The organism is Citrobacter sp. Cpo091, assembly GCF_030332645.1.
GTDB classification, from domain to species: Bacteria; Pseudomonadota; Gammaproteobacteria; order Enterobacterales; family Enterobacteriaceae; genus Citrobacter; species Citrobacter portucalensis.
In genome coordinates this window covers 576,716-634,386 of the sequence record NZ_JAOWHL010000040.1, presented here as the reverse complement: position 1 = coordinate 634,386, position 57,671 = coordinate 576,716, and the positions used below count along the sequence as shown (strand labels likewise).

Sequence of the window (57,671 nt, the reverse complement as noted above, 5' to 3'; positions counted from 1 at the left end):
AGGTTGGAGACCTGCACCAGAAGTTGGCTCAACCCGGCGATATCCAAAGGGCGCAGTGCGCTGCGCGCGCGGATCTTTTTATTTTTGATCCCCTGGATCACCAGATAACGCGCCAGATTCATGTTCAATGGCGGCAATGCCACCACGGCTTGCTCTTCCGGTCGCCACTCAACACCACCTTCACCCAGCATAATCAACGGGCCAAATACCGGGTCGTGTTCAACGACAACGCGAAGCTCCTGAGCGCCGGCGCGATTCGCCATACTTTGCACTAATAAGCCGTGAATGCGTGCCTGCGGCCAGGCCATTTTTACCCGATCGAAAATTGCATTGGCGGCCTGCTGCACTTCAGTGGCTGTACGCAGGTAGAGCATCACCCCCTGAACTTCTGATTTATGCGGAATATCAGGAGAACGCAGCTTGAGCGCCACCGGGTAGCCGATTTGCTCCGCGATGTGTACGGCTTCCGCGCTGTCGCTGGCGATCCACGTTGGCAGCGTGTGTAAGCCATAAGCCTGTAAAATCGGCTGCACTTCATGGGTATCAAGCGATGTCGCTCCTTCAGCAATCGCCCGCTGTAACAGATTATGCGCTTCGGCGGTGTTGGAGGTCAGGCTGTCAGGCAGCGCAGGCGTTTCCCGCAGCTGCTTTTGGTTTCGCCGATACTCCACCATATGCATAAATGCGGTGATGGTACCTTCCGGCGTGCGGTAGGTGGGCAGTCCGGCTTCGCTAAACAGTCTGCGGGCTTCCTGAGAGGAAAACTCTCCGCACCAGTTGGTCAGCAACGAGACGAATTTTCCTCGGGGGTGATGCTTTACCGCTTCAATCAATGCCAGTGCGCTTTCGGTTCCGGGAGCGGCTGCGCTGGGTGAATGAATCACCATCAGCGCGTCGAAATCCTGGCTGGCGAGCAAAATATCCAGCGTCTTAACGTAGTGTTCGCTGCTGGCGTCATCACGCAGATCCAGCGGGTTGGCGATATCAACATGTTCAGGCAATGCATCGCGTAATTTCTGGCAGGTGTCTTCACTCAACGTCGCCAACTTGCCATTTTTTGACCACAGTTCATCTAATGCCAGTGCGGCAGGCGCGGCCCCATTGCTGATGATCATCAGCCTGTCGCCACGTAGTGGACGCATGTGGCTCAGGGTTTCGACCGCCGAAAACAGCTCGTGAGTGTCTTGCACGCGTAATAAACCGGCACGCTGAATAGCGGCATCCCACGCAGGGTCCATCCCGGCGCTGGTATGCAGTAAACGCTGCGCCGCTGGACTACGACCGCTCTTAATCACCAAAATAGGTTTATTGCGCGAGGCGCTGCGGGCGGCGGAAACAAAGCGTCGGGCATCACTTAAATGCTCGAGATACAGCAATATCGCGCTGGTTTTGCTGTCGCGCGCCAGGTAATCCAGCAGCTCATCAACGTCGATATCCAGGCTATCACCCAGCGCGATAAAGTAAGAAAAGCCCATTTCTCTCTGCTGTGCCCAGTCGAGTATGGTATTGGATACGGCAGCGGATTGAGAGATAAAAGCCAGCTTGCCGCGCTTAATCGGGACGGGGGAAAAGCTGGCGTTAAGCCCTTGCCAGGGCGCGAGAAGTCCCAGGCTGTTGGGGCCCAGCAAACGTATGTTGTAGCGTGATGCGCAGGCCAGCAGCTCTGCGTGCTGCGCCGCGGGAGCTGAGAGAATAATGCAGGTTTTACAGCCTTTCTCGCCAAGCGCTTCGAGTAACGCCAGGTTACGGCTGGCATTGGTGCACAACACGGCGAGATCCGGGCTAAAGGGCAGGCTGTTGATATTGGGCCATGCCAGTACGCCCAGCACCGCTTTCCATGCGGGCGTCACCGGTAAAACAGGCCCATTGAAACCGCCGGCAAGCAGGTTACGCATCATCAGGTAACCCGCGCGATTAGGCTTCATTGACGCCCCAATCACCGCAATGGATTTCGGTCGCAGTAGTGCTTCCAGACCACGCTGACTCATATCGGCTTCCTTAATGACACCAGTGACCGAATGATTTTAAACGTTTTCTGATGAATCTGCTGTGACACTTCCCTGATGTTGAGTTTTTCCTGCCAGGTAGCGGGTTTTAAAGCGAGTGAAATGATCGCTTAACCCTTCTGCGGCTTGCGTATCTCCCGCCAGATCCAACAAGGCGATGGCCACTTCGGCAGTGCAATATTGCCCTTCAGCGTGAACGCCACGCAGGTGGTAAGCAGAAAGGCGTGATAAATCAACGGAGATCACCGGTAGGTTATCGAGGTACGGGCTTTTGCGGAACATTTTACGCGCCTCAGGCCAGGTGCCGTCGAGCATGATAAACAATGGGGGCTTACCGGCTGGTGGCGTGAAAATCACTTCACGCTCTTCACCCGCATAGGAGGCTGGGAATACAACCATCGGCTGGTAATCCGGATTTTTCACCAGTTCCAGCAACGCCTGCGGCGGCTCGGTGCGTGACCACTGAAAAGCCGTGGTATCGGGCAGAATATCAGCAATCAAACGCCCCGTGTTGCTGGGCTTCATCGGCTCGGTATCAAACATCACCAGACAAAAGCGACTTTTTGCCTCAGAGGGTGCCAGCGTTGCGCACAAACAGAGTTTCTGCGGCAGCAGGCAGCGCTGACAGCGGCGAACGCGATTACCTCGGGCAAGGAAAGGACGCGTGGCGCGCGCGAGGCGCTCTGCGCGTAACTGAAGAACAGCGTTATCGGTCATGGGGAAACACGTTGAAAAACGCTATTGTCGCAGAGGTGAAAACGGGGCACAAGATGCGCCCCGTAGAGATTATAATGATTCGTTAAGCCAGCTATCAAATGGGGCTTTTGGTACAGCGCCGTTAAGCATGTCGACAATTTCCCCTTTTTTGAAAATCATAATGGTCGGAATACTGCGGATACCGAAACGGGCGCTGAGTTCACGCTCGGCTTCCGTATTCACTTTAACAAAACGCACTTTACCGCTACGCTCTTCCGCGACATCTTCAAAAATCGGGGCGAAGTTACGACATGGACCACACCAGGGGGCCCAAAAGTCAACGACCACCGGGAGATCGTCTTTTAACAGTTTATCCAGTGTCTTACCGGTCGCATTGATCACCTCCCCATCAAACAGGTCGTGACCACAGCGTCCGCATTTAGCCGCTTCCTGGACACGATCGTCGGGGATGCGGTTGATAGCCTGGCAGCTGGTACAAACGGTATTCATAACTAACCTCTGGATGAGTGGAGTGGACTTCACGGCAGGAACGCCAGTATGTTTCTATTATGTTACATATTATCGGGGAGTCTGTTCTAAACAACAATGCGTTTTATTCAATGAGTACAATAGTCCTTAGCTTTTAAATGAAATAATGGCTAACGACGTGCACATCGGGTAATCTGCGCGCTTCGCGCAGAGCAGGTGGAGAAAAACATGAGCGACGAACTGAAGAACAAAAACGGCAAGGTCAAAGTGATGTACGTCCGCAGTGACGATGACTCGGATAAACGCACCCAAAATCCACGTACCGGAAAAGGCGGCGGTCGCCCCGGTACTTCCCGAGCCGAAGGCGGTCGTCGCCCTGCCCGTGATGACCGAAAGGGTCCGAACAGCGAACGCGGTCGTGAACGTGGTCGTGACCGCGATGTAGAACGTGACCGCAGACGTGAAGATTCACCGTGGCGTACCGTGTCCCGCGCACCGAATGATGACGCAGCGGATAAAGCCGATCACGGCGGTATTAGCGGTAAGAGCTTTATCGATCCTGAAGTATTACGCCGTCAGCGTGCGGAAGAAACCCGCGTTTACGGTGAGAATGCCTGTCAGGCTCTGTTCCAGAGTCGTCCGGACGCCATCGTCCGCGCCTGGTTTGTTCAGAGCGTAACCCCGCGCTTTAAAGAAGCATTACGCTGGATGGCGGCAAACCGCAAAGCCTATCACGTGGTTGACGAAGCCGAGCTGGCGAAAGCCTCTGGCACAGAACACCACGGTGGCGTCTGTTTCCTGATCAAAAAACGTAACGGTACTACCGTTAAGCAGTGGGTCGGTCAGGCAGGGGCGCAGGATTGTGTGCTGGCACTGGAAGATATCGCTAACCCGCATAACCTGGGCGGCATGATGCGTAGCTGCGCGCACTTCGGTGTGAAAGGCGTAGTGGTTCAGGATGCGGCGCTGCTGGAATCAGGTGCGGCCATCCGTACCGCTGAAGGTGGTGCAGAGCACGTTCAGCCGATTACCGGCGACAGCATTGTTGATGTGCTGGACGACTTCCGCCAGGCGGGTTACACGGTTGTGATGACCTCAAGCGCGAAAGGCAAACCGCTGTTTACTACCACGCTGCCGGAAAAAATGGTGCTGGTATTAGGGCGTGAGCGTGAAGCTCTGCCAGAAGCAGCATGCTCAGCCGACGATCTGTGCGTTGCAATTGACGGCACTGGCAAGGTAGAAACGCTCAACGTTTCTGTGGCAACAGGCGTGCTGCTCGCGGAGTGGTGGCGTCAGAACAAAGCCTGATAATAAAAATGCCAGCGAATCGCTGGCATTTTTTTACTCGCTTTCTGCGGGTAATACCGGCATCCAGTCAATTGGCTTTTCACCTCGTTGTTCCAGCCATTCATTCGCCAGTACAAAGTGATTGCAGCCAAAGAAACCGCGATGCGCAGAGAGCGGTGATGGGTGGGGCGCTTTCAACACATGGTGACGCTGCGTATCAATAATCGCGCCTTTCTTCTGTGCGTGAGAACCCCAGAGCAGGAAAACCACGCCTTCCCGATGTTGGTTAATCAGACTGATGACTTTATCGGTAAATGTTTCCCACCCAAGGCTGGCGTGAGAATGTGCCTGTCCGGCGCGAACGGTGAGTACGGTGTTGAGTAACAGTACCCCCTGGCGTGCCCAGCTTTCCAGATATCCGTGCGTTGGGCGCGTGAAGCCTGGAATCGTTGCCTCCAGCTCTTTGTACATATTCAGCAACGAGGGTGGAGTGGCAATGCCGGGGCGAACAGAGAACGCGAGACCGTGTGCCTGGCCTGGACCGTGGTAAGGATCCTGACCCAGGATGACGACTTTCACGTCACCAAGCTCGGTAAAGCGAAAAGCGTTAAACACATCTTTTTGCGGCGGATAAATTGTCATTCCCGATTGACGCTCGCCGGCAACAGTATGCAGCGTGTTAACAAAATAAGGCTGCTGTTTCTCTTCAGCCAGCACATCGTGCCAGGTTAATTCGGTGGCCATCTCGCTCTCCTGCGAATTTTCAATCCCCCTAGCTTAACTGCTTCTTTCGACGTCGCAAAATTCTGTACGTTACTCAATGGTCTACCCCTTAAAGATAGTTGAAAATTTATGTAAAAAGTTTAGCTGCGCACATGGCGTAAGTTGATGTAAAACAATAAAATCCACCTATCACCACTTTCCATGTGTGGTTTTTGTTGATTTAAATCAAAGATTCAAGGGTGTGTGAGGGGTATATATACACTCAAGCAACAATGGTTTTACCAATTGGCCGGATGACGGCCAACCGAGATCAAATAATTTTGCCGGGGAGGCATCAAATGATTACAGGTATCCAGATTACTAAAGCTGCAAACGACGACCTGCTGAATTCTTTCTGGCTGCTGGACAGCGAAAAAGGCGAAGCACGCTGCATCGTTGCGAAAGCAGGTTTCAATGCTGATGAAGTCGTTGCAGTCAGCAAACTGGGCGAAATCGAATACCGTGAAGTACCGGTAGACGTACAGCCGGAAGTACGCGTGGAAGGTGGTCAGCACCTGAACGTGAACGTTCTGCGTCGCGAAACGCTAGAAGATGCAGTTAAGCATCCGGAAAAATATCCGCAGCTGACCATCCGTGTTTCTGGTTATGCAGTGCGTTTCAACTCTCTGACCCCAGAACAGCAGCGCGACGTTATTGCTCGTACCTTTACTGAGAGCCTGTAAGGCTCACGGGGAATAACCCCGTTTAGCAGAGAATCAAAAAGCGGAAGATGCCAGTGCGTCTTCCGCTTTTTTGCATCTGTTAGTAAAAGATCCTCACCGCGCAATACACCAACAGCAGCGCCAGAATGATATTCAACTGTCGACCGTAACGGTGAAAAACGCGCTGAAAAAGATGGCCCGCCAGCGCCCAGCAGGCATTCCCGAAGGTGCCGATCAGCGCTAACAGAATACTCACCCCAATCAGCCAGTGGGCGTCCTGAGTGTACGGTAATACGAACGTGGATAACGCGGTAATGCCGTACAAAATGATTTTCACGTTAACAAACTGCAAGCCAAAACTTGCCCAGAAGCTAATCGGCTCTGACTGCAATCTATCGTTCGAGGTCGGGCTGGTGGCGATCTTCAGCGCCAGCCACAGGATATAAGCGGCCCCAGCCCAACTAAGCCAATGGATGATGGCTGGATCCATGACCGCCAGTGAAAATGAAATCCCGGCGCACATCATCATGACGATTAAAAAGCCCAGACTCATTCCGGCCAGTACGCGTGTACTCTGACGAAAACCGTGTGACGTCGCGGCGCTGAGCGCAAGGATGTTGTTTGGTCCGGGGGTTAGCGCGGTAATCAATGTATAGGTCCAGAATGCACTTAAAAGCGTGGGGGTCACTTGTTATCTCCTCTGTTTTGGTAGACAGTACCCGAGGCAAAATATTAAAAAAAATGAATGTTTTTGCATTCTGAGTTCGATATTTTCGATGGGTTGGTGCGGATGGATTTACGTCGGTTTATTACGCTAAAAACGGTGGTGGAAGAGGGTTCATTTCTGCGGGCATCACAAAAACTGTGCTGTACGCAATCAACGGTTACCTTTCATATTCAACAGCTTGAGCAAGAGCTTTCGGTGCAGTTGTTTGAAAAAATTGGTCGCCGGATGTGTCTCACCAGTGAGGGAAAACGTCTGATGCCGCATATCCATGACCTGACGCGCGTGATGGCATCGATTCGACAGTCGGCACATCAGGATGCGCAGCCGAGCGGCGATCTACGTGTCGCAACAGGCGAAACGCTGCTGGCGTATAAAATGCCGCAGGTTTTACAGCGATTTAAACAATGTGCGCCCCATGTGCGGCTGTCTTTACAGTCGCTCAACTGTTATGTCATTCGCGATGCATTGCTCAGTGATGATGTTGATCTGGGGGTCTTTTATCGGGTGGATAATGACGATGCCCTGGAGTTGATGCCGCTTGGCGATCAGTCACTGGCATTAGTTGCTTCGCCACTGCTTCAGCACGTTGATTTTACTCAGCATAACCAGCACATTCCCTGCAGTTTTATCATTAATGAGCCGCAATGTATTTTCAGACAACGCTTCGAGGGGCTACTGCGTAAACGACAGATTACGCTGGAAAATACCATTGAGTTATGGAGCATTGAAAGCATTAAGCAGTGCGTATCGGCAAATCTTGGGATCAGCTTTTTGCCGCATTTTGCCGTCGAGAAAGAGTTACGTTCAGGGGAGTTGATTGAATTACCGTTCAGTGAACAACCTGAGTTAATTACGGCATTGTGTGGTTATCATGCCGGAAAAGTCGTTAGCCCGGCGATGCGGGTGTTTCTTGAGTGCATTGAAGAGAGTTTTGCATCACGTGAAAAAATGCCGGGCTAAATGGCCCGGCATTCGGTTTACTCTTTGTCGGACTGCTGGGTAGCAGCGCCGCTCGGCTTACGACGTTTGCCGATATTTTTGGCGTCGCGGTGACGTTTTTTCACCCGCGGCTTCTCTTTCTCTTTCGCCTTTTTCTCAGCGCGCTTCGCCAGCACTTTCTTGGATGGCTTACCGTTAGATTTCTCACTTGGCGCGCGTGTGGTTGGACGCAGTTCGTCAATGACGCGAGCTTTCAACGGTTCGTCAATATAGCGGCTCGCTTTGCCGAGCAGCAGGTGGTCGTGCGCTTCAACCAAAGAGATCGCAGTGCCTTTACGGCCAGCACGACCGGTACGGCCAATACGGTGCAAATAGGCATCGCCACTGCGCGGCATGTCGAAGTTAAACACGTGGCTGACGTCAGGAATATCGATCCCGCGAGCGGCAACGTCGGTTGCTACCAGCACGTTCACACGACCATCGGTCAGGCGTTTGATCGCTTCGTTACGTTTGTTCTGCACCATCTCGCCTTCGAGATAGCAGTTATTAATGCCCGCCTGGCGCAGCCAGCCTGCCAGTTCGTGCACACGCTCACGTTTGCGTACGAAGACAATCGAGCGAGTCGCTTCCGGCTGTTTTAACAGGTGGATCAGCATGGCAGTTTTGTGCTCGATGTCATCGGCACGGTAGTAAAACTGATGGATCTTCTTGCGTTCGCGGGTGGACGGATCCGCTGAGACTTCGACCGGGTCTTCCAACAGACGCTCGGCAAAATCTTTAATCGCATCGCCTTCCAGCGTGGCGGAAAACAGCATGGTTTGCTTACGCCAGCGTGTTTCACCGGCGATATGCTCGATGTCCTGGGCAAAGCCCATGTCCAGCATACGGTCTGCTTCATCGAGAATTAGCGTTTCAACCGCATGGCAGTCGAAGTTTTCTTCTTTAATGTATTGCAGCAGACGACCCGTGGTGGCGACCACGATGTCCTGGTTTTCGCTAAAGACTTCCATGTGGTTCATGTAAGCCACGCCGCCGGTAATCGTAGCGATATCCAGATGTGTATTCTTCGCCAGCTCACGAGCGTGTTCGGCAACCTGCATCGCCAGTTCGCGCGTTGGCGTCAGGATTAAAATGCGCGGCGGACCAGATTTCTTGCGCGGGAAGTCGAGCAGGTGCTGCAACGCTGGCAGCAAATATGCCGCCGTTTTACCGGTGCCTGTCGGCGCAGAACCGAGTACATCACGGCCATCGAGCGCAGGCGGAATGGCGGCAGCCTGAATGGCGGTCGGGCGAGTGAAACCTTTTTCCTGGAGGGCATCCAGAAGGCTTTCATCGAGTTCAAGTTCGGAAAAAGTCGTTACAGTCATGTTCTACCTCTGAGTGGGGCGCTGATTATAGACGTTACGGCTGCAATCTTCATCTGTTTGTATGGATATACCTTCTCAGGTATTGTTTTTATCCTATGTTATCGTTTTTTTTCCAGGAAGGTTGTTCTTCATGCCCCAGTCTACATCCGTACTGAGACGTAATGGATTTACTTTTAAGCAGTTTTTTGTGGCACACGATCGTTGTGCAATGAAAGTCGGAACAGACGGCATTTTATTGGGGGCCTGGGCCCCCGTTGCGGGCGTAAAGCGGATCCTGGATATTGGTACCGGTAGTGGCCTGTTGGCGCTGATGTTGGCCCAGCGCACTGATGAAAACGTCATCATTGACGCCGTGGAGCTTGATGTCGATGCCGCGCAGCAGGCGCAGGAGAACATCGCGCAATCTCCGTGGATGCATCGCGTGAGTGTTCATACAGAAGATGCACAGCAGTGGATACCGCGTCAGACCGTGCGTTTTGATTTGATAATCAGCAACCCTCCCTATTATGAACAGGGCGTGGAATGTGCTACACCGCAGCGCGAGCAGGCGCGCTATACCACCACGCTCGATCACCAGGCGTTGCTTACGCTGGCGGCGGACAGCATTACGGAGGAAGGTTTTTTTTGTGTCGTGCTGCCGGAACAGATTGGGAACGCGTTTACCCAGCAGGCATTAAGTATGGGCTGGCATCTGCGATTACGTACGGATGTAGCAGAAACGGAAGCCCGACTACCGCATCGGGTATTGCTGGCATTCTCCCCGCAGGCCGGGGAGTGCTTTAGCGACAGGCTGGTGATTCGTGGGCCAGACCAACGTTACTCTGAAGGTTATACGGCGCTGACCCAGGCGTTTTACCTGTTTATGTGATGACTTAGCGGCGAGAGAATGGACGGGCCGGCTTCTGGAAGCTGCTCTGGGTAATCCAGCGTGTAGTGCAGGCCCCGACTCTCTTTGCGCATCATTGCGCAGCGGACAATCAGCTCGGCAACCTGCACCAGGTTACGCAGTTCCAGCAAATTGTTCGACACGCGGAAATGGGCGTAATACTCGTCGATTTCCTGTTGCAGCATGGTGATACGGCGCAGAGCGCGCTCCAGGCGCTTGGTCGTACGCACAATACCGACGTAATCCCACATAAACAGCCGCAGCTCATGCCAGTTATGCTGGATAACAACCAACTCATCCGGGTTTTCTACCCGGCTTTCATCCCAGCCCGGGAGCGTGCTAACGCCGCGAGCATAAGGCATGCGCCTGTCGATATCTTCAGCCGCGGACCAACCATAAACCAGACACTCCAGCAATGAGTTCGATGCCATCCGGTTGGCGCCATGCAGGCCGGTGTAACTCACTTCGCCGATCGCATACAGCCCGTCGACATCGGTACGGCCAAAGTCATCCACCATCACACCGCCGCAGGTATAGTGCGCGGCAGGCACGATGGGAACCGGCTCTTTGGTTAAATCAATGCCCAATCCCAGCAACTTTTCATAAATCATCGGGAAATGCTGACGAACAAATTCTTCCGGCTTATGGCTGATATCGAGGAACATGCAATCTGCACCAAGGCGCTTCATTTCATGATCAATGGCGCGGGCGACAATATCGCGGGGAGCCAATTCGCCACGTTCGTCAAAATCGGGCATAAAGCGTGAACCGTCCGGGCGCTTCAGGTGCGCTCCTTCGCCGCGCAGCGCTTCGGTCAGCAGAAAATTGCGCGCCTGCGGATGATACAGCGCTGTCGGGTGAAACTGGTTAAACTCCAGGTTGGCGACGCGACATCCCGCGCGCCAGGCCATTGCAATCCCGTCACCCGAGGAAATATCCGGATTGGTGGTGTATTGATACACCTTTGACGCGCCGCCGGTGGCCAACACTACCGACTTCGCATGGCAGGTTTCGACGGCTTCTTTATTACGATTCCAGATCCATGCGCCGACAACCCGACGCGTTCCCGGCAGACCGATTTTATCGGAGACAATCAGGTCGACGGCGTTGCTACGCTCAAGAACCCGGATATTGGGGTGATTTTGTGCCTGGCTGACGAGGGTGGTTTCGACTTCTTTGCCGGTAGCATCCGCAGCGTGCAGGATGCGTCGATGGCTGTGACCGCCTTCACGGGTCAGGTGATAGCTCTCTTCGCCGTTAGGCTGAACCTGTGTATCGAATAAGACGCCCTGATCGATAAGCCATTGAACGCAGGTGCGAGCATTGCTGGCGACAAATTCAACCGCATGGCGATCGCACAGCCCGGCCCCGGCAATCAGCGTATCTTCAACGTGGGAGTCGATACTGTCGGTTTCATCGAAAACCGCGGCAATACCCCCCTGGGCATAAAATGTCGAGCCTTCGCTGACCGGCCCTTTGCTCAGGACAATAACCTGATGTTTTTCAGCCAGGCGCAGCGCCAGTGAGAGTCCGGCAGCCCCGCTGCCAATGATCAGCACGTCACAGGATAATTCAGGAGTCGTATTCATGATGTTTGTTTAATTTACTAAACAGTGTTTGGTCACCATAGCACCACATTGCGCGATACTGCACGTTTTATTTTTAAATGTGTTGCAATGACTAAACATGAAGGAAAAGCATGATGAGGGCGAAATAGGCAAAAATATTTTGTGAAGCAGGCCGTTAGCATCAGATTATGTGATGAAATAAAGTGCCCGTTGGGTTACTCTGCAAGCGGTGAAATGGGCATTTCTGTACAGATAGTGCGTTGATCGGGTTATGTAGACTTATAATGAGAGATAAGACCTGTCTACAACATGACAAACAAAAAACAATGCGTAACGGAACTTTACGAAACTTGAGCACTCTAAGCATTTGCTTGCTCATAGTGAAGCTGATGGAGTGGCGTTTCGAAAGCGCGTGGAAATTTGGTTTGGGGAGACTTTACCTCGGATGAGCGAGCAGTTAACGGACCAGGTCCTGGTAGAACGGGTCCAGAAGGGAGATCAGAAAGCCTTTAACCTACTGGTAGTGCGCTATCAGCATAAGGTGGCGAGTCTGGTTTCTCGCTATGTACCGTCGGGTGATGTACCCGATGTAGTACAAGAAGCATTTATCAAAGCCTATCGTGCGCTGGACTCGTTCCGGGGAGATAGTGCTTTTTATACCTGGCTGTATCGTATTGCAGTCAATACAGCGAAGAATTACCTGGTCGCTCAGGGGCGTCGTCCACCTTCCAGTGATATTGATGCGATTGAAGCAGAAAATTACGAAAGTGGCGGTGCGCTGAAAGAAATTTCGAACCCTGAGAACTTAATGTTGTCAGAAGAACTGAGACAGATAGTTTTCCGAACTATTGAGTCCCTCCCGGAAGATTTACGCATGGCAATAACCTTGCGGGAGCTGGATGGCCTGAGCTATGAAGAGATAGCCGCTATCATGGATTGTCCGGTAGGTACGGTGCGTTCACGTATCTTCCGAGCGAGGGAAGCTATTGATAATAAAGTTCAACCGCTTATCAGGCGTTGACGATAGCGGGATACTGGAAAAGGTATTAGGCATGCAGAAAGAAAAACTTTCCGCTTTAATGGATGGCGAAACGCTGGATACTGAGTTACTCAAAGAGCTAACTCACGACCCGGAAATGCAAAAAACCTGGGAGAGTTATCACCTGATTCGCGATTCCATGCGAGGTGATACCGCCGACGTTCTCCATTTCGATATTTCCGCCCGCGTAATGGCCGCCATCCAGGATGAGCCAGTACGCCAGACGGCGCCATTGATTCCTGAGGCCCAGCCAGCACCGCACCAGTGGCAGAAAATGCCATTCTGGAAGAAAATGCGTCCGTGGGCCGCGCAGCTTACCCAAATGGGTGTGGCCGCGTGCGTATCACTTGCAGTTATCGTTGGCGTCCAGCACTATAATGGGCAATCTGAAACGTCCCAGCAGCCCGAAACACCGGTATTTAATACATTACCGATGATGGGTAAAGCCAGTCCGGTAAGCTTGGGTGTACCTTCTGACGCGACGGCCAGCGGCGGTCAACAACAGCAGGTACAGGAGCAGCGTCGTCGTATTAATGCCATGTTGCAGGATTACGAATTGCAACGTCGACTGCACTCTGAACAGCTTCAGTTTGAGCAGGCCCAAACACAGCAAGCCGCTGTGCAGGTGCCAGGAATTCAAACTTTAGGAACGCAATCGCAGTAATGAAGCAACTTTGGTTTGCCATGTCACTTGTGGCTGGTAGCCTGTTCTTCTCTGTAAACGCCTCGGCCAATCCTGCGTCCGGGGCGTTGTTGCAGCAGATGAATCTGGCCAGCCAGTCGCTAACCTATGAGCTGTCATTTGTCAGCATCAATAAGCAGGGTGTTGAATCCCTACGTTATCGTCATGCCCGCCAGGATAACCGTCCACTCGCGCAACTATTACAAATGGATGGACCGCGCCGGGAAGTTGTGCAACGCGGCAACGAAATTAGCTATTTTGAGCCTGGTCTCGAACCGTTCACGCTGAACGGCGATTATATCGTTGACTCTCTGCCATCCCTGATTTACACCGATTTCAAACGCCTTGCTCCCTACTATGATTTTATCTCAGTAGGCCGCACCCGTATTGCCGATCGGCTCTGTGAAGTGATCCGCGTTGTGGCGCGTGACGGCACCCGTTACAGCTATATCGTTTGGATGGACACGGAGACCAAACTGCCAATGCGTGTCGATCTCCTCGATCGTGATGGCGAAACGCTGGAACAGTTCCGGGTGATCTCCTTTACCGTGAATAACGGTGTTAGCGACAGCATGCAGACGTTAGCAAAAGCGAATTTACCACCGTTGCTGTCGGTTCCTGCCGGCGAGAAAACCAACTTCAACTGGAGTCCGTCGTGGTTGCCACAAGGTTTCAGTGAGGTCTCAAGCAGTCGACGTCCGCTGCCGACGATGGATAACATGCCGATTGAATCACGCCTTTATTCTGATGGCCTGTTTAGTTTCTCCGTGAACGTAAACCGTGCGACGCAGAACAGCGCCGATCAACTGCTGCGTACTGGCCGCAGAACGGTCAGCACCAGCGTGCGTGATAACGCGGAAATTACGATTGTGGGCGAGCTTCCACCACAAACGGCGAAGCGTATCGCGGACAATATCAAGTTCAGGGCAGCACAATGATTAAAGAGTGGGCGACGGTCGTCTCCTGGCAAAATGGTCTGGCGACGGTCAGCTGTGATGTTAAAGCATCATGTAGCAACTGCGCTTCCCGGGCCGGATGCGGGAGCCGCGTACTGAACAAACTGGGACCACAGACCACACACACTATCGTGGTGCCCTGCGACGAACCCTTGACCCCTGGTCAAAAAGTTGAACTGGGCATTGCCGAAGGTAGCCTGCTGGGTTCGGCGATGCTGGTCTACATGTCTCCGTTGGCGGGACTGTTTCTTTTCGCGGCGCTGTTCCAGGTGCTGTTTGGTTCCGATCTTGCGGCATTAAGCGGCGCAGTGCTGGGGGGCATGGGCGGATTCCTGATTGCTCGTGGATACTCTCGTAAGCTTGCTGAGCGCGAAGCCTGGCAGCCGGTCATTCTGAACGTTGCTCTCCCACCCGATCTTATTCGCGTCGAAACCCAGCAGTGATATCTTTGCCTGATGGCGTTGCGCTTATCTGGTCTACAGCGTGCTCAGATGCAGGCGTAGGCCGGATAAGGCGTTTATGCCGCCATCCGGCAAAAGTTTCACCGACTTTGCAAGGTTGTTTCCAGTTCCCGCTATCCTTGCTCTATGAACGTTTCCTCGCCTCAGCGTTGTAGTGTAGAATGCGGCGTTTCACTTAAACAGACGTTAAGCTCAGATCAGCGACTTCTCAGAGCCTGCTCCGGCGGGCGTAAGGCACAATAATTACACTATATGAAGAACATACGTAACTTTTCAATCATAGCTCACATCGACCACGGTAAATCGACGCTGTCTGACCGTATTATCCAGATCTGCGGTGGCCTGTCTGACCGTGAAATGGAAGCGCAGGTTCTCGACTCGATGGATCTTGAGCGTGAGCGCGGTATTACTATCAAAGCGCAGAGCGTGACGCTCGATTTCAAAGCATCTGATGGTGAAACCTATCAGCTTAACTTTATCGACACCCCGGGCCACGTTGACTTCTCGTATGAAGTTTCCCGCTCGCTTGCTGCCTGTGAAGGCGCATTGCTGGTGGTTGATGCCGGACAGGGCGTAGAAGCGCAGACCCTGGCTAACTGCTATACCGCCATGGAAATGGATCTGGAAGTAGTACCGGTACTGAACAAAATTGACCTGCCAGCCGCCGATCCTGAACGCGTAGCGGAAGAGATCGAAGATATCGTCGGTATCGATGCGACAGATGCCGTTCGCTGCTCGGCGAAAACCGGTGTTGGCGTCACTGACGTTCTTGAACGTCTGGTACGCGACATTCCGCCGCCGGAAGGCGATCCGGAAGGCCCATTGCAGGCGCTGATCATCGACTCCTGGTTCGATAACTACCTTGGCGTGGTGTCACTGGTGCGTATTAAAAACGGCACCATGCGTAAAGGCGACAAAATTAAAGTGATGAGCACCGGTCAGGTCTATAACGCTGACCGTCTGGGCATCTTCACGCCAAAACAGGTTGACCGTACCGAGCTGAAATGCGGCGAGGTAGGTTGGTTGGTTTGTGCGATTAAAGACATCCTCGGCGCACCGGTTGGCGATACTCTGACGCAGGCGCGTAACCCGGCAGACAAACCGCTGCCAGGCTTTAAAAAAGTGAAGCCGCAGGTTTACGCTGGTCTGTTCCCGGTGAGCTCTGACGACTACGAAAACTTCCGTGACGCGCTTGGCAAGCTGAGCCTGAACGACGCCTCCCTGTTCTACGAACCGGAAAGCTCTACCGCGCTGGGCTTCGGCTTCCGTTGTGGTTTCCTTGGTCTGCTGCACATGGAGATCATTCAGGAACGTCTGGAGCGTGAATACGATCTGGATCTGATCACCACCGCGCCGACCGTAGTCTACGAAGTCGAAACCACGGCGAAAGAGACTATCTACGTCGATAGCCCGTCCAAGCTGCCGCCGCTGAACAACATCTACGAACTGCGTGAGCCGATCGCTGAGTGTCACATGCTGCTGCCGCAGGCTTACCTTGGCAACGTCATCACCCTGTGTATCGAGAAGCGTGGCGTCCAGACCAACATGGTTTACCACGGTAACCAGGTGGCGCTGACGTATGAGATTCCAATGGCGGAAGTCGTACTCGATTTCTTCGACCGTCTGAAGTCGACCTCTCGCGGCTACGCGTCGCTGGACTATAACTTCAAACGCTTCCAGGCGTCTGACATGGTGCGTGTTGATGTCCTTATCAACAACGAACGTGTCGATGCGCTGGCGCTGATTACCCACCGCGACAACTCCCAGAGCCGTGGCCGTGAACTGGTTGAGAAGATGAAAGATCTGATCCCTCGCCAGCAGTTTGATATCGCGATCCAGGCGGCCATTGGTACGCACATCATCGCGCGTTCAACGGTTAAGCAGCTGCGTAAAAACGTTCTGGCGAAATGCTACGGTGGTGATATCAGCCGTAAGAAAAAGCTGCTGCAAAAACAGAAAGAGGGTAAAAAGCGCATGAAGCAGATCGGTAACGTCGAACTGCCGCAGGAAGCGTTCCTCGCCATTCTGCATGTCGGTAAAGACAGCAAATAATCTTAAGGAGTTGGCATGGCGAACATGTTTGCCCTGATTCTGGTGATTGCCACACTGGTGACGGGCATTTTATGGTGCGTAGATAAATTCATCTTCGCGCCAAAGCGCCGGGAGCGTCAGGCAGCAGCGCAAGCTGCTGCAGGTGATTCACTGGATAAAGCTACGCTGAAAAAAGTGGCACCTAAGCCAGGCTGGCTGGAAACCGGGGCGTCCGTTTTCCCGGTACTGGCGATTGTGCTGGTGGTGCGTTCATTTATCTATGAACCATTCCAGATCCCGTCAGGTTCGATGATGCCGACGCTGCTTATCGGTGACTTTATCCTGGTGGAGAAATTCGCCTACGGGATTAAAGATCCGATTTACCAGAAAACGTTGATCGAAACCGGTCATCCGAAACGCGGTGATATCGTGGTGTTTAAATACCCGGAAGATCCGCGTCTGGACTACATTAAACGTGCTGTCGGTTTACCGGGAGACAAAGTAACGTACGATCCAGTGGCGAAAGAGGTGACTATTCAGCCAGGATGCCGTTCCGGTCAGGCGTGTGAAAACGCGCTGCCGGTAACGTACTCTGATGTTCAGCCAAGTGATTTTGTACAGACCTTTGCTCGTCGTAACGGCGGTGAAGCGACCAGCGGCTTCTTTGAAGTTCCGCTGAACGAAACAAAAGAGAACGGTATTCGCCTCTCTGAGCGTAAAGAAACGCTGGGTGAGGTTACGCACCGCATTCTGACCGTGCCGATTGCGCAGGATCAGGTGGGGATGTATTACCGTCAACCTGGTCAGCCGTTGGCAACCTGGATCGTTCCGCCGGGACACTACTTCATGATGGGTGATAACCGTGATAACAGCGCGGACAGCCGTTACTGGGGATTTGTACCGGAAGCGAATCTGGTTGGTAAAGCGACCGCTATCTGGATGAGTTTCGATAAGCAAGAAGGTGAATGGCCGACCGGTGTGCGTTTAAGCCGTATTGGTGGCATTCACTAATCACCGATAATCGTTCACGTTGTCGTCATTACGGCGGCAGCGTGAATTATTTCTCGGATAAATTCCCGCAGACTAACGACATCCCTTGTCGTTGTGTATAGAATATTCCCCCGAAGTTTTAGGTTGGCACCGACAGGTTGCCACGGCACACGAAACAGCGTTGGTTTGTATACAAAAGCATGCAGGCGAAGCCAGATGGCTCAGCGAAATGCGTATATCAGGTCTGTTTCGTGTGCTGAATTGTTGACGCATTCATTTATTGGTATCGCATGAACCCCATCGTAATTAATCGGCTTCAACGGAAGCTGGGCTACACTTTTAATCATCAGGAGCTGTTGCAGCAGGCATTAACTCACCGGAGCGCCAGCAGCAAACATAACGAGCGTTTAGAATTTTTAGGCGACTCTATTTTGAGCTTTGTTATCGCTAATGCGCTGTATCACCGTTTCCCGCGTGTGGATGAAGGTGATATGAGCCGCATGCGCGCGACGCTGGTTCGCGGCAATACGCTGGCTGAATTAGCCCGTGAGTTTGACCTCGGTGAATGTTTACGTTTGGGGCCAGGTGAGCTGAAAAGCGGCGGCTTCCGTCGTGAATCAATCCTGGCGGATACCGTTGAAGCTTTGATCGGCGGCGTCTTCCTCGACAGCGATATTCAAACCGTTGAGCAATTGATCCTGAACTGGTATCAAACTCGTCTGGATGAAATTAGCCCAGGCGACAAACAAAAAGATCCGAAAACGCGCCTGCAGGAATATTTGCAGGGCCGCCACCTGCCTCTGCCGTCTTATTTGGTTGTACAGGTCCGTGGTGAAGCACACGATCAAGAATTTACTATCCACTGCCAGGTCAGCGGCCTGAGTGAACCGGTGGTTGGCACAGGTTCGAGCCGTCGTAAGGCTGAGCAGGCTGCCGCCGAACAGGCGTTGAAAAAACTGGAGCTGGAATGAGCGAAGAGAAAACCTACTGCGGATTTATTGCTATCGTCGGTCGCCCGAACGTCGGCAAATCCACCCTGTTGAATAATCTGCTTGGGCAGAAGATTTCTATTACCTCACGTAAGGCTCAGACAACACGTCACCGTATTGTTGGCATCCATACCGAAGGCGCGTATCAGGCAATTTATGTTGATACCCCGGGTCTGCATATGGAAGAAAAACGGGCTATTAACCGCTTGATGAACAAAGCGGCGAGCAGCTCGATCGGTGATGTTGAACTGGTTATTTTCGTTGTCGAAGGCACCCGCTGGACGCCGGACGACGAAATGGTGCTCAACAAGCTGCGTGATGGCAAAGCCCCGGTTATTCTGGTCGTCAACAAAGTCGACAACGTTCAGGAAAAAGCCGATCTGCTGCCGCACCTGCAGTTCCTGGCAAGCCAGATGAACTTCCTTGATATCGTACCGATTTCTGCCGAAACCGGCTTGAATGTCGATACCGTTGCGGGCATCGTGCGTAAGCATTTGCCGGAAGCTATTCATCACTTCCCGGAAGATTACATCACCGACCGTTCTCAGCGCTTTATGGCCTCTGAAATCATCCGTGAAAAGCTGATGCGTTTTCTGGGTGCTGAACTGCCGTACTCCGTTACCGTGGAGATTGAGCGTTTTATCTCTAACGAGCGCGGTGGCTACGACATCAACGGTCTGATCCTCGTTGAACGTGAAGGGCAGAAGAAGATGGTTATTGGCAACAAAGGGGCCAAGATTAAAACCATCGGCATCGAAGCGCGTAAAGACATGCAGGAGATGTTCGAAGCGCCCGTTCACCTCGAACTGTGGGTGAAAGTGAAATCCGGCTGGGCCGATGACGAACGCGCGCTGCGTAGCCTCGGTTACGGCGACGACGTCTAAACACATCCTCTGAAACACGGCGAGTATATGGAAGGATGGCAACGCGCTTTTGTCCTGCATAGTCGCCCCTGGAGCGAAACCAGTCTCGTGCTGGACGTCTTCACGGAAGAGTCGGGTCGCGTGCGCCTTGTGGCTAAAGGCGCACGTTCCAAACGCTCCAATCTTAAAGGCGCACTCCAGCCTTTTACCCCGTTGTTGCTTCGCTTTGGTGGACGTGGCGAGGTCAAAACCTTGCGCAGCGCCGAAGCCGTTTCTCTGGCACTCCCCCTTAGCGGAATCACGCTGTACAGCGGCTTGTATATTAACGAGCTTATCTCGCGCGTACTCGAATACGAAACCCGTTTTTCTGCACTCTTTTTCGATTACCTGAACTGCATTCAGGCGCTGGCTGGCGCGACGGGTTCGCCAGAACCTGCGTTGCGTCGCTTTGAGCTAGCCTTACTTGGTCATCTGGGGTATGGCGTCGATTTTACCCACTGTGCGGGCAGCGGCGAGCCGGTAGACGACACCATGACCTATCGCTACAGGGAAGAAAAAGGGTTTATCGCAAGCGTAGTGATTGATAACGCCACCTTTACCGGACGCCATCTGAAAGCACTCGAATCGCGGGAATTTCCGGATGCTGATACGCTTCGCGCCGCGAAACGCTTTACCCGCATGGCGTTAAAGCCGTATCTTGGTGGTAAGCCCTTAAAGAGCCGCGAATTATTCCGGCAGTTTATGCCGAAGCGAAAATAAAAAACGAGGATTGTCATGGCCGAATTACTGTTAGGCGTCAACATTGACCACATTGCCACTTTACGTAATGCACGCGGTACCGCATATCCGGACCCGGTTCAGGCAGCGTTTATCGTTGAACAGGCGGGCGCGGACGGTATTACCGTACACCTGCGTGAAGACCGTCGTCATATCACCGACCGTGACGTACGTATTTTGCGCCAGACGCTGGATACGCGCATGAATCTGGAAATGGCAGTCACCGAAGAGATGCTGTCGATTGCCGTTGAGACTAAGCCGCATTTTTGCTGCCTGGTGCCGGAAAAACGTCAGGAAGTTACCACTGAAGGTGGGCTGGACGTCGCCGGTCAGCGTGACAAGATGCGCGATGCCTGCAAACGGCTGGCGGACGCAGGCATTCTGGTTTCGCTGTTTATCGATGCCGATGAAGAACAGATTAAGGCCGCTGCGGAAGTTGGCGCACCGTTTATTGAGATTCACACCGGCTGTTACGCCGATGCGAAAACCGACGCAGAACAGGCCAGCGAACTGGCGCGTATCGCCAAAGCGGCAACCTATGCTGCAAGTCTTGGCCTGAAGGTGAATGCGGGTCACGGTCTGACGTATCACAACGTTAAAGCTATCGCGCGGATCCCGGAAATGCACGAGCTGAACATTGGCCATGCCATTATTGGACGTGCGGTGATGAGCGGCCTGAAAGAGGCCGTAGTCGAAATGAAGCGCCTGATGCTGGAAGCGCGTGGCTAATGGCGATTCTGGGATTAGGTACGGATATCGTGGAGATTGCCCGCATCGAAGCGGTGATCTCCCGTTCCGGCGACCGCCTGGCAAGACGTGTGCTCAGCGACAACGAATGGGCAATCTGGGAAACGCATCAGCAGCCGGTGCGTTTTCTGGCGAAGCGTTTTGCAGTCAAAGAGGCGGCAGCAAAAGCCTTTGGCACGGGTATTCGCAATGGGCTGGCGTTTAATCAGTTTGAAGTCTTTAACGATGAACTCGGTAAGCCGCGTCTGCGATTATGGGGAGAGGCGTTAAAACTGGCGGAAAAACTCGGCGTTGCGCACATGCATGTGACGCTGGCCGATGAGCGTCACTACGCCTGCGCCACGGTGATTATCGAAAGTTAGATTCAGGACGATGCCGGATGGCGACGCGTAGCGTCTTATCCGGCCTACGGGTTATGCGTTTGTTGCAGGGGCAGGGTAGGGGCTTCATCGCCAGATGGCGACGTGGCTAAAGTTTATCGGCGTGGTGCATCAGCACAAACTTATCCCACAGCTGCTCTTCTGTTTCGACATGCGCCGGATCTTTCAAAATAGTATTGGGGATCGGGCACACCTTCTGGCAGGTTGGCGTGTCGTAATGGCCTACGCATTCCGTACACTTGTCGCTGTTAATCTCGTAAATGCTATCACCCATCGAAATCGCCTCATTCGGGCATTCGGGCTCGCACATATCGCAATTGATACACTTTTTAGTGATTAACAGGGCCATCAGGAAACTCTCAAAACATCACAAATCGGGCGGGCATTATACGCGCATTCTTTGCTCAGACCAGTTTTTTTACCAGTGCCTCACTGTGGCGAATACGTTCCGGGGCATGCTCCAGATCCTGCTGTACCAGCGCCATAAACAGTAAATCAGTGAGCATCATTTGCGCATGGGTGGAGGAAATCGCTGCGCTGCGCGTGGCCTGCTCCTCGGCAATGGTGTACAGACAATGACTTGCCCGTTGCTGCAGTGCGTTCGGTGTAAATCCGGTGATGGCGAGGATTTTCGCGCCAGTGCGCAACGTTTCATCCGCAGCCAGGTTGAGCTCGCGACGCTCTCCGGTATACGAAATGGCCAGCAGTAGATCGTTGGGCGAAAGCGCCTGCACCGTCGCCAGTAGGGCGTGCATATCGCGTTCCACCACCGCGTTAAAACCAATCTTCAGCAGCTTCCAGGCAAAATTCTGCGCTACCAGACCCGATGCGCCAATCCCTGTCACGATAATGCGGCGGGCTGAACGCAGCATCGTGACGCTCTCCATCAGTTTCTCTTCGCTGTTGACGTCCAGCGTCGCATGCATCGCCGCCACGTTCTCTTTAATCAGTTTCTCGCCTACCATTCGCATCGGGTCGTCACCGCGAATCTGATTATGTACCGGAATGGAATGGGGATTGGGATTGCTGGCCAATGCTTCGCTAATCGCCAGTTTGAGTGCCGGGAATCCTTTAAAGCCCATCTTTTGCGCGAATTTCACCACGCTGGACTGGCTGACGCCCGCTTCAAAGGCCAGCTGTTGTGAACTGAGATGACGCGCAGTATCCGGCTGAGCAAGAAGATAATCCGCAAGTTTTTTATCGCTTTGCGCGAGATCCGGATAACGCTGACGAATGCGAATTAAACAGTTCATGCTTTCTCCTGGCGAAAATGTGATGGCGATTACAAAACAAAATATCACTCGCCTTAGTGAATATAATATTCCATTATGACAGATTATTATGAATTAAAAATTCCTAAGGAACAAAAAATGAATCTCGGTGCGTTAGTTTCAGAAACCCGCAATCCTCAGACCATGGATCTGGATGCGCTCTCCACTTTGGAGTTGGTTCATCGTTTTAATCAACAGGATACGCTGGTAGCTGAAGCAGTAAAAGCAACTCTTCCTGAAGTTGCGCGCGCGGTTGATGCGGCAGCTGACGCGCTAAAAGCCGGTGGACGCATTATTTACATGGGAGCAGGTACCAGCGGGCGTCTTGGGGTGCTGGACGCGTCTGAATGCCCACCAACCTTCGGCGTCCCGCACGGTCTGGTGGTTGGGCTGATTGCCGGGGGACCGGGCGCTTTGCTGAAGGCAGTAGAAGGCGCAGAAGACAACCCGCAGCTAGGCGAAGACGATCTGCGTGGGCTCAATCTTACCGCACAGGATCTGGTGGTGGGGCTGGCAGCTTCTGGTCGCACGCCGTATGTTATTGGCGGGTTGAAATATGCGCGTTCGGTGGGCTGTACAACGGCGGCTATTTCTTGCAATCCGGATTCCCCTATCGCGCATGAAGCGGATATTGCTATTTCTCCGGTAGTGGGGCCTGAGGCGCTGACCGGGTCAACACGACTGAAATCCGGCACCGCGCAAAAGCTGGTGCTCAATATGATCTCCACCGGCGCGATGGTGAAATTTGGCAAGGTGTACCAGAACCTGATGGTGGATATGCAGGCAACCAACGTCAAACTGGTCGATCGGGCGTGCCGTATGGTGGTTGAAGCCACCGGTATTGCGCGGGCTCAAGCTGAAACGCTGCTGAAGCAGACGGATTATGATGTTAAGCCGGCTATTTTAATGGCGCTCACCGGCCTGGATGCCGCTGCCGCCCGCGAAAAGCTTGCCGCTCACCAGGGTTTTTTACGCGCGGCGTTAGAACACTAAGAGGTGTATATGGATAAGACGGCGTTGCTGGCCAGCGACATCCTGCTGGGCGTTGGCGGAGAGAACAATATTCTGCGTCTGGAAAACTGTATGACCCGTGTCAGGGTGGAAGTTCAGGATGACGGGCAGATCGATATTCCCCGCCTCAGGCAACTGCCCGGCGTTAGCGGCTACGTGAAGCAGGGCGCACAGCACCAGATTATTGTCGGCCCCGGTAAAGCTGCCAAAGTGGTGGATGCCATGCGTTCCCTGATTGCCGATGGCGGCGAGCGAGCAGGTGCCAATGATATTGAGCGCACCAAGTCAGAGGCCAAAGCGAAGTACAAAGCGCCGATGAGCGATGCGCTGCGCAAGCTGGCGAACGTCTTTATCCCTCTTATTCCGGCGTTTATCGCCTCCGGTTTGATTACCGGCATTATTAACATCCTTAAGCGCCCGGATATCGTGGGGGATTTTGCGACCCACTATCCAAATATGCTGGGGTTGATGGGCATATTTGGCAGCGCCGTGTTTGCCATTATGAATATTCTGGTCGGGGTGAATACCGCCAAAGTTTTCGGTGGCTCCCTGGCAATGGGCGGGGTGATGGCGGGGATCCTTTCCAGCCCTCAGCTGGCGCAAATTACCCTGTTTGGCGAAGCGTTGCAGCCGGGGCGCGGTGGGGTGATCGCGGTATTGCTGGTGGTTGCGCTGATGTGCTGGATCGAACGTAAATTCCGCACGCTGTTGCCGGAATCACTGGAGCTTATCCTTAACCCGCTGCTAACCACCATCATTACCGGCGTAATCGCGATTGTGGCGCTGCAACCGCTTGGCGGATGGATTTCTGAATCTATCGCTCACGGCGCATCCTGGGCTATCGATCGCGGCGGTTTTCTGGTCGGTGCCGTGCTGGCAGGAACCTTCCTGCCGTTGGTGCTCACCGGACTTCATCAGGGATTGGTGCCCATCCACGTTGAGCTGGTTCAGGCACACGGTTATAACGCGCTTTTTCCGATCCTGGCGATGGCGGGCGTTGGGCAAATAGGTGCTGCGATCGCGGTTCTGATGAAAACTCGTAATGCGCGGCTAAAGAAAGTGATCAAAGGGGCGCTACCGGTCGGACTGCTGGGGATTGGCGAGCCGCTGATTTTTGGTGTCACGCTGCCGTTGGGTAAGCCGTTTATCGGCGCTTGCCTTGGCGGAGCGGTAGGCGGGGCGCTGATTAGCTACTGGAAGGTAGCGACGGTCATCACCTTTGGCATCTCCGGATTACCGCTGGCACTGACGATTGTTGCCGGAAAAGTGATGTTCTATCTGTTAGGCTATCTGGTAGCAGTTATCGCCGGGTTCCTGTTTACCTGGCTATTGGGGTTCAACGATCCAGAGGAATAAGGTTTGACCAATCACCAGCGCCGCGTTGTCTTTTTTGATTTAGATGGCACGTTACACCAGCAGGATATGTTCGGTAGTTTCATTCGTTATCTGCTGCGACGCCAGCCGCTGAATGCGCTGCTTGTGCTACCTTTGTTACCGGTGATTGCGCTGGCGTTGTTGATAAAAGGACGCGCCGCGCGCTGGCCAATGAGCCTGCTGCTGTGGGGATGCACATTTGGTCGTAGCGAGGCGCGTCTGAAAGCGCATCAGGCCGATTTTGTGCGCTGGTTTCGCGGTAACGTGACGGCGTTTCCGCTCGTGCAACAGCGGCTGACAACTTACCTGTTAAGCTCTGACGCTGATATCTGGCTTATCACCGGCTCCCCGCAGTCACTGGTCGAGCAGGTTTACTTCGACACGCCGTGGTTACCCCGTGTCAATCTGATCGCCAGCAAAATGGCGCGGGGATACGGCGGATGGGTGTTGCCTCTGCGCTGCCTGGGCCATGAGAAAGTGACGCAGCTTGAGCGCCACATTGGCGCGCCCTTACAGCTATACAGTGGCTACAGCGACAGTAATCAGGACAATCCGCTGCTCTCTTTTTGCCAGCACCGCTGGCGCGTCACGCCGCGCGGAGAGCTTCAGCAACTCGAATAGCTAACGCACATGCAATTTGAAGTATGACGTGTATAATGCGCCCGCTTTGATTACTGGAGTTACCCCTTTGTCAGATGTTGAATTTAGCCACGAATACTGGATGCGTCATGCTTTAACGCTGGCTAAGCGAGCCTGGGATGAGCGTGAAGTCCCGGTGGGTGCGGTATTGGTACATAACAACCGAGTGATTGGCGAAGGCTGGAACCGCCCGATTGGACATCATGATCCGACTGCCCACGCTGAGATTATGGCGTTGCGTCAGGGCGGCCTGGTGCTGCAAAACTACCGCCTGTTAGATGCCACCCTGTACGTCACTCTGGAACCGTGCGTGATGTGCGCGGGCGCGATGGTGCACAGCCGTATCGGTCGGGTCGTTTTTGGCGCGCGCGATGCGAAAACGGGCGCTGCCGGGTCATTAATGGATGTACTGCATCACCCTGGAATGAATCATCGGGTTGAAGTGACAGAGGGGGTACTGCGGGATGAATGTGCCACGTTGCTCAGTGATTTCTTCCGCATGCGCCGGCAGGAAATCAAGGCCCTGAAAAAATCCGCTAATCAGTAACTCTCAGCCTGATGGCAGTGCGCTTATCAGGCGTACAAGACTACTTCTCCTCTTTTTTATGCGGTGAAAACAGCAGGGAAGGGGAGTGCGTCAGGTAGTTTGACGACGTTTGAGACAGAAACGCCGAAAGCGGGAATTTCTCTTTACCTAATAGTTCTGCGGGCGTCACCGTCGGGTAATCCTGCGCCAGTTGCTGCGTTTCTAGCGCCTGTTTTTCTTTCTCTTGCAGATATCCCACCAGGCTAATTTGGTACTTACGGATATTTTCCACATAGGCGTAAGCTTCGTGGCCACGCGCATAGCCATAGGTCAGCTTGTTGTAATACGGCTTTTGGCTGAGCAGCGGTAATCGCTGTTTTACGTCAGACCAACTGTTCGGATTGCCTTTGGTTTTCACCGTCAGCGCCCGCGCATCCAGCATGTGCGCATAACCCATGTTATAGGCTGCAAGGGCAAACCAGATGCGTTCTCCTTCGGGGACGGTATCCGGTACTTTACTCATCATATCCTGCAAGTATCGCGCGCCGCCGCTGATACTCTGTTCGGCATCGGTACGGTCGGTCAGCCCGAGACTCTGAGCGGTATTTTTAGTCAACATCATCAGCCCGCGTACGCCGGTTGGAGAGGTGGCCTGCGCGTCCCAGTGTGATTCCTGATATGAGATAGCGGCCAGTAGTCTCCAGTCTATCTCTTGCGCATATTTCTCAAACAGCGGCTTGAGGTCCGGCAACACGCTGTCTACGGCACGTAAAAAGGAGCGGGTATCGACATAGTCAAAATCATCGCCATGCCCGAGATATTTCTCTTCCAGCCGTGCCAGAGAACCGTCTTCATTCATGGTGTTGAAGAAATCCAGTAGGGCGGCAGACAGCGTGTTGTCATCGTCCAGCCGACTAAACCATGTCACCGGTTGTTCGTCAGAGACGTCGAGCGCTACGGCCAGCTCAGGATGCACGCGTTGATATAAGCTGATGGCAACAGAATCGGCAATGGTGTAATCCAGCTTTCCGGCGATTACATCATCAAGCAGTTCGGTGGTGCCCTTTTTGTCATCGACTTTCCAGCTCAGATCGGGAAATTTTTTCTCTTTTAGCTGCTGGAGGTCATTAACCACCACGTGCCCCGGGGCGATAGTCAGTTGGTTTTCGTTCACGGTGGCAAGCGTGCGCGGGCGGTATTGCCCAACCCGGTACACCAGCTGTTGTGAAACCGAATAATAGGTCGGGCCGGGCTGGTAATTTTTCACCCGCTCGCTGTTATAGACCAGACCAGCGGCTAACAGGTCGGCATTGCCGTTATCCAGGTCGTCAAAAAGCTGGCTGATGTTCTGGCGTACGGTAACTTTTAACTTCACGCCTAAGTAGTCGGCAAATTCCTGGGCCAGTTCATAATCCAGACCGAATTTTTTGCCATTGAGGGTCGCGTAAGTTAATGGCGAATCAATGGTACTGACGCGTAGCTCTCCCCGCGACTGAATGGCGGCGATACGATTTTCGGCTTTACCGAACCAGGGGATAGATGGCCAAAGGGCCGCTGCCAACAACAGCGTCAATATGCCGATGAACAGATAATTAATCTTTAATTTTTTCAATTAGTTAATTCTCTGAACCGTACGTTGTCTCTGTCTGCTGTGGTGTTGATTAAGAAGTGAAGTCGTCATTAATGAACGGCATTTTGCTTAAACTTGCGTCAGTTGGCAACTTATTCAGAAATCTGACCGCATTTGATGATAAGTGACGGTCGTGATTTTATTTCGACGCAAACGGTTTCGTCGGCGCGGTAGATTCTTTATAATGACGCCCGTTTCCCCCACTTGGGCACACCGAAAGCTTAGAAGACGAGAGACTTATGATGGAAATTCTGCGTGGTTCACCTGCACTGTCTGCATTCCGTATTAACAAACTGCTGGCACGTTTTCAGGCTGCCAACCTCCAGGTCCACAACATTTACGCCGAGTACGTCCATTTTGCCGATCTGAATGCACCGTTAAATGAAGATGAGCACGCGCAGCTTGCACGCCTGCTGAAATATGGTCCTGCTCTGCAAAGCCACGCCCCGGAAGGCAAACTGCTGCTGGTTACGCCTCGCCCAGGCACCATCTCCCCGTGGTCTTCTAAAGCGACTGATATTGCCCACAACTGCGGTCTGCACCAGATTAGCCGCCTGGAACGTGGCATTGCCTGGTATGTAGAAGCCTCTACGCTGACCGCTGAGCAATGGCAGATGGTGGCCGACGAACTGCACGACCGCATGATGGAAACGGTTTTCTCTGCGCTGAACGATGCCGAAAAACTGTTTGCCCATCACCAACCGGCGCCGGTCTCCAGCGTTGATCTACTGGGTGAGGGGCGTCAGGCGCTGATCGACGCTAACCTGCGTCTGGGTCTGGCGCTGGCGGAAGACGAAATTGACTATCTGCAGGATGCGTTCACCAAACTGGGACGTAACCCGAACGATATTGAACTATACATGTTTGCGCAGGCCAACTCTGAGCACTGCCGCCACAAGATTTTTAACGCCGACTGGGTTATCGATGGTAAACAGCAGCCGAAGTCGCTGTTCAAGATGATCAAGAATACCTTCGAAACCACGCCGGACCACGTGCTGTCTGCCTATAAAGACAACGCTGCGGTAATGGAAGGCTCTGAAGTGGGCCGCTATTTTGCCGACCACAAAACCGGCCGCTACGATTTCCATCAGGAACCAGCCCACATCCTGATGAAGGTTGAAACTCACAACCACCCGACGGCCATCTCTCCGTGGCCAGGTGCTGCAACCGGCTCCGGCGGCGAAATCCGCGACGAGGGCGCAACAGGTCGCGGTGCAAAACCGAAAGCCGGGCTGGTGGGTTTCTCCGTTTCCAACCTGCGTATTCCTGGCTTTGAACAGCCGTGGGAAGAAGACTTCGGTAAGCCGGACCGTATTGTTACCGCGCTTGATATCATGACCGAAGGCCCGCTGGGCGGCGCGGCGTTTAACAACGAATTTGGTCGTCCGGCGCTGACCGGCTACTTCCGTACCTATGAAGAAAAGGTCAACAGCCATAACGGCGAAGAGCTGCGCGGTTACCATAAACCGATCATGCTGGCAGGCGGGATCGGTAACATCCGCGCCGATCACGTACAGAAGGGCGAGATCGTCGTTGGCGCTAAGCTTATCGTCCTCGGCGGCCCGGCGATGAACATTGGCCTTGGCGGCGGGGCAGCCTCCTCTATGGCTTCCGGCCAGTCTGATGCCGATCTTGATTTCGCTTCCGTACAGCGTGACAACCCGGAAATGGAACGTCGTTGCCAGGAAGTTATCGACCGTTGCTGGCAGATGGGTGATGCGAACCCGATTCTGTTTATCCATGACGTTGGCGCGGGTGGACTGTCTAACGCTATGCCGGAGCTGGTAAGCGATGGCGGTCGTGGCGGTAAGTTCCAGCTGCGCGATATCCTCAGCGACGAGCCGGGTATGAGCCCGCTGGAAATCTGGTGTAACGAATCCCAGGAACGCTACGTGCTGGCGGTTGCTGCCGATCAATTGCCGCTGTTTGACGAACTGTGTAAGCGTGAGCGCGCGCCGTATGCGGTGATTGGTGAAGCTACCGAAGAACAGCATCTGACCTTGAGCGACTGCCACTTCGACAACCAGCCGATCGACATGCCGCTCGATGTGCTGCTGGGTAAAACACCGAAAATGACCCGCGATGTGCAGACGCTGAAAGCCAAAGGCGATGCCCTGAATCGTGGTGAAATCTCGATTGCAGATGCGGTTAACCGCGTGCTGCATCTGCCGACTGTCGCGGAGAAAACGTTCCTCGTGACCATCGGTGACCGTACCGTTACCGGCATGGTGGCGCGTGACCAGATGGTTGGTCCATGGCAGATCCCAGTCGCCAACTGCGCGGTCACTACCGCCAGCCTCGATAGCTACTACGGCGAAGCAATGTCTATCGGCGAACGCGCGCCGGTTGCGCTACTGGATTTCTCTGCCTCTGCGCGTCTGGCGGTCGGTGAAGCGCTGACCAACATTGCGGCAACGCAGATTGGCGATATCAAACGTATTAAGCTGTCGGCAAACTGGATGGCGGCTGCGGGTCACCCTGGTGAAGATGCTGGCCTGTACGAAGCAGTAAAAGCCGTTGGGGAAGAGCTATGCCCGGCGCTCGGCCTGACCATTCCAGTGGGCAAAGACTCTATGTCGATGAAAACCCGCTGGCAGGAAGGTAACGAGCAGCGTGAAATGACTTCGCCGCTGTCGCTGGTGATCACCGCCTTTGCCCGCGTAGAAGATGTGCGCCACACCATTACCCCGCAGCTGTCTACTGAAGACAACGCCCTGCTGCTGATTGACCTCGGTCTTGGTCACAATGCGCTGGGCGCTACGTCGCTGGCGCAGGTTTACCGTCAACTGGGCGATAAGCCTGCCGACGTGCGTAACGTTGAGCAACTGAAAGGCTTCTACGATGCGATTCAGGCGCTGGTCGCTGCGCGTAAGCTGCTGGCCTACCATGACCGTTCTGACGGCGGTCTGCTGGTTACGCTGGCGGAAATGGCCTTCGCCGGTCACTGCGGTATTGACGCTGATATCCACTCTCTGGGTGAAGATCGTCTGGCGGCGCTGTTTAACGAAGAACTGGGTGCGGTGATTCAGGTTCGTGCTGCTGAGCGTGAGGCGGTGGAAGCGATTCTGGCTGCCCACGGCCTGGCAGACTGCGTACACTTCCTCGGTAAAGCCGTTGAAGGTGACCGCTTCACCCTGACCGCTAACGGCCAGCCGGTGTTTAGCGAAAGCCGTACTACCCTGCGTATGTGGTGGGCGGAAACCACCTGGCAGATGCAGCGCCTGCGTGACAACCCGGAATGCGCCGATCAGGAACACGATGCTAAAACCAACGATGCGGACCCTGGTCTCAACGTTAAACTGTCGTTTGATATCAACGAAGATGTTGCCGCTCCGTACATCGCCACCGGTGCGCGTCCCAAAGTGGCCGTACTGCGCGAGCAGGGTGTGAACTCCCACGTTGAAATGGCAGCTGCCTTCCACCGTGCGGGTTTTGACGCCATCGATGTGCACATGAGCGACCTGCTGGGCGGACGTATCGGCCTGGGTAACTTCCAGGCACTGGTGGCCTGCGGCGGCTTCTCTTACGGCGATGTGCTTGGCGCTGGTGAAGGTTGGGCGAAGTCGATTCTGTTCAACAACCGCGTCCGTGATGAGTTCGAAACCTTCTTCCATCGCCCGCAAACGCTGGCGCTCGGCGTGTGTAACGGTTGTCAGATGATGTCTAACCTGCGTGAGCTGATCCCGGGAAGCGACCTGTGGCCGCGCTTTGTGCGTAACCACTCCGACCGCTTTGAAGCCCGCTTCAGTCTGGTCGAAGTGACGCAAAGCCCATCCTTACTGCTTGCTGATATGGTGGGTTCGATGATGCCGATTGCTGTTTCTCACGGTGAAGGTCGTGTCGAAGTGCGTGACGGTGCGCATCTGGCTCAGCTTGAGAGCAAAGGTCTGGTGGCGCTGCGTTATGTCGATAACTTCGGTAAGGTGACCGAGACCTATCCGGCTAACCCGAACGGTTCGCCGAACGGCATTACTGCAGTGACCACTGAAAATGGTCGCGTCACCATTATGATGCCGCACCCGGAACGTGTGTTCCGTACCGTGAGCAACTCCTGGCACCCGGAAAACTGGGGCGAGGATAGCCCATGGATGCGTATTTTCCGCAACGCGCGTAAACAGCTCGGTTAATTCGCTCAATAGTCATCAAGCCCCTCTTCGCGAGGGGCTTTTTTTTGTCTGCCGGATGGAACCCGCCTGATGACGCTACGCTTATCAGGCCTACAGGGAAAATGCGGTTGTAGGCCGGATAAGGCGTTCACGCCGCCATCCGGCAATAAACTCAGCGCTTGCACCTAAAAGTAAAGTGTCGGGAAATGCCGACATGGGCAGGGTTGCGGTGTCGTCAAAAAGAGACGTTTAATTATTTGATTTAATAGGGATTTGTTTTTAAGTGCTGCAAGTGTTGCTGATTGGCGACAGGGAGAACAAAAAACAGCCAGAACTGTTATTTGTGAAAATAATAATATTTTTCATACTTATCATTGTGTTAATAAAGTGTTTTGAATACTGGCACAGATGCTGCATAATATTAACCAGTGGCTCATTCACCTTCTTATGTCAGCCCCTTCGGGACGTGCTACATAAACTTCGAATGACGCACAACAAGGTGCCTGCCGTCCAACATCTGATATTAGCATTGCTCATATCAACCTCCGGGCGAAACGTCGAGTTAGGCACCGCCTTATTCCATAACAAAGCCGGGTTAATCCCGGCTTTGTTGTATCTGGCGTTCCCCTCAGTTAGCATCAATCTATTCCTGTCCATTGAGAGTAACGCCTTGAAGCGCTGGTCAGTTTTTCCCCGATCTTTACGTCAATTGGTGACGTTGGCCTTCTTGCTTATCCTGCTGCCGTTGTTAGTTCTGGCCTGGCAGGCATGGCAAAGTCTGAATGCCCTGAGCGCGCAGGCTGCGCTGACAAACCGCACCACGCTGATTGATGCCAGACGCAGCGAGGCGATGACCAACGTCGCGCTGGAGATGGAGCGCAGCTATCGGCAATACTGCGTGCTTGATGACCCAACATTGGCCAGGGTCTATCAAAGCCAGCGTAAACGCTACAGCGACATGCTGGATGCGCATGCGGGGGTGTTGCCGGATACCAAGCTCTACCAGGCGTTGCGTCAGGATCTTAACGATCTCGCGCAGTTGCAGTGTAAAAACAGTGGTCCTGACAGTGTGTCGGCTGCACGGCTGGAAGCGTTCGCCAATGCCAATACCGAGATGGTGCAAGCGACGCGTACCGTGGTCTTTTCTCGTGGGCAGCAGTTACAGCAGGAAATAGCCGAACGCGGGCAGTTTTTTGGCTGGCAGGCACTGGTGCTGTTTCTCGTCAGCCTGGCGATGGTCTTGCTGTTTACCCGCATGATTATCGGCCCGGTGAAGGGCATTGAACGGATGATCAACTGTCTGGGAGAAGGGCGCTCGCTGGGGGATAGCGTATTATTTACCGGGCCACGGGAGCTGAGATCTGTGGGGCAGCGTATCATCTGGTTAAGCGAACGCCTCTCCTGGCTTGAGTCGCAACGGCATCAGTTTTTACGCCATCTTTCCCATGAGCTGAAAACGCCGCTGGCGAGCATGCGCGAAGGTACCGAATTGTTGGCCGATCAGGTGGTTGGCCCGTTAACACCGGAGCAAAAAGAGGTGGTCGGTATTCTGGATGACAGCAGCCGTAACCTGCAAAAGCTGATTGAACAACTCCTCGATTACAACCGCAAGCTGGCTGATGACGAGGTGGAACTTGAAAGTGTGGAAATCACGCCGCTGGTGGAAAGCGTTGTTTCTGCGCATAGCCTGCCCGCTCGCGCCAAAATGATACATACTGATGTTGCGCTTGCGGTGAAAACCTGCCTGGCAGAACCGATGCTGTTGATGAGCGTGCTGGACAATCTTTATTCCAATGCGGTGCACTATGGTGCTGAATCCGGTAACATTTGGATCCGCAGCAGTTTGCATGGCTCAACGGTATACATCGATGTAATGAATACCGGCACACCGATTCCAGAAGCAGAACAGACCATGATCTTCGAGCCTTTTTTCCAGGGGAGTCATCAGCGAAAAGGGGCGGTAAAAGGAAGCGGGTTGGGGCTAAGCATTGCCAGAGATTGCATCCGCCGTATGCGGGGCAAGCTGTATCTGGTTGATGACCATGCGCAAAACGTTTGTTTTCGCATAGAACTGCCGCTAGCTGCTGCGAAAAATCACTAAAATAAACCTAAGTCTGGTGAGTATGCCATACGTTGTTGTCCGAATGCTTAAACGACATTTTCTTCGTCGCGTCATCCTCGCAAGCCTGCCGTGCCTGGCGCTGGTTGGTTGTGTCCCGAACGCGGTGAATCATATTATCGGCGATCCCTCGCAGGAGAAAATTCCGCCTAATCAACTGGCGGACTACCTTGCAACCGACTGTACGGATATCTGGTCGCTGTCTGGCCAGTCTACAGAAACCAATCCGTTGTACTGGCTGCGGGCGATGGATTGTGCCAATCGCCTGATGCCGGTGCAGGCGCGTAGTGAAGCCAGCACCCTGATGGCAGATACCTGGCAGGGCGCTTTCAGGCGTGGGATCCTGCTCGATAATGCCAACATTACGCCGCCTGAAAGGCGGGAGGCTGTTACGCGCCTCGATGCGTTAAGCCCGCAAATTCCGCCACAGGTACGCCCGCTGTATCAGGTCTGGCGCAGCAGCCAAACGTTGCAGTTGCAGCTTGCCGAAGAGCGTATGCGCTACAGCAAACTCCAGCAGGCGTCCGACAGCGATCTCGATACGCTGCGTCAACAGCAACAGCATTTGCAGTCCCAGCTCGATCTCACGACCCGCAAGCTGGAGAATCTGACCGATATTGAGCGCCAGCTTTCCACGCGCAAACCTGGCGGTAACTACAATCCTGATGCGCTGCACGGGAACGATAAACTCACTACGCCTGATAACGAAGAAGGCGTAGCGCCGTCTGCCGATGAGGTTACGCCATGATAAGCCGTAAGCCCGCGCATCTGCTGCTGGTGGATGACGATCCGGGACTGTTGAAATTACTTGGAATGCGACTGACCAGCGAAGGCTACAGCGTCGTGACCGCGGAAAGTGGGCAGGAAGGGTTACGGGTGCTGAACCGTGAAAAAGTGGATCTGGTTATTAGCGATCTGCGGATGGATGAAATGGATGGCATGCAGCTGTTTACTGAAATCCAGAAAGTACAGCCTGGGATGCCGGTGATTATCCTGACCGCTCACGGCTCCATCCCGGACGCCGTTGCGGCGACCCAGCAAGGGGTGTTCAGTTTCCTCACTAAACCAGTCGACAAGGACGCGTTATATCACGCGATTGACGGGGCGCTGGAACAGTCTGCGCCCGCCACCGATGACAGCTGGCGCGAATCTATCGTTACCCGCAGCCCGCTGATGCTACGCCTGCTGGAACAGGCGCGGATGGTGGCGCAATCGGACGTTAGCGTCTTGATCAACGGTCAAAGCGGAACCGGGAAAGAAGTTTTCGCTCAGGCTATTCACAATGCCAGCCCACGCAGCCAAAAACCTTTCATTGCCATTAACTGCGGCGCGTTGCCGGAACAACTGCTGGAATCAGAACTGTTTGGTCATGCGCGCGGTGCTTTTACCGGTGCGGTGAGCAATCGTGAAGGGCTGTTTCAGGCCGCAGAAGGCGGTACGCTGTTTCTCGATGAGATTGGCGATATGCCTGCGCCGTTACAGGTGAAACTGCTGCGCGTATTGCAGGAACGAAAAGTCAGACCATTGGGCAGTAACCGCGATATCGACATTGATGTGCGGATCGTTTCTGCGACCCACCGCGATTTACCCAAAGCGATGGCACGGGGCGAATTTCGCGAGGATTTGTACTACCGCCTCAATGTGGTGAGCCTGAAGATCCCTGCGCTGGCCGAGCGTACGGAAGATATTCCGCTGCTGGCGAACCATCTGCTGCGCCAGTCTGCTGAACGGCACAAACCGTTCGTACGCGCCTTTTCAACCGATGCCATGAAGCGGTTAATGACCGCCAGCTGGCCGGGCAACGTGCGTCAGCTGGTCAACGTAATTGAGCAGTGCGTGGCGTTGACCTCTTCGCCGGTGATCAGCGACGCGCTGGTGGAGCAGGCGCTGGAAGGGGAAAACACCGCGCTGCCGACCTTTGTTGAGGCGCGTAACCAGTTTGAGCTCAACTATCTGCGTAAGCTGCTGCAAATCACCAAGGGCAATGTGACCCACGCGGCAAGAATGGCGGGGCGCAACCGCACCGAATTCTATAAATTGCTTTCTCGGCACGAGCTGGATGCAAACGATTTCAAAGAATAAATCTGCGGATTATGTTAGCTTTATTCGATCAAAAGACAGGCGACCTTTTCAAGGAATAGCATGAAAAAGATTGATGCGATTATTAAACCCTTCAAGCTGGACGACGTCCGCGAAGCGCTGGCAGAAGTCGGCATTACCGGTATGACTGTGACAGAAGTGAAAGGTTTTGGCCGTCAGAAAGGCCATACCGAGTTGTACCGTGGCGCGGAATATATGGTGGATTTTCTGCCGAAGGTAAAAATTGAAATTGTGGTTACCGACGACATCGTCGATACCTGCGTCGACACCATTATCCGTACTGCCCAGACCGGCAAGATCGGTGACGGTAAGATTTTTGTCTTCGACGTGGCACGCGTTATTCGTATTCGTACCGGTGAAGAAGACGACGCGGCAATCTAAGCCGCGCCGTTAATTTGTAGGCCTGATAAGCGTAGCGCATCAGGCAGAGTGATTGCCGGATGGCGGCGTAAACGCCTTATCCGGCCTACTCGCGTAACACATTACAAGACTTTGTGCGGACCGAAGCATTCGTAATGAATGTTCTCGTTTTTCACGCCCAGACCGACCAGCTGCTTCGCGGCGAACTGCATGAAACCAACCGGACCGCACAGATAAAACTGCATCGCCGGATCGCTGATTGCGCTTTCCAGTTTGTTCAAATCCATCAGACCTACGCTATCAAAGGCACCTTTCGCACGATCGGCTTCGGTTGGCTCACGATACCAGGTGTGTGCGCTAAAGCGTGGCAGCGTTTTGCCGAGTTCGTTGACTTCATCAGCGAAGGCATGCACGTCACCATTTTCTGCCGCGTGGAACCAGTTAACCTGTGCCGTATGCTTCGCTTTTGCCAGCGTATCCAGCATCGCCAGCATTGGGGTTTGTCCCACGCCTGCGGAGATCAGAGATACCGGGGTGTCGGTCGCAACGTCCATAAAGAAATCGCCCGCAGGTGCGGCCAGGTGAACAATGTCGCCAACATTCGCATGGTTGTGCAGCCAGGTTGAAACCTGACCACCGTCCTCACGCTTAACCGCAATACGGTAGCCTTTGCCATCGGGTTTACGGGTCAGTGAGTACTGACGAATTTCCTGATGCGGGAAACCTTCCGGCTTTAACCAGACGCCCAGATATTGCCCCGGATGATATTCAGCTACTGCGCCACCGTCGACAGGTTCAAATTCAAAGCTGGTGATAAGTGCACTGCGTGGGGTTTTTGCCACGATACGGAAAGGACGGGTACCTTCCCAGCCGCCATTTTTATTGGCATTTTCGCTGTAAATCTGCGCTTCACGGTTGATGAAAACGTTCGCCAGTACGCCGTATGCTTTGCCCCACGCATCCAGAACTTCCTGGCCTGGGCTGAACATTTCGTCCAGCGTTGCCAGTAAATGGCCACCCACGATGTTGTACTGCTCGGGTTTAATTTGGAAGCTGGTATGCTTCTGTGCGATTTTCTCAACAGCCGGCAACAGTGCCGCCAGGTTTTCGATATTGCTGGCATACGCGGCAATAGCATTAAACAGCGCTTCACGCTGATCGCCATTACGCTGATTACTCATGTTGAAGATTTCTTTCAGCTCTGGGTTATGCGTAAACATGCGGTCGTAGAAATGGGCGGTCAGCTTCGGGCCTGTTTCAACCAGCAGGGGAATGGTGGCTTTCACTGTAGCGATGGTTTGTGCGTCAAGCATACGGTCTTCCTTTATCTGAGACTTTAATGATGTATGTCAAATACATCTTATAAAAAATACCCCTGCATTGTAAATGGTTCTTTGTAACTTTGCGTTGTAAAGGTTACATCGTGAAAAATCTGCATCACAAACCTGAAAAGAAATCCGTTGAAATTCAGCAGACCTTTGTTCTCCAAAGCCTTGCGTACCGTGAAGGTAATCGTTTGCGTAAAATCCTTTGTCAAGACCTGTTATCGAAGAATGATTCGGTTATACTGTTCGCCGTTGTCCTACGGACCGCCTTTTAAGGCCGAAAATTTTATTGTTAGCTGAGTCAGGAGATGCGGATGTTAAAGCGTGAAATGAACATTGCCGATTATGATGCCGAACTGTGGCAGGCTATGGAGCAGGAAAAAGTACGTCAGGAAGAGCACATCGAACTGATCGCCTCCGAAAACTACACCAGCCCGCGTGTTATGCAGGCGCAGGGTTCTCAGCTGACCAACAAATATGCTGAAGGTTATCCGGGCAAGCGCTACTACGGCGGTTGCGAGTACGTTGATATCGTTGAGCAACTGGCTATCGATCGCGCAAAAGAGCTGTTTGGCGCTGACTACGCTAACGTACAACCGCACTCCGGCTCTCAGGCTAACTTCGCTGTTTACACCGCTCTGCTGCAACCGGGCGATACCGTTCTGGGTATGAACCTGGCACAAGGCGGCCACCTGACTCACGGCTCCCCGGTTAACTTCTCCGGCAAACTGTACAACATCATCCCTTACGGTATTGATGAGTCCGGCAAAATTGACTACGAAGACATGGCGAAGCAGGCCAAAGAGCACAAACCGAAGATGATCATCGGTGGCTTCTCTGCTTACTCCGGCGTTGTTGACTGGGCAAAAATGCGCGAAATCGCCGACAGCATCGGTGCATATCTGTTCGTCGATATGGCGCACGTTGCGGGTCTGATTGCCGCAGGCGTTTATCCGAACCCGGTTCCACACGCACACGTTGTGACCACCACCACCCACAAAACCCTGGCGGGTCCACGCGGTGGCCTGATCCTGGCGAAAGGCGGTGACGAAGAGCTGTACAAAAAACTGAACTCTGCTGTGTTCCCAAGTGCGCAGGGCGGCCCGCTGATGCACGTGATCGCGGCGAAAGCTGTGGCGCTGAAAGAAGCGATGGAGCCTGAGTTCAAGGTTTACCAACAGCAGGTTGCCAAAAACGCCAAAGCGATGGTGGAAGTGTTCCTGAACCGTGGATACAAAGTGGTTTCTGGCGGTACTGAAAACCACCTGTTCCTGCTGGATCTGGTTGATAAAAACCTGACCGGTAAAGAAGCTGACGCCGCGCTGGGCCGTGCTAACATCACCGTTAACAAAAACAGCGTACCGAACGATCCGAAGAGCCCGTTTGTGACTTCCGGTATCCGTATCGGTTCTCCGGCTGTGACTCGCCGTGGCTTTAAAGAAGCTGAAGTGAAAGAGCTGGCTGGCTGGATGTGTGACGTTCTGGACAACATCAATGACGAAGCTGTTATCGAGCGCGTCAAAGGTAAAGTGCTGGATATCTGTGCACGTTTCCCGGTTTACGCGTAAGTAATACGGATTGCCAGATGGTGGTGTAAACACCTTATCCGGCCTACAGGTAACTCACATGTAGGCCAGATAAACGAAGTGCCATCCGGCAGTTATATTGACTTAAGCAAGATTGTTTCATCGATTAAAGTCGCCACTGGCGGCTTTTTCTTTGCCTGAATCCATTTTCTCAATAAACGTATTTCTCGGCCCTGATTCAACGTTACTGCGCCGACAATCACGCCATCCTGTAGGTTAAACCATATTGCTTTCTGCGCATCAGGATCGCCGCGTAGGAGCCAGTTCTCACCCTGCATTTCGCCGACAAACTGTAGATTATCACGGTACTGATCGGTCCAGAACCAGCCCGGCGTTGCTGCTGGCTGCGGTTGATTGAGCATCGCGGCGGCGGCAACCTGTGCCTGAAAATTGGCGTTTTCCCAGCTTTCCACGCGTACTAACGAACCGTCAGCCTGGCGTGTTATCGCTACGTCACCGGCGGCGAAAATCGCGGGATCGGAGGTGGTGCAGGCGGTATCAACGATAATGCCGTTCGCCGTCTCCAGCCCCGCTTCGCGGGCCAGCATATCGTTCGCCACGATACCGATGCCATAGATCACCGCATCAGCGGTGAGAGTTTCGCCGTTTTGTAGCGTGAGCGAGATACACTCTCCCGCTTCGGCATGCTCAATAGCGCTGTTAAGCAGTACCCGCACGCCCGCAAGTTGGTGGCGGGCTAGCAGGTAGTCGCGCACCGGAGCAGGCGCGTTGCGGCCCATGACCGTTGGCGCCAGCTCCACCACCGTCACCTGACAGCCGCGTTGAGTCGCGCTGGCCGCCAGTTCCAGACCAATGGTGCCCGCACCGACAATGACAATCGACTTGCCCGGCAATAAATTGTCGCGCAGGCGCTCGGCATCGCCCGCGTGGCGCAGGGTGAAGCAACGATCGCCCAGCTTATCCAGTTGCGGAAGGGGGCGTGCCGCAGCGCCCGTCGCAATCAGTAGCCGATCCCATGGATAACTCTGCCCATTAGCCAGCACCAACTGATGCGTTTGGCGGCCGAGCGTCTGCACAGTAACCCCCAGATGCAGCTGTACGTTGTGTTCCCGCCACCAGTCAGCGGGGAGTATCGGCTGAAGTTGCGGATTGTCGTCCAGTAGCATCGCTTTGGAGAGCGGTGGGCGTTCATAGGGCAGATGCTGCTCATCGGAAAACAGGTGTAATTCGCCGTCAAAACCTTGTTGGCGCAGTGCAGCGATAGCCATAGCCGCCGCCTGACCGCCGCCGACGATAGCAATAGTTTTTGGGTTCATAACGCCTCCTCAGAGATCCAGTCCGGCGGCGACGTGACGAATACCGCGAATACCCAGACCGGCGTCGGCATTGATCATCACGCCGCTCAATGTGCGGTTGTTGCGCTTTGACGCCAGCATCACATACGGGCCGGTAAAATCCGCCGGCTCCGGGAAAAATTGTAGTGGCAAAATAGCGGCGATTTTTTCCGGCGTCAGCGACTGCATAATCGATGTATCGTTTTGTCCCAACGCCTGCGGGCCGCGTAGATCTGTCGCCATACCGCATGGACCGACACCGTTAACACGAACCTTTGGTGCCAGCTCGTATGCCAGCTGGCGAATCAGCCCGGTAGCCGCATGTTTGCTGGCGGTATACAGCGGGCCGCCGCCGCCGGGATACCACGACGCATTGGACAGGGTAAAGATGATGCTGCCTTCGCTGGCGATAAGTGCTGGGGCACAGGCTTTCGCACCCAGCAGATAGCCCAGCACGTTGACGTTAAACAGCTCATGAAAGCCGCTCTCCAGCGCATCCGCAGGCGTATTGACCAACGAGGCGTTGTGATCCCATATCCCCGCATTTCCGATAAAACAGTCCAGCGTACCGTAATGCGTCAGGATTTGAGCTACCGCGCGCTGATAGTCGGCGTAGCAGGTGACGTTGCCTTCGATTGCCAGCACATGTTCGCCAAAGCGCTGACGCAGGCTGGCAACTTTAGCTGGCGACAGCTCCAGTGTGGCGACCCGCGCACCTTCTTCGATGAAACGCTCGACCAGCGCCAGGCCAAGACCGGAGCCGCCGCCGGTGATAAAGACCACGTTATCGCGTAAATCGCTCATCTAGCGTCCTCTGGAATATCAACAAACACATCGCTACCGTCCACATATACCGCGTAGGTGGTTAGCGGATCGGTGGCGGGTAGACACAACGCCTTGCCGGTTTTCAGGCAAAAACTGGCGGCATGCAGCGGGCATTCCACCGTAGCGTCGTCTTCCAGATAGCCTTCCGACATCGAGGCGTTACCGTGGCTACAGCGATCGTTAATGGCATAGAACTCGCCGCCAACGTTGAACAGCGCGATGACGGGCGAGGTATCAAGCCGGAGCGCTTCACCCTCCGGCAAATCCCCTACGGGGCAAGCATAAACACGACTCATCAGAACAGTACACTCAGGTTATGGGAGGTGATCACCGCTTGATCCAGCACGATCTCACGCTCCAGTAAGCGCCACTCATCGCCCGGCAAACGGCGCACTTTGTCTATGCGCATGCCGACGTAAAAGGTTTCATCGCGCTCTTTTTGCGCGCGATACAGCAGATAATTAAGGCGAACGGCAAAGACGTCGGGAACTCCAGTTTCACTGACCTGGCAGTTGCTGATCAGGTGCCGGGTACGCGACGGTGGCTCTTCCGCCCAGGCCATGCCGGTTTCCAGCCGCGCGATACGACGTTCGAGCTGGTCTTTGTTGTCGTTGAAAATCCAGGTGGTCGGCGGCTGCACGCCTTTGCGACGATCGCGCGTCTGGGCATTGACCGTCGTACGCATGGTGTAGCGAATGTCTTCATCCAGTTGTGCCAGCCAGTCACGAAACTTCCAGTCATCCAGCAGGCTGGCTTCATGGTAGAGAAACTGTGTAATGCGGTGGTGTAGTTCCTGAGAAACTAAGGTGCTCATTTCATCACCTCCTGCTGGTAAGCGGCGGTTTTTTCCTGCACTTCCTGCCAGCTTTCGCTGCTGAGTAAATCGGCCCAGCGCTGATACATGCCGCGCGCGGCGGTTTCCGAAAAGATGTAGTTGGTGATCCCCGGAATGCCGTCTTCACGACGTTTCTCCTGGCCCAGCCCCATTTCCAGACACAATTTGGTGTTGCGTGCGCGATGACCCTTCAGCAGTTTTTGAATTTCACACCAGTTTTCCGAGTCGTCCTGCTCCAGGAATCCAGCGGGGCCAAAGGCGCGCGTGGCGCTGTTTTCAAACGCAGCTTTCACTTCATCAGAGGCGGCTTTATCGGTAATACAGAATGCCCATACTTCAACTTGATCCGGCCCGCGCGGATGCCAGACCCTTAAGGTGGCAGTACCGTTGAGCCAGGAAAGCGTTGGGAAAATGTTGTTGTGACCGGCCAGACGCAGGGCGCGAACTTTTCCCAGACGCTGCTCGGCTTCCGCGTAGGTGTCACGGTAGTAGCTGGAGACTTCGCCGTCGACCCAGACGTTGGCATCGGGATTTTCGGTAAAGAAAAATCCGCTGCCGTGCCCATCCTGACCGAACTGTAGCGCGTCTTTGGCGGTTTCCCACACCGGGCGGGCGGTTTGTCCGTCGCCCAGGCGCTTGTCGCTGCCGTCGTCTTTTGCCCCCAGCACCTGCACGGCCGAGGCATGGCTGAACAGCGCGTGATACTGGTCGCTGGCAAACTGTTCGGCGGGGAATTTCCAGTTACAATCGATGGTCCACTTTTGTACGCCACCGACGATTTCGGTGCCGCCTTCACGACGATCCAGCACACCGTCGAGATACCAGGCGATATCGCCGAGATAATCGCGCAACGCAGGCGCGGAGGTATCCCAGTTGCCGAAAATCAGTCCCTTGTAGCTCTCTACGCCAGGAACTTCGTTCAGCCCCCAGTGCGATTTGCACAGCCCTTGCGGGTAGGCGCGCGGTTCCAGCGGAACGTCGATCAGCTCGCCGTTAATGCCGTACGACCAGCCGTGATACGGGCAGGTGAAGGCGCGGGTATTACCGCAGTCGGCGTAGCTGACGCGCATTGCGCGGTGGCGACACTGGTTGAGAAACGCTTTGATGCTGCCGTCTTTCTGGCGAACCACCACAACTGCATCCTCGCCCATGTAGGTGTTAAAAAAATCACCGGGTTTGGGGATTTGGCTTTCGTGGGCGAGAAATAACCAGCAGCGTCCGAAGATGCGTTCCAGCTCCAGTTGGTAAATTTCAGGGTCGGTATAAATTCGTGGGGTTACGCGACCGTTTTGCGTGTCGATCAGTTGGTAGATGTCTAAATTTGAGGGTGTGGTCATATTTTTTAATCCTGAAAGCTAAGATGTATTGACCTTCTTTTTTTGTACCTTAAGGATGTTGCTGGTTAGTTATCAATCTGTGAAATAGTAAATTTCTACCAGTTGAGACATTTTTTCGATAACAAGGAGAAGGGCATGGAACTGAGGCACTTACGCTATTTCGTAGCGGTGGCGCAGGCGCTGAATTTCACCCGAGCGGCAGAGAAGCTGCATACCTCTCAGCCGTCGTTAAGCAGCCAGATCCGCGATCTGGAAACGTGCGTGGGCGTTCCGTTGCTGGTGCGGGATAAACGAAAAGTTGCGCTGACGGCGGCGGGAGAGTGCTTTTTACAAGATGCGCTGGCGATCCTCGAACAGGCGGAAAACGCCAAAGTTCGTGCCCGTAAAACGGTGCAGGAAGATAATCATTTCGCCATCGGTTTTGTCCCTTCCGCAGAGGTAAATCTGCTGCCGAAGGTGCTGCCTTTGTTTCGTTTAAAACAGCCTGATACGCACATTGAGCTGGTGAGTCTGATCACCACCGAACAGGAAGAGAAGATCCTGAGTGGAGAGCTGGATGTGGGCTTAATGCGCCACCCGGTGTACAGCCCGGATCTCGATTATCTGGAGCTGATTCATGAGCCGTTAGTAGTGGTTTTACCGGTGAATCATCCGTTAGCTAATGAGCAAGCAATCTCCGCGGAACAACTACACGGCGTGAATTTTGTCAGCACCGATCCGGCCTACTCCGGCGCGTTAGCGATGATTGTCAAAAACTGGTTTCAGCAGCAAAAAAGCCAGCCCAACATTGTGCAGGTGGCAACCAACATTCTGGTGACCATGAACCTGGTCGGCATGGGGCTGGGGGTGACTTTGATACCCGGTTATATGAATAATTTTAATACCGGACAGGTGGTTTTCCGCCCTATTGTTGGCGATGTTCCGACCATTGCGCTGTTGATGGCGTGGAAAAAAGGGCCAATCAAACCGGCGTTGACCGATTTTATCGCCACGGTACATGAACGTTTAGCGGTGAGCCTGACGGAGTAATGGCTATAACTCGCTAAGCTGTGACTCGACATACAGATAGCCAATGCCCATAAGTTGCTGGGTGCGATTAAGCTTACCGAAGCTTATCTGCGTGGCTCTGGCTCGCGGGTTATCGCCGTGATCGAATGGGTTAAACCCAGTTTGCTGCACCAGCGTATTGAGCCAGCTGTCGCCAAATGCGCAGCTACGCCCATACAACCATATTTGGTTAATATTCAGTATATTCAGAAAGTTATAAAGACTCAGCCCGATGGCGCTGGCGGCATTTTCGGCCCAGGCCTGAATGCGGACATCTCCGTGCTGCCAGGCCGCAATTAGCTGGTCAGTGGTGAGCGTTTCCGGATCGTAAAGGGATGTCGGCTGCGATTTCATCCACACCCGGGCCTGCTTTTTCAATGCGCTTAATGACGCTACGGTTTCCAGACAGCCATAGCGACCACAGTCACAGGCGACACCATCGGGATGAATGATGGTATGCCCAATCTGACCGCTGCCATACAGGCTACCGCGCCAGATGTTATCGTTAATCACAAACGATGAGCCAATACCGTAATCAACGTTAATCACGCAGAAATCACCGTTTGCCGCCGGGTTTTGCCATTTTTCCGCCAGCGCCAGCATCACGCAGTCATTGTCCAGCCGGACCTGCACGCCGAGCTTCTCCTCCAGCAGATATTTTATTTCCACCGGCGTTTTCCACGGGGCCTGGGGCATGGTTTTTGATGCACCGGTTATCGGATCAACTTGACCATGAACGCCAAGCGCCAGATTAATCGTCACCTCGGGAAATTCCCGACGATACTCCCGCCAGTGTGCTGCCAGGGCTGACAGCAGTGCTTTTGGCGATTCGGGGTTGATGACTTCATGCTGCCAGTCGCCTACGGCCACCAGTCGCGCGTCAGCCAGTTGACTGGTGATGCTGGTGGGGGTGACGTTGATGCACAGCGTCCAGGCGCCTTTTTCTGGCAAATGATAGCTGCCGCTGCTCAAACCGCGCTGGCTTAAGGTTTCTCGCGAATGGCTGATTCTCCCTTCATCCATCAGTTCTTCGAGGATATTGCTGACCGCCGGGATCGACAGGCTGGTGAGCTGCGCCAGCTGTGACTTGCTGAGCTGTTTTTCCCGCCACAGGTGAGACAAAAAGATCTGTTTATTCGCCTGACGGACCCTGACGTTGTTGAACCCCGAACGCTGCATTCACTTAACTCCCTTAACTATATTGCGTGAGCATTGCGCATTTTAACGCCACCTAACTGCCGCAGAATAGCATCAAGTTGAATTTTTACTTTTGTTTATTGAGTGGAGAGCGGCATGTACGGTTCAGTTAAAGTCTGGCAGGAAACGATCACCCTCCCAACGTGGGCGGCGGGTGAAGAAGATGCCAACCCAATGTTTCTGGAAAAACGGGTGTATCAGGGATCTTCTGGAGCGGTTTACCCTTACGGCGTGATTGATACGCTGACCGGCAAACGTGAAATGCGCGACTATCAGGCGGTGTGGATGGAGAACGACTTCATTCGCATCATGCTGCTGCCGGAGTTAGGCGGGCGTATTCATCGAGCGTATGACAAAGTGCAGCAGCGCGACTTCGTCTACTACAACGAAGTGGTGAAACCCGCGCTGGTCGGTCTGCTTGGGCCGTGGATCTCCGGCGGCATCGAGTTTAACTGGCCGCAACATCATCGCCCGACCACCTTTATGCCGGTGGATTTTACTCAGCAGCAGGGTGAGCAGGGTGAATACACCGTGTGGATGGGTGAGGTTGAGCCTATGCGCGGTTTACAGGTAATGACCGGATTCACGCTGTATCCGGATCGCGCGTTGATCGAGATAACCGGGAAGGTGTTTAACGGTAACGCTACCCCGCGCCACTTCTTATGGTGGGCGAATCCGGCGGTGAAGGGCGGCGACGATCATCAGAGCGTGTTCCCTCCGGATGTGACGGCGGTATTTGACCACGGTAAGCGCGATGTCTCAGCGTTTCCCATCGCCACCGGCACATACTACAAAGTGGACTATTCGGCCGGTGTGGATATCTCACGCTACAAGAACGTACCCGTACCGACCTCCTATATGGCTGAAAAATCAGATTATGATTTTGTTGGCGCGTGGCATCACGGCGAGCGTGGTGGGTTGCTGCATGTGGCCGATCACCATGTTTCGCCGGGGAAAAAACAGTGGACCTGGGGATACGGCGACTTTGGTGTTGCCTGGGATCGTAATCTCACCGATGACAACGGTCCGTATATTGAACTGATGACCGGGGTCTTTACCGATAATCAGCCGGATTTCACCTGGCTTGCGCCGTACGAAGAGAAAGTCTTCGTGCAAAACTTCTTGCCCTACAGCGAACTAGGAATGGTGCAAAACGCCAGCACGCAGTTGGCGCTTCGTCTGGTGCGTAAGCGTAGCCAGCTTTCTGTGGGCGTTTATGCGATTGCGCCGCTACGCGATGTTCAGGTTACGCTTGCTGCGCACGGGCAGCCGTTCTATGAAAATACCCTCACCCTTGAGCCTGGACAGAGCTGGCTGGCCGATGTGTCTGACAATGGCCATGCCCGGGTGACGATGACCGTCACAAGCGTCGATGGCACTACGCTTTTGCAGTACGAAGAGCACATCGCGAAAGAATTACCGCTGCCTTCGGCGGCCGTCGCGCCAGCGCTGCCAGAAGCGCTTTCTAATACCGATGAACTCTATTTTATTGGTCAGCATCTGGAGCAGTACAACCACGCCAGCCGCTATGCCGAAGATTATTATCGCCGCGCGCTGGACGTTGATCCGCTGGACTACCGCAATAATGTGGCCCTGGGGACGCTGGCGCTAAACCGCGCCGACTGGGCGCTGGCGGCACAATGTGCTGGCAAGGCGCTGGAGCGGGCGCATAAGCTCAATAAAAATCCGCGTGATGGTGAGGCAAGTATGCTGCTGGCCGCCGCACAGGAACGTCAGGGCGATGATGACAGCGCGTGGGATAATTATTATAAGGCCAGCTGGAGCGGCAACTGCCGGGATGCGGCTTTCTGGTCGTTAGCGCGTCTGGCGATGAAGCGTCAGGACTACGCTGGCGCATTGGAAAAGGTCGAGCAGAGCCTGCGCTTTAACGGCAGTAATAACCTGGCGATGGGGCTGAAAGCGCTGGCGCTGGCAAAGCTTGATCGCAATGCGCAAGCGCTGGACTACATTCGCCAACAACTGGTTGATTATCCACTGAGTTACACCCTGCACTATGCGCGCTGGGCTATTTGCCAGGATGAGGCCACTGCACAGGCGCTAATCTCGATTACCGGGCGGCGCGGGACCAACGCGTGTGAACTGGCAGGCTGGCTGACTTCTTTGGGGCAAAAGGATGCTGCCCGTAGCGTGCTGGAACTGCTCGACAGCCAGGAAACGCTGCCGATGCTGTGGCGCGCTTCGCTGAGCGATAATCCACAACCGTTCATTGAACGTGCTCGTGAGTGTCTGCAAAACCGCGTGCGCTTCCCCAATACGCTGGATGAAGTGCAGATGCTGCAAACTCTTGAGCAAAGTGCTTTTGCCCGCTATTTCCTCGGCTGCTTCTGGTACAGCAAACGGCGTTATGCCGAGGCGGTTTCCTGCTGGCAGTTCACGCTTGCGCAGGAAGCGGATTTCGCACCGGTACACCGTTTACTAGGAATCTATGCCTGGAACAAACTGCACGATGCACAGCAGGCGATGCAGTATTTGTCGCAGGCCGTGGCGCTGGAACCACAGAATGCTCGCTTCCTGTTTGAACTCGACTATCTCAAGAAGTTAATGGCGCAACCCGCTGAGCAGCGTCTGCAGCGACTGGAAGCCAGTAAAGAGATTGTCTTCCATCGAGACGATCTGACGGTGGAACTGCTCAGCTTGTGGAATGGGGTGGGGCGCTACGACGATGCCGCCGCGGTGTTACGTGAACGCGTGTTCCATCCGTGGGAAGGTGGTGAAGGTAAAGCCACCGGGCAATATCTGCTGAATCAGATGCATCGTGCCCTGGCTGCCGTTCATTCCGGTGACCTGCAAACCGCCATCGCGCAACTGCAACAGGCGTTGCACTACCCACAAAACCTCGGGGAAGGACGCTTGCCAGGGCAAACGGATAACGACATCTGGTATTTGCTGGGGCATTGCGCTCAGCTGCAAGGCCATTTCGAAGAATCTCAGCGCTACTTCTCCCGTGCGACGCGCGGCGGCAGCTCACTGGATGCCGGACGTTACTACAACGACCAGCCAGTGGACTATCTCTTCTGGCAGGGGATGGCGCAGAGAAAACTTGGCGATGACGCAGAGGCGGACGCTCTGTTCAATAGCTTCCTGCAATGGAGCGAGTCGCATCACGACAACGTGCCGGATGTCGATTTCTTCGCCGTATCGCTACCCGACCTGGTGGTGCTGGATACCTCAGCACAAGCAAAACACCAGCAACACTGCCTGTTTATCAATGCGCTCGGGCATCTGGGGCTGGGAAATAGCGCCGCCTGTCAGCGTGAACTTGATGAACTCCTGCAACTCAATCCGGCACATGACAAGGCATTACTGCTGCGTCACGCCATTAACGTAAGGCTTTTCCAGTAACACCCGAAACGGGTGGGGGTAACCTCACCCGAAACCTACTGTACCCTGCGTTTCCCTGAAAGAGGAATCATAATGAATAACGCGCAGACACATTTAAAGATTGGTTACGTCTGGACTATCTGCCTGGTTGCGGCCTGCGGAGGTTTACTGTTTGGCTATGACTGGGTGGTGATCGGCGGGGCAAAACCCTTCTATGAAGCATATTTCTCGATTACCGATCCGGCACAATCCGGCTGGGCGATGAGTTCCGCGCTGGTTGGTTGTATCTTTGGCGCGCTGATTTCCGGCTGGTGCGCCGATAAATTTGGCCGAAAAATGCCGCTGATTCTCTCAGCGATCCTCTTTAGCGCTTCCGCCTGGGGAACCGCCGTCGCCAGTAACTTCGATATGTTTATTGTTTATCGCATCGTTGGCGGCGTGGGGATTGGTCTGGCGTCTGCGCTAAGCCCACTGTATATCGCCGAGGTTAGCCCCGCTGAAAAGCGTGGTCGCTTTGTGGCCGTTAACCAGCTCACCATCGTCATTGGCGTGCTGGCGGCGCAGCTTATCAACCTGATGATTGCCGAACCTGTTGCTACAGGCGCTACGCAGCAAGCAATTGTTGAAAGTTGGAACGGTCAGACGGGCTGGCGCTGGATGTTTGGCGCAGAATTAGTGCCCGCGGTAATTTTCCTGGTGCTGATGTTCTTTGTTCCTGAATCGCCGCGCTGGCTGGTGAAAGCGGGCAAAGCCGATCGTGCGCGCGCCATGCTGCAGCGCATTGGTTCGGCGGAATATGCCGGGCAAACGCTGAAAGAGATTGAACATACGCTGCAAAAAGATAATCACAAGGTCGCGTGGTCAACGCTGTTACAACCACAGATCAAACCGATCGTGATTATTGGCATGGTGCTGGCAGTCTTCCAGCAGTGGTGTGGGATCAACGTTATTTTCAACTATGCGCAGGAGATCTTCGCCTCTGCCGGATTCGACATCAACGGTACGTTAAAATCGATCGTGGCGACAGGGATCATCAATCTGGTCTTTACCCTTGCCGCTCTGCCACTGGTGGACAAAATTGGGCGTCGTAAACTGATGCTGTTCGGTGCGTCAGGGCTGACGGTTATCTACGTACTCATTGCCGGGGCATACGGGTTGGGCATTATGGGCTGGCCGGTTTTGGTTCTGGTGCTGGCGGCGATCGCTATTTATGCCCTGACGCTGGCTCCGGTGACCTGGGTGCTGCTGTCTGAAATTTTCCCTAATCGCGTTCGTGGGTTGGCGATGTCGCTGGGGACGCTGGCGCTGTGGATTGCCTGCTTCCTGCTGACCTATACCTTCCCGCTGCTCAATGCGAGTCTGGGCGCGTCGGGAAGCTTCCTGCTGTACGGTGTGATTTGCGCGATGGGCTTCATATATGTTCTGCGTAATGTACCGGAAACCAAAGGCGTGACGCTGGAAGCGCTGGAAGAACAGCTGGCGGCGCAACATACAAAAGCTGGCACATCAGCCCAGCAACGAAGCGCCCGATAATGGATGGTCTGCTGACGCTACAAAACGCACATCTGCGGATGTGCGTAGACTCGCAGGGCGGTTCGCTATTAAGTCTGGTTTCGTTACAACATCAACAGGCCATTTTACGCGAAGGTCATGGTCAGCAACCCGGTGATTGCGGCCTGTTCCCGATGCTGCCGGTCGCGAATCGGGTGGCGGGAAATCGTTTTATGCTGCGCGGTGAAGAGGTGGTTTTACCTCAACATGGCGCAGATGACACCTTTTTCCTGCACGGTGACGGCTGGCTGCAACGCTGGCAGGTTATCACTGTCACCCAAAGCGGTTGTTTACTGCAGTTGCGCAGTTGGCATCCCTGTGGCTATGACTATACGGCGCAGCTTTGCTATCAACTGGAAACCTCGAGCCTGCACGCCTCGTTGACGCTCACTCATTGCGGTGAGCAGCCAATGATTTACGGCTGCGGGTTCCATCCGTTTTTCGCCTTTGATAAGCGCAGTACTGCGCAGTTCACCGCCAGCGGCTACTGGCCGGAGGGGGAGCAGCATCTGCCGCTGGAATGGCAACGTGATATCCCTTCAGCGGCTGATTTCATGCATGCGCAATACGGTGAGGATAGCTGGCTGAATGTCGGATATTCTGGCTGGAGCGGGCGGGCCGTTATTCAGCGGGATGTGATGAAAGTCACGATTTTAGCGCAAACTCCGTGGTTGATGCTGTTCAGAATGTCGGGTGAGGAGTTCCTGTGTCTGGAGCCGCAAACGCATCCGGTGAATGCCCACAACATGCAGGGGCAGCCGGGATTGCAGGTTTTAGCGCAGGGAGAACGCTGCCATTTTGCGATGCAAATTAGCGTCGAATAGGGCAAAAATCATGTTATCTGCCTGTTAATGCTCTCTTGCGCCAGCCTGCGTTTGTCGCCAGACTATCGCCTCCAAACGGGAGGGATTCATGGCTTTGCATTCCACGCGCTGGCTGGCGCTCGGTTATTTCACCTACTTCTTTAGCTACGGTATCTTTCTGCCTTTCTGGAGCGTCTGGCTCGAAGGGCTAGGGCTGACGCCTGAAACCATCGGTTTACTGCTGGGCGCGGGGCTGATTGCCCGTTTTCTCGGTAGTTTGCTGATTGCGCCGCGTGTGAGCGATCCCTCTCGGCTGATCTCAGCGTTACGTATTCTGGCCCTGTTGACGCTGGTGTTTGCGCTGGCCTTCTGGGCGGGAACCAACGTGGCGTGGCTGATGGTGGTGATGGTCGGTTTTAACCTGTTTTTCTCACCGTTGGTACCGCTGACCGATGCGCTGGCCAACACCTGGCAGAAACAGATAACCATGGATTACGGTCGGGTGCGACTGTGGGGATCCGTGGCTTTTGTGATCGGCTCCGCGCTAACCGGCAAGCTGGTGAGCCTGTTTGACTATCGGGTGATCCTGGTCCTGCTATCGCTTGGCGTCGCCTCGATGCTGCTGGGCATGATGATTCGCCCGAGCGTGCAGCCAGCGGGTGAAAACCGTCAGCAGGAGAGTGCGGGATGGCCCGCCTGGCGCGCGCTGATAACCCAGAGCTGGCGTTTTCTTGCTTGCGTGAGTCTGCTACAGGGTGCGCATGCTGCGTATTATGGTTTCAGCGCCATCTATTGGCAGTCTGCCGGATATTCCGCTTCGGCGGTGGGCTATTTATGGTCACTAGGTGTGGTGGCGGAGGTGATTATTTTCGCACTTAGCCACAAGCTGTTCCGTCGATTCAGCGCCCGCGATCTGCTGCTGCTTTCCGCCGTTTGCGGGGTGGCGCGTTGGGGATTGATGGGCTGGAGCACCGAGCTGCCGTGGCTGATCGTGGTGCAAATCCTCCATTGCGGAACCTTTACCGTCTGCCACCTGGCGGCAATGCGTTATATCGCGGCACGCCAGGGGAGCGAAGTTATTCGTTTGCAGGCGGTGTATTCCGCGATAGCGATGGGCGGCAGTATCGCCATCATGACCGTATTCGCGGGCTATCTGTACCAGAATCTGGGCAGCGGCGTGTTCTGGGTGATGGCGCTGGTGGCGCTCCCGGCAATCGTTCTGCGCCCGAAGGTGGTCGCGCAGCCTGCAACGTTATGATTCGAGGATTTTGCGGATCTGCTGCTGCTGATGCGGCGTAAGCGCCAGATCCGCATGAATCAACGGGGGTGAAAATAGCGGTAACGGCGTGGTGTACGGCGTAATAATCAGCGTTACGCCGCGCGGGGCACCCTCTTTTTGAAAGTCCTGCATCGGCATATGTTTTACGTTGAGCGGCAGCAGCGTCAGTTCGCGCAGCTGTTGCTCTATATGCACTTCAAGTTGTTCGTTACTACCGGTCAGCAGGATAATCTGCTTTTCGTGTAAATCCTTCTCCTGCATCAGCCAGGCGCCAAAAATAACGGCCACCAGCCCGATCTCTTCTTCGGAAAATTGCACATCGTATTCGGCCTCGAAGCCGTGAATCGCCTCGCGGGTAGTACGGACCAGCCGGGGATAAAGGCGGCTGAACTCCTCCGGCAGCGTGTTATCAATGCCGATGGCAAACACGCTGCGGTTCAGTGCCTGAGCCAGGTGGATATACAACTGGTCATTCAGCCCTTGTTCATCGCTGAAGCGCACATTGCCATACTCGCGAAAACGCAGCACCAGCCGCGCAATAGCAAGGCGCAGGCGGCGATCCTGCTGGTGATTATCGCGAATCGGGTCGGGGATACGAAGCATTGAGAACAGCAACGCCATAAACAGCGATTCGCCCAGCGGTGCACGTTGCATGACGTGGCGCTGCCAGTGACGGCCAATTTCCTCGGCGAGCGGATATTCCGCGCAGGATTGCGCCCAGCGTTGCTGGAGTGGGTTAAACTCCGGGGTGATCCCCGCGTGATGCTGTAGCAGGCAGTACTGTAAATACAGGCGCAGGAACTGGATGTCACGACACTCAAACGGTTTCTGCAAGCGCCGGGAGCACAGATTAATGAGCGCATGCAGATTGGTGTCGTCATACAGCGTACGTGCGATCCCCCGTTGTTTAAGTTCCGCTTTTAACGCCGGGGTAAACTGCTGGGTGATAAAGGCAGGGCAAATCCGCAGGCCACGGCGCAGCCACTGCAACAGACACAGACGCTGATTTAGCGGGGTCCCTTCGATCGTATAGCCACCATTCTGCGCGGTGGCTATCGCGAGCCGGTGATAGCGCTGGATTTCGAGTCCTGCGCCAATCATATCTTCCTGAACCGTGGCATCATCGACACCGTTGAGGCTGCTGAAGGTTTGTGTAGTAGCGATTTGCCCCGGCAGGAAAAGCGTCAGCAGCACCTGGCAACGGCGCTGGGGAGCGGAAAGTACAGATGGTGGGGCAAGCGTTGACATCATCTGTAGATTCTCCCGTGAGTATGTTTGATAAGAATAGCTAAAGTTTGCGCATAGATTTGAGGAATGGAAAGCTTTACGCCAGGAATGCTGGGGAGCGTCACAGAATTTTTAACGTGCGGAACAGATAGCGGTAGTGGAACGCAGCGAGTTAATCCGCTTTTTCACTGTTTTATCTTTTGTTTAGATATAAATAAACCGGCAGGTTGCGCAATGACGTACTGTTAATGCTCCTGTATCAACATATGTTGGCGGAGCATAATGAATATGTTTTCTCCGAGAAAAGGTTCCGTTCACCTTATGTTCATCGCTTCTCTGTACACTGAACGGCAGTGAACGTGTTAAGGGTGCTATCGCCGCACCCTTAACAATCCCGGCTCCCGGCGGGAAAATTGCCGCTCCGCGGTTCCCTCCGCTTATTCCTCCAGGCTACAGGGCCGGGCGCGATGTAACGTCCCTGTAAAGCGCGCCCTGAGCCAGCATCCATGCTGGCTCTCCCGGCCTTACGGAAACACGTCGGCAATTTTCAGCCGGACCAGCTCACACCCCACCTTCTGCGTTTTTTGTTAAAACAGCAAAACAGATTTAACTGGAAGTCAGAGCGTTGAAGCGATGACCCCGGTCCGGCTGAAAATTGATGAGGCGTTGACGGCTGACCGGGACTGCCCGCAAGGATGCGGGCAGAGGGGACGGCCTGCATGGATGCAGGCTCGGCCCCGACCCGACAGGCAGACGGAATAAGACGAATAGCTCGCGCAGCGACGATTTTCCCGCCGGGAGCCAGGGATGCAAGGGAGGCGGCGGTGAGCCTCCCTTGCACGTTCACGGGTATAGCGATATCAGAGAAGCGATGCACATAAGGTGAACGGAAACTTATTCAGAGTAAAACGTTCTCCCTACATGTTTAACTGACCGCCATTACACCTGCAAATAGGGGGGGTAAAAAGAGCGCTGTCTGGCGTTACTTACCACGGCTCAGCGTTAATCCAACATCACCACCTGGATGCACAGACAACAGCGTCTCCTTTGAGTAACCGCTTTCGCTCATCAGACAGGCGCAGGCGGCGTCAAAGATAGCCAGCACCAGTAAAATTGATGTGGTGGCCAACATGTTCAGCGGGTCGGCCTCATGCTGGACGCCGGTGGAAATCACCAGTCTCGACGCTTTAGCAATGGCTGAATCGGCGTTTTCAGTCACGCTCAGAATCGGCACATTTCGCGCATTCAGTCCGGGCAGCAGCCGGGTGAGTTCGTCCGAATTCCCCCCACGCGACAGCATAATCACCAGGTCGTTGGCGCGTAAAAAACCGAGATCGCCATGCGCCGCGTCCGTCGCGTTGAGGTAGATCGCCGGGCGTTCCACGCACGCAAGCATATGCGCCACTTTACGCGCTGCGATGCCGGAGGTACCTACGCCGGTGACGACGATTTTCCCCTGACAGCCGCGCAGCTCCGCCATCAGCGACTGCCAGAGCGGTTCAGTCAGATGCTGCCCCAGACCCGCCAGGGCATCGCTATAGAGCTGAAATACGCCGGTGGCCTGAGACCAGGAGTCGCTCATGCGTCCTCCTGCATCAACTGGCGGTATTTCATATGATCCTGATACATCTCGTGGAATACCCGATATTTGCGATCGTAGTACTGCTTAATGCGATTAGTCTGCGGGGTAACCGTTTTACCAATCCGGCTCATCGCCGACATCGCTTCCGGGAAGGTTTCGAAAACGCCCGCGGCGATAGTTCCCATCATGGCGCCACCCAGCAGCATGGCTTCGCTCTCTTCAGGCAGCAGCATCGCGCAGCCGGTGGCGTTGGCATGTTCCTGAACGAAGATTGGGTTTTTCGTCCCGCCGCCGCTGGCCATTATCGTATCGATGGTGTAGCCGCTTTGATTCATCGTTTCAATGATATGGCGGGTTCCCAGCGCAATGGCCTGGATGGTCGCAAGGTACTGTAGCGCCATATCCTCCGGCGTACGTGACAGTTTCAGTCCGGTGATTGCGCCCGTAAGCGTTGGGTTAGCGCGCGGCGAGCGGTTGCCGTGGAAATAGGGCAGGATGTGCATATCGCGGGTTAAAAATGCGATATCTTCCGGCTCACCGGCCATTTTACGCAACAGCGCATTCAGCACTTCGTAAATGGTCTGCCCCTGAGATTTAGCTTGCGCCAGCAGGGTTTCGTAGCAAGGATGCGACTGAATAACGTGGTCGATTAACGCCCCTGTTGCCGACTGTCCACCTTCGTTGAGCCAGTATTCTGGCAGCACGGCTGAGTAGTAAGGACCCCAGACGCCACCGATAAAACGCGGCTCTTTGGAAATCGCCATGTGTCCAGTGGAAGTGCCGCCAATCAGCGCGATACGACGGTCAAAATCCGCCACCTCGCCGGAAACACCGCTTGCCCCGAGCGTGCCGAGGGTGCCGGCGTGGGCATCGATGATCGAGACGCTGACAGCGGTCCCCGGAATCAGCCCCATTTCGCTGGCGGCGCGCGCGGATAGCCCGTGACCGAGCGGTTCGCCCATGGTTTTCACGTAGCGACCAATTTTGGCAGCATCATGCTCCAGTAAATCTTCCAGCCCAATCTGGCGGAAATAGCTGGCATCCCATTTGTCTTCATGGCCCATATAGGTCCATTTACACACCGTCGAACACAATGAGCGCGTGTCATCGCCCGTTGCGCGCCAGGTCAGGAAATCGGGCAGGTCAAAGTAGTATCCCGCATTGGCCCAGGTGTTGGGCATATGTTGCTTTAGCCATAGCAGTTTTGGCGTCTGCATTTCCGGGGAGATAATGCCGCCAACGTAGTCCAGCACCCGATGATGCAGGGCGTTGATGCGCTCGGCCTGAGTAATGGCGCGGTGATCCATCCACACAATGATGTTCTGTTCGCTGCGCCCGGACGGGCTAATGGTCAGCGGTTTACCTTCTTTGTCCAGCACCACCAGTGAACAGGTCGCGTCAAAGCCGAGACCTTTAACCTGGATAGGGTTGATATCCGACTGGTTAATCGCATCGCGAACCGCGTTACACACCGCCTGCCAGATGTTATCGGAAGACTGCTCAACAAAATCGGCCTGCGGGCGGTAAATCTCGATGGCCCGACTGGCCTGACCGACCATTCTGCCGTTGAGATCAAACACGCCAGCACGGGCGCTTCCGGTTCCGACATCCACACCAATAAAGTAACTTGCCATAATTTTTTCTCCTGAAATCAGGCTTTACGATTCTGTAATGCGATAAAGAGGATCAGCACCGCGCCCCACAGCGCCATCGTCAGATAGCTGCTGACCCCCAGCAAGTTAAGGCCGCTTTCCAGCATTTGCAGCACAATCAGTGCCAGCACCAGGCCGATAATGCGCCCGAAGCCGCCATCCGGGTTGATACCGCCGAGGACGGAGGCAAGGATGGTGACCAGCAGGTAGGATTCACCGTATCCGGCTTTAGCTGAGTTGAATTTCGCCATCATCAAAATGGCGGCGACCCAGCCGAGCAGGGCAGAAATCACGTACACCGAAATTTGTACCCGTACGGTATTTACGCCGCTGTAGCGGGTAGCCTGT

52 protein-coding genes (2 of these 52 running past the window's edge) are annotated in these 57,671 nt (G+C 54.3%); 31 read left to right on the top strand and 21 right to left on the bottom strand.

Features of this window, described 5'->3' with window-relative positions; all coding sequences use genetic code 11:
- The 3 genes from OGY04_RS21870 to trxC all read right to left on the bottom strand — a co-directional run.
- Positions 1-1,988 carry the 5' portion of a bifunctional acetate--CoA ligase family protein/GNAT family N-acetyltransferase gene (locus OGY04_RS21870; protein WP_032944266.1) on the bottom strand. The gene continues 673 nt to the left of window position 1, outside the view, so the window shows 1,988 of its 2,661 coding nt (coding positions 1-1,988); its start codon is at positions 1,986-1,988; its stop codon lies beyond the left edge, outside the window.
- 36 nt (positions 1,989-2,024) lie between these two features.
- Positions 2,025-2,723, bottom strand: a complete 699-nt coding sequence (gene tapT / locus OGY04_RS21865; protein WP_003835347.1) for a tRNA-uridine aminocarboxypropyltransferase — start codon at positions 2,721-2,723, stop codon at positions 2,025-2,027.
- 69 nt (positions 2,724-2,792) lie between these two features.
- Positions 2,793-3,212, bottom strand: coding sequence for a thioredoxin TrxC (trxC, locus tag OGY04_RS21860; protein WP_286586013.1), 420 nt, complete (start codon positions 3,210-3,212; stop codon positions 2,793-2,795).
- A gap of 207 nt (positions 3,213-3,419) precedes the next feature.
- On the opposite strand from trxC, the gene OGY04_RS21855 reads away from it, so the two are divergent.
- The gene (locus OGY04_RS21855) at positions 3,420-4,499 is read left to right on the top strand and encodes a tRNA/rRNA methyltransferase (protein ID WP_048234691.1); all 1,080 of its coding nucleotides are present in this window, start codon (positions 3,420-3,422) and stop codon (positions 4,497-4,499) included.
- 33 nt (positions 4,500-4,532) lie between these two features.
- Here OGY04_RS21855 and ung read toward each other — a convergent pair whose 3' ends face one another.
- Positions 4,533-5,222, bottom strand: a complete 690-nt coding sequence (gene ung, locus OGY04_RS21850) for a uracil-DNA glycosylase (protein WP_008785504.1) — start codon at positions 5,220-5,222, stop codon at positions 4,533-4,535.
- Between the two features lie 317 nt (positions 5,223-5,539).
- Here ung and grcA point away from each other — a divergent pair, with 317 nt between their 5' ends.
- A complete protein-coding gene (gene grcA / locus OGY04_RS21845) occupies positions 5,540-5,923 on the top strand; it encodes an autonomous glycyl radical cofactor GrcA (RefSeq protein ID WP_003037563.1) in 384 nt (127 codons plus the stop codon).
- A 79-nt stretch (positions 5,924-6,002) separates the two neighbouring features.
- Here the strand turns inward: grcA and eamB are convergent, their stop codons facing one another.
- Complete coding sequence (eamB, locus tag OGY04_RS21840) at positions 6,003-6,590, bottom strand: cysteine/O-acetylserine transporter (RefSeq protein ID WP_032944265.1); 588 nt, start codon at positions 6,588-6,590, stop codon at positions 6,003-6,005.
- Positions 6,591-6,692: 102 nt separating this feature from the next.
- On the opposite strand from eamB, the gene OGY04_RS21835 reads away from it, so the two are divergent.
- Positions 6,693-7,589: a LysR family transcriptional regulator gene (locus OGY04_RS21835; protein WP_286586023.1), complete on the top strand. Its 897-nt coding sequence runs from the start codon at positions 6,693-6,695 to the stop codon at positions 7,587-7,589.
- A 17-nt stretch (positions 7,590-7,606) separates the two neighbouring features.
- On the opposite strand, the gene srmB is transcribed toward OGY04_RS21835, so the two are convergent.
- Complete coding sequence (srmB, locus tag OGY04_RS21830) at positions 7,607-8,935, bottom strand: ATP-dependent RNA helicase SrmB (RefSeq protein ID WP_003835340.1); 1,329 nt, start codon at positions 8,933-8,935, stop codon at positions 7,607-7,609.
- Between the two features lie 130 nt (positions 8,936-9,065).
- On the opposite strand from srmB, the gene trmN reads away from it, so the two are divergent.
- Positions 9,066-9,803 carry a tRNA(1)(Val) (adenine(37)-N(6))-methyltransferase TrmN gene (gene trmN, locus OGY04_RS21825; RefSeq protein WP_048215761.1) on the top strand — a complete coding sequence of 246 codons (738 nt, stop codon included), beginning with the start codon at positions 9,066-9,068 and terminating at the stop codon, positions 9,801-9,803.
- Here trmN and nadB read toward each other — a convergent pair.
- Positions 9,788-11,410, bottom strand: coding sequence for an L-aspartate oxidase (gene nadB, locus OGY04_RS21820; RefSeq protein ID WP_003037572.1), 1,623 nt, complete (start codon positions 11,408-11,410; stop codon positions 9,788-9,790). The genes trmN and nadB overlap by 16 nt on opposite strands.
- A 263-nt stretch (positions 11,411-11,673) precedes the next feature.
- Between nadB and rseD the strand changes: the two genes are divergently transcribed.
- From rseD to acpS, 12 genes are all read left to right on the top strand, one after another.
- Entirely contained in the window at positions 11,674-11,838 is a 165-nt protein-coding gene (gene rseD / locus OGY04_RS21815; protein WP_122973798.1) for a rpoE leader peptide RseD, read from the top strand.
- Positions 11,835-12,410 (top strand): RNA polymerase sigma factor RpoE, encoded by a 576-nt coding sequence (rpoE, locus tag OGY04_RS21810; protein WP_003037573.1) that lies wholly within the window; start codon positions 11,835-11,837, stop codon positions 12,408-12,410. The genes rseD and rpoE overlap by 4 nt, the downstream gene beginning before the upstream one ends.
- A gap of 31 nt (positions 12,411-12,441) precedes the next feature.
- Entirely contained in the window at positions 12,442-13,092 is a 651-nt protein-coding gene (gene rseA, locus OGY04_RS21805) for an anti-sigma-E factor RseA (RefSeq protein ID WP_008785497.1), read from the top strand.
- Positions 13,092-14,048 (top strand): sigma-E factor regulatory protein RseB, encoded by a 957-nt coding sequence (gene rseB / locus OGY04_RS21800; RefSeq protein WP_003835334.1) that lies wholly within the window; start codon positions 13,092-13,094, stop codon positions 14,046-14,048. The genes rseA and rseB overlap by 1 nt, the downstream gene beginning before the upstream one ends.
- On the top strand, positions 14,045-14,509 hold the full coding sequence (gene rseC / locus OGY04_RS21795) for a SoxR-reducing system protein RseC (RefSeq protein ID WP_286586011.1): 465 nt from the start codon (positions 14,045-14,047) through the stop codon (positions 14,507-14,509). Before rseB ends, rseC begins: the two co-directional genes overlap by 4 nt.
- Before the next feature lie 270 nt (positions 14,510-14,779).
- Positions 14,780-16,579, top strand: a complete 1,800-nt coding sequence (gene lepA / locus OGY04_RS21790; protein ID WP_003037577.1) for a translation elongation factor 4 — start codon at positions 14,780-14,782, stop codon at positions 16,577-16,579.
- Positions 16,580-16,594: 15 nt separating this feature from the next.
- Positions 16,595-17,569, top strand: coding sequence for a signal peptidase I (lepB, locus tag OGY04_RS21785; RefSeq protein WP_003835329.1), 975 nt, complete (start codon positions 16,595-16,597; stop codon positions 17,567-17,569).
- A gap of 269 nt (positions 17,570-17,838) precedes the next feature.
- Complete coding sequence (gene rnc, locus OGY04_RS21780; RefSeq protein WP_003037579.1) at positions 17,839-18,519, top strand: ribonuclease III; 681 nt, start codon at positions 17,839-17,841, stop codon at positions 18,517-18,519.
- A complete protein-coding gene (era, locus tag OGY04_RS21775) occupies positions 18,516-19,421 on the top strand; it encodes a GTPase Era (RefSeq protein WP_286586010.1) in 906 nt (301 codons plus the stop codon). Before rnc ends, era begins: the two co-directional genes overlap by 4 nt.
- A gap of 27 nt (positions 19,422-19,448) precedes the next feature.
- Complete coding sequence (gene recO / locus OGY04_RS21770) at positions 19,449-20,159, top strand: DNA repair protein RecO (RefSeq protein ID WP_008785495.1); 711 nt, start codon at positions 19,449-19,451, stop codon at positions 20,157-20,159.
- 15 nt (positions 20,160-20,174) lie between these two features.
- Positions 20,175-20,906, top strand: a complete 732-nt coding sequence (gene pdxJ / locus OGY04_RS21765) for a pyridoxine 5'-phosphate synthase (protein ID WP_008785494.1) — start codon at positions 20,175-20,177, stop codon at positions 20,904-20,906.
- Positions 20,906-21,286 carry a holo-ACP synthase gene (gene acpS / locus OGY04_RS21760; protein WP_003037588.1) on the top strand — a complete coding sequence of 127 codons (381 nt, stop codon included), beginning with the start codon at positions 20,906-20,908 and terminating at the stop codon, positions 21,284-21,286. The genes pdxJ and acpS overlap by 1 nt, the downstream gene beginning before the upstream one ends.
- A gap of 106 nt (positions 21,287-21,392) precedes the next feature.
- Here the strand turns inward: acpS and OGY04_RS21755 are convergent, their stop codons facing one another.
- Positions 21,393-21,653 carry a YfhL family 4Fe-4S dicluster ferredoxin gene (locus OGY04_RS21755; RefSeq protein ID WP_003037590.1) on the bottom strand — a complete coding sequence of 87 codons (261 nt, stop codon included), beginning with the start codon at positions 21,651-21,653 and terminating at the stop codon, positions 21,393-21,395.
- Positions 21,654-21,708: 55 nt separating this feature from the next.
- Positions 21,709-22,557 carry a MurR/RpiR family transcriptional regulator gene (locus OGY04_RS21750; protein ID WP_032944256.1) on the bottom strand — a complete coding sequence of 283 codons (849 nt, stop codon included), beginning with the start codon at positions 22,555-22,557 and terminating at the stop codon, positions 21,709-21,711.
- A 117-nt stretch (positions 22,558-22,674) separates the two neighbouring features.
- Here OGY04_RS21750 and murQ point away from each other — a divergent pair, with 117 nt between their 5' ends.
- The 4 genes from murQ to tadA are packed head-to-tail and all read left to right on the top strand — an operon-like array spanning position 22,675 to position 26,146.
- Positions 22,675-23,568 carry an N-acetylmuramic acid 6-phosphate etherase gene (gene murQ / locus OGY04_RS21745; RefSeq protein ID WP_032944255.1) on the top strand — a complete coding sequence of 298 codons (894 nt, stop codon included), beginning with the start codon at positions 22,675-22,677 and terminating at the stop codon, positions 23,566-23,568.
- Between the two features lie 9 nt (positions 23,569-23,577).
- On the top strand, positions 23,578-24,942 hold the full coding sequence (locus OGY04_RS21740) for a PTS transporter subunit EIIC (protein ID WP_286586009.1): 1,365 nt from the start codon (positions 23,578-23,580) through the stop codon (positions 24,940-24,942).
- Positions 24,943-24,945: 3 nt separating this feature from the next.
- Positions 24,946-25,581, top strand: a complete 636-nt coding sequence (gene yfhb, locus OGY04_RS21735) for a phosphatidylglycerophosphatase C (protein ID WP_043017216.1) — start codon at positions 24,946-24,948, stop codon at positions 25,579-25,581.
- A 28-nt stretch (positions 25,582-25,609) separates the two neighbouring features.
- The gene (tadA, locus tag OGY04_RS21730) at positions 25,610-26,146 is read left to right on the top strand and encodes a tRNA adenosine(34) deaminase TadA (RefSeq protein WP_071845284.1); all 537 of its coding nucleotides are present in this window, start codon (positions 25,610-25,612) and stop codon (positions 26,144-26,146) included.
- Between the two features lie 40 nt (positions 26,147-26,186).
- On the opposite strand, the gene mltF is transcribed toward tadA, so the two are convergent.
- Positions 26,187-27,737 carry a membrane-bound lytic murein transglycosylase MltF gene (gene mltF / locus OGY04_RS21725; protein ID WP_008785489.1) on the bottom strand — a complete coding sequence of 517 codons (1,551 nt, stop codon included), beginning with the start codon at positions 27,735-27,737 and terminating at the stop codon, positions 26,187-26,189.
- A 257-nt stretch (positions 27,738-27,994) separates the two neighbouring features.
- On the opposite strand from mltF, the gene purL reads away from it, so the two are divergent.
- From purL to glnB, 5 genes are all read left to right on the top strand, one after another.
- The gene (gene purL / locus OGY04_RS21720) at positions 27,995-31,882 is read left to right on the top strand and encodes a phosphoribosylformylglycinamidine synthase (protein WP_286586008.1); all 3,888 of its coding nucleotides are present in this window, start codon (positions 27,995-27,997) and stop codon (positions 31,880-31,882) included.
- 649 nt (positions 31,883-32,531) lie between these two features.
- Positions 32,532-33,962, top strand: a complete 1,431-nt coding sequence (gene qseE, locus OGY04_RS21715; protein WP_286586022.1) for a two component system sensor histidine kinase QseE/GlrK — start codon at positions 32,532-32,534, stop codon at positions 33,960-33,962.
- Between the two features lie 22 nt (positions 33,963-33,984).
- The gene (gene qseG / locus OGY04_RS21710; RefSeq protein WP_286586007.1) at positions 33,985-34,728 is read left to right on the top strand and encodes a two-component system QseEF-associated lipoprotein QseG; all 744 of its coding nucleotides are present in this window, start codon (positions 33,985-33,987) and stop codon (positions 34,726-34,728) included.
- The gene (glrR, locus tag OGY04_RS21705) at positions 34,728-36,062 is read left to right on the top strand and encodes a two-component system response regulator GlrR (protein ID WP_304502732.1); all 1,335 of its coding nucleotides are present in this window, start codon (positions 34,728-34,730) and stop codon (positions 36,060-36,062) included. The genes qseG and glrR overlap by 1 nt, the downstream gene beginning before the upstream one ends.
- A 60-nt stretch (positions 36,063-36,122) precedes the next feature.
- Complete coding sequence (glnB, locus tag OGY04_RS21700; protein WP_002914032.1) at positions 36,123-36,461, top strand: nitrogen regulatory protein P-II; 339 nt, start codon at positions 36,123-36,125, stop codon at positions 36,459-36,461.
- A gap of 101 nt (positions 36,462-36,562) precedes the next feature.
- Here glnB and hmpA read toward each other — a convergent pair whose 3' ends face one another.
- On the bottom strand, positions 36,563-37,753 hold the full coding sequence (gene hmpA, locus OGY04_RS21695; RefSeq protein ID WP_016150774.1) for an NO-inducible flavohemoprotein: 1,191 nt from the start codon (positions 37,751-37,753) through the stop codon (positions 36,563-36,565).
- A gap of 326 nt (positions 37,754-38,079) precedes the next feature.
- Between hmpA and glyA the strand changes: the two genes are divergently transcribed.
- Positions 38,080-39,333, top strand: a complete 1,254-nt coding sequence (gene glyA / locus OGY04_RS21690; RefSeq protein WP_003835277.1) for a serine hydroxymethyltransferase — start codon at positions 38,080-38,082, stop codon at positions 39,331-39,333.
- Positions 39,334-39,425: 92 nt separating this feature from the next.
- Here glyA and hcaD read toward each other — a convergent pair whose 3' ends face one another.
- The 5 genes from hcaD to hcaE are packed head-to-tail and all read right to left on the bottom strand — an operon-like array spanning position 39,426 to position 43,643.
- Positions 39,426-40,628: a phenylpropionate dioxygenase ferredoxin reductase subunit gene (gene hcaD, locus OGY04_RS21685; RefSeq protein WP_286586006.1), complete on the bottom strand. Its 1,203-nt coding sequence runs from the start codon at positions 40,626-40,628 to the stop codon at positions 39,426-39,428.
- Between the two features lie 9 nt (positions 40,629-40,637).
- Positions 40,638-41,450 carry a 3-phenylpropionate-dihydrodiol/cinnamic acid-dihydrodiol dehydrogenase gene (gene hcaB / locus OGY04_RS21680; protein ID WP_032944246.1) on the bottom strand — a complete coding sequence of 271 codons (813 nt, stop codon included), beginning with the start codon at positions 41,448-41,450 and terminating at the stop codon, positions 40,638-40,640.
- Positions 41,447-41,767 carry a 3-phenylpropionate/cinnamic acid dioxygenase ferredoxin subunit gene (gene hcaC, locus OGY04_RS21675; protein ID WP_003037633.1) on the bottom strand — a complete coding sequence of 107 codons (321 nt, stop codon included), beginning with the start codon at positions 41,765-41,767 and terminating at the stop codon, positions 41,447-41,449. Before hcaC ends, hcaB begins: the two co-directional genes overlap by 4 nt.
- Positions 41,767-42,285, bottom strand: a complete 519-nt coding sequence (hcaF, locus tag OGY04_RS21670; protein ID WP_032944241.1) for a 3-phenylpropionate/cinnamic acid dioxygenase subunit beta — start codon at positions 42,283-42,285, stop codon at positions 41,767-41,769. Before hcaF ends, hcaC begins: the two co-directional genes overlap by 1 nt.
- Positions 42,282-43,643: a 3-phenylpropionate/cinnamic acid dioxygenase subunit alpha gene (gene hcaE / locus OGY04_RS21665; protein ID WP_032944240.1), complete on the bottom strand. Its 1,362-nt coding sequence runs from the start codon at positions 43,641-43,643 to the stop codon at positions 42,282-42,284. Before hcaE ends, hcaF begins: the two co-directional genes overlap by 4 nt.
- A 135-nt stretch (positions 43,644-43,778) precedes the next feature.
- Between hcaE and hcaR the strand changes: the two genes are divergently transcribed.
- Entirely contained in the window at positions 43,779-44,672 is an 894-nt protein-coding gene (gene hcaR / locus OGY04_RS21660) for a DNA-binding transcriptional regulator HcaR (RefSeq protein WP_048234713.1), read from the top strand.
- A gap of 3 nt (positions 44,673-44,675) precedes the next feature.
- Here hcaR and OGY04_RS21655 read toward each other — a convergent pair whose 3' ends face one another.
- Positions 44,676-45,869, bottom strand: coding sequence for an ROK family transcriptional regulator (locus OGY04_RS21655; protein ID WP_103285645.1), 1,194 nt, complete (start codon positions 45,867-45,869; stop codon positions 44,676-44,678).
- A gap of 114 nt (positions 45,870-45,983) precedes the next feature.
- On the opposite strand from OGY04_RS21655, the gene OGY04_RS21650 reads away from it, so the two are divergent.
- The 4 genes from OGY04_RS21650 to OGY04_RS21635 all read left to right on the top strand — a co-directional run bounded on the left by OGY04_RS21650 (position 45,984) and on the right by OGY04_RS21635 (position 52,841).
- On the top strand, positions 45,984-49,250 hold the full coding sequence (locus tag OGY04_RS21650; RefSeq protein ID WP_286586005.1) for a DUF5107 domain-containing protein: 3,267 nt from the start codon (positions 45,984-45,986) through the stop codon (positions 49,248-49,250).
- A 72-nt stretch (positions 49,251-49,322) separates the two neighbouring features.
- A complete protein-coding gene (locus OGY04_RS21645; protein ID WP_048215775.1) occupies positions 49,323-50,762 on the top strand; it encodes a sugar porter family MFS transporter in 1,440 nt (479 codons plus the stop codon).
- On the top strand, positions 50,762-51,604 hold the full coding sequence (locus OGY04_RS21640; RefSeq protein WP_208743863.1) for an aldose 1-epimerase: 843 nt from the start codon (positions 50,762-50,764) through the stop codon (positions 51,602-51,604). The genes OGY04_RS21645 and OGY04_RS21640 overlap by 1 nt, the downstream gene beginning before the upstream one ends.
- An 88-nt stretch (positions 51,605-51,692) precedes the next feature.
- Positions 51,693-52,841 (top strand): 3-phenylpropionate MFS transporter, encoded by a 1,149-nt coding sequence (locus OGY04_RS21635; protein WP_048215777.1) that lies wholly within the window; start codon positions 51,693-51,695, stop codon positions 52,839-52,841.
- Here the strand turns inward: OGY04_RS21635 and csiE are convergent.
- The 4 genes from csiE to OGY04_RS21615 form a co-directional block, all read right to left on the bottom strand.
- A complete protein-coding gene (gene csiE / locus OGY04_RS21630) occupies positions 52,836-54,113 on the bottom strand; it encodes a stationary phase inducible protein CsiE (protein WP_286586003.1) in 1,278 nt (425 codons plus the stop codon). The two genes, OGY04_RS21635 and csiE, sit on opposite strands and share 6 nt — an antisense overlap.
- A gap of 958 nt (positions 54,114-55,071) precedes the next feature.
- Positions 55,072-55,671 (bottom strand): KpsF/GutQ family sugar-phosphate isomerase, encoded by a 600-nt coding sequence (locus tag OGY04_RS21625; protein WP_111465252.1) that lies wholly within the window; start codon positions 55,669-55,671, stop codon positions 55,072-55,074.
- Complete coding sequence (locus OGY04_RS21620; protein WP_008785469.1) at positions 55,668-57,305, bottom strand: FGGY-family carbohydrate kinase; 1,638 nt, start codon at positions 57,303-57,305, stop codon at positions 55,668-55,670. Before OGY04_RS21620 ends, OGY04_RS21625 begins: the two co-directional genes overlap by 4 nt.
- A 17-nt stretch (positions 57,306-57,322) precedes the next feature.
- A protein-coding gene (locus tag OGY04_RS21615) for an ABC transporter permease (RefSeq protein ID WP_003037658.1) crosses the window boundary here: on the bottom strand, positions 57,323-57,671 show its 3' portion. The gene runs 605 nt beyond the window's last position; 349 of the gene's 954 nt are visible here — the last part of the coding sequence; its start codon lies off the right edge, out of view; the stop codon is at positions 57,323-57,325.

Bases quoted from the DNA above. Each gene is read 5' to 3' on its own strand.
- OGY04_RS21640 (WP_208743863.1), top strand. From the start codon at position 50,762: ATGGATGGTCTGCTGACGCTACAAAACGCACATCTGCGGATGTGCGTA.
- OGY04_RS21625 (WP_111465252.1), bottom strand. From the start codon at position 55,671: ATGAGCGACTCCTGGTCTCAGGCCACCGGCGTATTTCAGCTCTATAGC.
- qseG (WP_286586007.1), top strand. From the start codon at position 33,985: ATGCCATACGTTGTTGTCCGAATGCTTAAACGACATTTTCTTCGTCGC.
- recO (WP_008785495.1), top strand. From the start codon at position 19,449: ATGGAAGGATGGCAACGCGCTTTTGTCCTGCATAGTCGCCCCTGGAGC.
- hcaD (WP_286586006.1), bottom strand. From the start codon at position 40,628: ATGAACCCAAAAACTATTGCTATCGTCGGCGGCGGTCAGGCGGCGGCT.
- glyA (WP_003835277.1), top strand. From the start codon at position 38,080: ATGTTAAAGCGTGAAATGAACATTGCCGATTATGATGCCGAACTGTGG.
- hcaC (WP_003037633.1), bottom strand. From the start codon at position 41,767: ATGAGTCGTGTTTATGCTTGCCCCGTAGGGGATTTGCCGGAGGGTGAA.
- rnc (WP_003037579.1), top strand. From the start codon at position 17,839: ATGAACCCCATCGTAATTAATCGGCTTCAACGGAAGCTGGGCTACACT.
- hcaE (WP_032944240.1), bottom strand. From the start codon at position 43,643: ATGACCACACCCTCAAATTTAGACATCTACCAACTGATCGACACGCAA.
- purL (WP_286586008.1), top strand. From the start codon at position 27,995: ATGATGGAAATTCTGCGTGGTTCACCTGCACTGTCTGCATTCCGTATT.
- acpS (WP_003037588.1), top strand. From the start codon at position 20,906: ATGGCGATTCTGGGATTAGGTACGGATATCGTGGAGATTGCCCGCATC.
- lepB (WP_003835329.1), top strand. From the start codon at position 16,595: ATGGCGAACATGTTTGCCCTGATTCTGGTGATTGCCACACTGGTGACG.
- OGY04_RS21750 (WP_032944256.1), bottom strand. From the start codon at position 22,557: ATGAACTGTTTAATTCGCATTCGTCAGCGTTATCCGGATCTCGCGCAA.
- hcaF (WP_032944241.1), bottom strand. From the start codon at position 42,285: ATGAGCACCTTAGTTTCTCAGGAACTACACCACCGCATTACACAGTTT.
- OGY04_RS21755 (WP_003037590.1), bottom strand. From the start codon at position 21,653: ATGGCCCTGTTAATCACTAAAAAGTGTATCAATTGCGATATGTGCGAG.
- ung (WP_008785504.1), bottom strand. From the start codon at position 5,222: ATGGCCACCGAATTAACCTGGCACGATGTGCTGGCTGAAGAGAAACAG.
- OGY04_RS21650 (WP_286586005.1), top strand. From the start codon at position 45,984: ATGTACGGTTCAGTTAAAGTCTGGCAGGAAACGATCACCCTCCCAACG.
- nadB (WP_003037572.1), bottom strand. From the start codon at position 11,410: ATGAATACGACTCCTGAATTATCCTGTGACGTGCTGATCATTGGCAGC.
- murQ (WP_032944255.1), top strand. From the start codon at position 22,675: ATGAATCTCGGTGCGTTAGTTTCAGAAACCCGCAATCCTCAGACCATG.
- rpoE (WP_003037573.1), top strand. From the start codon at position 11,835: ATGAGCGAGCAGTTAACGGACCAGGTCCTGGTAGAACGGGTCCAGAAG.
- trxC (WP_286586013.1), bottom strand. From the start codon at position 3,212: ATGAATACCGTTTGTACCAGCTGCCAGGCTATCAACCGCATCCCCGAC.
- rseB (WP_003835334.1), top strand. From the start codon at position 13,092: ATGAAGCAACTTTGGTTTGCCATGTCACTTGTGGCTGGTAGCCTGTTC.
- pdxJ (WP_008785494.1), top strand. From the start codon at position 20,175: ATGGCCGAATTACTGTTAGGCGTCAACATTGACCACATTGCCACTTTA.
- srmB (WP_003835340.1), bottom strand. From the start codon at position 8,935: ATGACTGTAACGACTTTTTCCGAACTTGAACTCGATGAAAGCCTTCTG.
- csiE (WP_286586003.1), bottom strand. From the start codon at position 54,113: ATGATGTCAACGCTTGCCCCACCATCTGTACTTTCCGCTCCCCAGCGC.
- tapT (WP_003835347.1), bottom strand. From the start codon at position 2,723: ATGACCGATAACGCTGTTCTTCAGTTACGCGCAGAGCGCCTCGCGCGC.
- hcaR (WP_048234713.1), top strand. From the start codon at position 43,779: ATGGAACTGAGGCACTTACGCTATTTCGTAGCGGTGGCGCAGGCGCTG.
- OGY04_RS21645 (WP_048215775.1), top strand. From the start codon at position 49,323: ATGAATAACGCGCAGACACATTTAAAGATTGGTTACGTCTGGACTATC.
- lepA (WP_003037577.1), top strand. From the start codon at position 14,780: ATGAAGAACATACGTAACTTTTCAATCATAGCTCACATCGACCACGGT.
- era (WP_286586010.1), top strand. From the start codon at position 18,516: ATGAGCGAAGAGAAAACCTACTGCGGATTTATTGCTATCGTCGGTCGC.
- grcA (WP_003037563.1), top strand. From the start codon at position 5,540: ATGATTACAGGTATCCAGATTACTAAAGCTGCAAACGACGACCTGCTG.
- rseD (WP_122973798.1), top strand. From the start codon at position 11,674: ATGAGAGATAAGACCTGTCTACAACATGACAAACAAAAAACAATGCGT.
- rseC (WP_286586011.1), top strand. From the start codon at position 14,045: ATGATTAAAGAGTGGGCGACGGTCGTCTCCTGGCAAAATGGTCTGGCG.
- OGY04_RS21655 (WP_103285645.1), bottom strand. From the start codon at position 45,869: ATGCAGCGTTCGGGGTTCAACAACGTCAGGGTCCGTCAGGCGAATAAA.
- OGY04_RS21635 (WP_048215777.1), top strand. From the start codon at position 51,693: ATGGCTTTGCATTCCACGCGCTGGCTGGCGCTCGGTTATTTCACCTAC.
- OGY04_RS21835 (WP_286586023.1), top strand. From the start codon at position 6,693: ATGGATTTACGTCGGTTTATTACGCTAAAAACGGTGGTGGAAGAGGGT.
- trmN (WP_048215761.1), top strand. From the start codon at position 9,066: ATGCCCCAGTCTACATCCGTACTGAGACGTAATGGATTTACTTTTAAG.
- OGY04_RS21740 (WP_286586009.1), top strand. From the start codon at position 23,578: ATGGATAAGACGGCGTTGCTGGCCAGCGACATCCTGCTGGGCGTTGGC.
- hmpA (WP_016150774.1), bottom strand. From the start codon at position 37,753: ATGCTTGACGCACAAACCATCGCTACAGTGAAAGCCACCATTCCCCTG.
- glnB (WP_002914032.1), top strand. From the start codon at position 36,123: ATGAAAAAGATTGATGCGATTATTAAACCCTTCAAGCTGGACGACGTC.
- rseA (WP_008785497.1), top strand. From the start codon at position 12,442: ATGCAGAAAGAAAAACTTTCCGCTTTAATGGATGGCGAAACGCTGGAT.
- OGY04_RS21620 (WP_008785469.1), bottom strand. From the start codon at position 57,305: ATGGCAAGTTACTTTATTGGTGTGGATGTCGGAACCGGAAGCGCCCGT.
- OGY04_RS21855 (WP_048234691.1), top strand. From the start codon at position 3,420: ATGAGCGACGAACTGAAGAACAAAAACGGCAAGGTCAAAGTGATGTAC.
- hcaB (WP_032944246.1), bottom strand. From the start codon at position 41,450: ATGAGCGATTTACGCGATAACGTGGTCTTTATCACCGGCGGCGGCTCC.